The sequence below is a fragment of the Candidatus Nitrosopumilus sp. bin_7KS genome (genome assembly GCF_054095835.1).
Genome location: NZ_JBSWSO010000002.1, coordinates 57672 through 114595 on the forward strand (window position 1 = coordinate 57672; position 56924 = coordinate 114595).

The window sequence follows — 56924 nt, forward strand, 5'->3', positions numbered from 1 at the left end:
AAAATATTCTCAAAATAGATATTGACTGTTCATTTAACAAAGATTTGTCAATTGAAAAAGTTCATGATTTGACAACGGAAATTGAACATATCATTAGAGCAGAAATTAATAATTCAGTAATTACAATACATCCTGAACCAATTTAGACCAAAATACTAGTCAAATACATGATGACCATTCCAATTGCGAAGCCAGAGGCAACTGCAGCACTTGAAAGATTCTTGTCGCCCTCTTCTCGTATCCACTTTAGAATTGTGAGAATAACTTGAAATATTGCTCCTGCACCAATTGACAAAAACACAACTGATGTAAATGGTGAATAAACAAAGCCGCCTATCCAAGCACCGAAAATAGCAGGAGATCCAGCAATTAATCCCATGGCAATGAGTTTTCCTATCACTTTTTTCTCTCTAGACAATGGTGAAGCAATTGCAATTCCTTCAGTTGTATTATGTAGTGCAAAACCTATAATCAAAAATGTGCTAAAGGCAATAGATCCAAGACCTACAGCAGCTCCTATTGCAAGTCCTTCACCAAAGTTATGAAGACCAATACCAATTGATATCATCAACGCAATTGCAACAGGTTTTGTTATCCTAGATGATTTTGCTCTACTTACTAATTTTTCACCAGTATAATATAATCCAAGAAATGATATTATCAAAATAGTTGCAACAAGTAATACTCCGTTAAAACTACCTGCAAGACTTTCATTTGAAACCTCTAATGCTTCTTCAATAGAATCAATTCCTAAAAATAATAATAGTCCAGCAGTTAGTGCCAAAAAGAAATGATATTTTTGTTTGCTAATTCGTCTAATAAATGGCAACCAGAGTAATCCAATCATCACAGGAATTATTCCAACATAAGTTCCAATTATTGCAAAAAATCCTAAAAGATCAAGGTTTGGTTCTAATGCAAGAGCTGCTGCTTCAATCTCTTTTTCAAATCGGGTTCCATCCTCAATTGTAAGTCCAATTCTATAGGGTTCTGCCTCATTCCATTCAAAAGGAATTCTAACAAGAGCTGTTTCATATCGTTGTAAGTATCTGTCAGGTTCAACAGCTGCGGGTTGTATCCTATCATTGATGTCAGCCATTGCAATTTCAACAGGTATTGGACCAGTGTTTCTAACTGTAACTTGAATTTCAGAATTTACAAAGTCAACTTTTTCCATAGTTATCTCAGGTAATGGAATACCCAAATCCAATAATTCAGATCCAGGACCAAAAATGTATGCAATCAAGATGATTAAAAATGCAAATGGAATTATACCGCTTGCAATCAGTTTTGCCTTTGAGGACTTGTTACTAACTTCCATATCCTTCAGACGCTATACCTTCTTTGTTTTCATTTACCATAAATATTCCAACCCAACCTTTTTCTGAAAACTCTACCTTATGAGCATGAAACAAATATTTTCCAGGATACTCGTATTCAAATTCCATAATTCCTCGCTCTGTTTGGGACAGAGTAATCATGTCAGTATAAAATGAGGGTACGATGTCAGTGCCAGTTGGATAATATTTGTACAAATTTCCATGTAAATGGAAATTATTTATTGGATCAAACTCTACCATGTTAACTACATAAATTCGAATTAATTCGTTAGTGTTAATCTGAATTGGATGGTGTTGATAGTAAAATGGAATTGTATTTGCAGCATAGAAATTATTTTCAGTATCAAAATCAGTGTCCAAACCGTTTAGAACCATTACCATCTCATCAGCGGCTGGACGTTTTTCTTTGGGATCTACTATAAAGACACCATATAGACCATGTACAATATGTTCCTCTAAAGGCATCACATGACAGTGATAAGGATGAACACCAACAGGGCCTGCTTCAAACTCATAAACAAATTGTCCCCCATTTCCACCTACAGGTTCAAAGACACCATCCATTCCAGCAGGATGAATTCCATGAAAATGTATTGTGTGTTCTTTTTCTCCGTTGTTGATGAATTTGACTCTTACAATATCTCCTTCTGTTGCTCTAATTGTAGGTCCAGGAACTGTTCCATTATAGGACCACACATTGTAAAAAATTCCAGGAGATACCTCCATAATTTCATCATCATTTGCAATAATTGTATATTCTCTTAGAGTAGTGCCATCAGTAAGTTGAGAAATTCTCCCATAGTTGAAATCACGTAGATACTCCATTGGATCAAATTCTACAGTTGCACTAGTGTAGAGAGGATCTAATATCTCACCAGTGGTTTTAACCACTGCACCACTATGAGTGACAAAGACCTTATCTTCTTGTTGAGCACTAATTCCTTCAGGAAGGGCAACAAATAGAGCAGATATCGCAATAATTACAAACAGAGACATCATCATGATGCCAGAACGGGATTTTATTTTCATTAACAAATTCATGATAAATAACAATAATATAAAGTTGCCCTAAGCTAACTTTTTTAGCCTAATCTAACTTTTTTATTTTAAGATAGATATTTGTGAAAAATTAGGTTTAAACTAAAGATAATCTGCCTAAATCTGTGCAAAAATCAGGATTAATCATTGTAATTTTTGGATTATTAATTGTAACAGGACTAGTAGTATCAATAGTGGAAAATCAAACAACATTGGAAAAAATCAATCAAGGAAATGGAAAAGTTAGTTTAGTTGACACAGTTACAGTTTCAGTTGATCTAGATAAAGAAATTTCACCCGTTGGTATTTTTGCAGTTCAAATAATGGAATTCAAAGAAAACACAATTTCTGCAATAATTTTAGACCCCTCAAATATAGAAATTATTTCTCAAAAAGTAAATAAAGAAACACTTGAAAAAGAGTTTGATGTGTTTGAAACTGGAACTTATCAACTAATTATTCAAAGTTCTAATGAAGATGAAATTTATGTAACAGGTGCAATTGGTCCATTGCCAGATGCAGATAAAAAATTCATCTTATCGATAATTTCCTTAAGTATTCTCATAATAGGAATGGTAGGGTTGGCTACTACAGCGATAATCGGGATAAAAAATAGAAAAAAATCAGTTTAGGTAACTATCCATTTTTTCTAATCCACTAATAGTCGCATCAAAGTTATCACCATCTTCAATAATGCTTGTGAGTTTTTCAGAATTTGCAGTTAGTATACATTTTCCATCATCAGAATTTTTTGAAATAAATCCATGTTCAATTAAATATGAAAGTCTTTCAAGAACTTCAGATTCAGAAACAGATGATTGTTCTGCCAAAAAAGAACATTCTTTTGAACCATCCTCAAGTTCAGCTAAAATTGTCGAAGTGGTTGGATCAAACATACATTCAACAATTTTTTCTCGATCAAACGTATCATTCATAATAAAATACAAAATTTTCAAAGTAATAACTTTTTGAATTGATTCTTCCAATAAGATAATTAAGAAATAAAATCTCAGAAAATTATGCAAAAACTCTGTAGTAAGGATCCCTCAGGGAAGGGAATACACTGTTTTTGTGTAGATATTGACGCTCAAAGAGGAGTTAAAAAATGCTGTAAATGCAATTTGTGGAATGTCCAAGGCAGTGATTGGACTAGTGATGAGGATTTTAGATAATCAAATTCAAAACAGACATCAAGATTAGGCACCATCTTAAAATCTCAATTACACCATATTTCAAAAATCATGTAATTTGATGCCTAGCATGGTTTTTATCGGGGATTCTGTGAATTTTTGAATACTTGAGCGCACAAGAATATAGACACATTGTCAGAATTGTAGGAAACGATATCCGTGGAGAGAAGAAGATGGTTATCGGATTAACCCAGATTAAGGGTCTTGGCTTCATGTTTGCAACAGCTATTCTTGATACTCTAAAAATTAATCCAAATTCCAATATAGGTAATCTTACAGATGAAAATGTTCAAGCAATTGAAAAAGTAATTACAGATCCTATTGCAAATAATATTCCAATCTGGTTCCTTAACAGAAGAAAAGATATTGAAACTGGTGCAGATTTACATTTGTTAACATCAGATATTCCATTTACATTAAGAAATGATATTGAAAGAGAAAGAATTGCTGCAAGTTGGAGAGGTTATCGTCATCTAAGTGGTCTAAAAGTTAGAGGACAGAGAACTAGAACTTCAGGTAGAAAAGGTGGAGCAGTCGGTGTCGCTAAAGGTGGATTGGCAGCTCCAGTTAAGAAAGGTGGTGCAGGAGCTCCAGCAGCTCCAACAGCAGCAGCTCCAGCAACAGAGGGTGCAGCATCTCCAGCAGCAGAAACACCAGCAGCAGCTCCAGCAAAGGAGAAAAAAGAATAGGTGTTTTGAATGGGAGATCCTAAATATTCACGTAAAGTATGGAAGAAACCAAAAAGACCTCTTAATTATGAATTAAAAATGGAGGAGCTAAAAACTCTTGGAACTTTTGGATTAAGAACTAAAAGAGAATTATGGAAAGCACATACAGAATTAGCACGTGTAAGAAAACAAGCTAGATCATTACTTTCGTTAAGACAAGAAGTAAGAGCAGAAAAAGAACCAATCTTAATGAATTCTCTTATAAGAATTGGACTTGTAAGTAGTGATTCATCATTAGACGATGTGCTTAACCTAAATGCAACTGATTTACTTTCACGAAGATTACAAACTATCGTTTCAAATAAACTTGGATTTAAAACACCATATCAAGCAAGACAAGCAGTAATTCATGGCCACATAATGATTGGTGAAAGAAAAGTCGATATTCCATCATACACAGTAACAGTTGAGGAAGAAGACAGTGTTCATTTTACACCAGAATCAAAGATTCCTGAAATGTTAGAAAAAACAAAGAAAGAGGAACCAAAAGTAGTAGCTACAGAAGAAGAAGCAACTGAGGCTCCTGCAACTGAGGCTCCTGCAACTGAGGCTCCTGCAACTGAGGCTCCTGCAACTGAGGCTCCTGCAACTGAGGCTCCTGCAACTGAAGCCCCAAAAGATAAAAGTTCTTCAACTGAATAATCGAAAAAATAGGCTTATCAGTAAATAACCCCAATTATCAAAGAGAATCATAATGTGTTCAATTATCGGTTATTACGGAAAAGAGGGTGCAGCACCAATCATTGTAAAGGGATTAAAAAGAATGGAGTATCGCGGATACGACAGTGTAGGGGTAGCAACTGAATCAAATAACCAAATCGAATTAAAAAAAGGAGTTGGAAAAGTAAATGATGTCAATTCAAAGATTCAGTTAGATTTACTTCCAGGAAAAATAGGTATTGGGCATACTAGATGGGCAACTCATGGAAAAGTAACAGAGTTTAATGCACATCCACATTCAAGTAATTCAGGAAAAATTGCAATTGTGCATAATGGAATCATAGAAAATTTTGAAGAGCTAAAAAAACAATTAGAAGATGAAGGATATAACTTCAAAAGTGAAACAGATAGTGAAATTATAGCAAACTTACTTCAAAAACACTATGAAGAAACAAACGATGTTAAAAAAACAATTTTGAAAACAGTTTCAGAGATTAAAGGTCATTATGCATTTGTTGCAATGTTTGAAAATGGTCAAATGGCTGCTGCACGATTTCATGAGCCATTAATTATAGGAGTAGGACAAGATGATTTCTTTCTATCAAGTGATGTTTTAGGGTTTATTGAATATACCGATGATGCAATTTATTTGGAAAATGGAAATTTTGTAATTTTGGAGGAAAACAAATTCCAAATTTTAGATTTTCAAGGAGAACATGCAAAATATGGAATCACTAAAGTATCTAAAGAATTTGGAGATGCATACAAAGGAGATTATGCACATTTCACATTAAAAGAAATTTATGAACAACATGAAACCATACTAAGAGCTGGAGAGAAAACAGAAGAAGCAATAGAAAAGGCAGCTGATCATATCAAACATGCAAAAAATATCTATGTTACAGGAAGCGGAACCAGTTATAATTCGGCACTCATTGCAAAACAAATCTTTTCAAAATATGCCAAGATTAAAGCAGAGCCAATTATGTCAAGTGAACTTCAATTTGCACCTGAGACTATTGAAGAAAATGCCATCATCATCGCTATATCTCAAAGTGGAGAAAGTGCAGATGTTTTAGATGCAGTAAAAATTACAAAGCAGGCAAATTGTAAAATCATCGCCATAGTAAATTTAATGACATCTTCACTTGCTCGAGAAGCAGATATAGTAATTGGAATGAATTGTGGACCTGAGATCGGAGTAGCTGCTACAAAAAGTTTCACATCCCAATTAGTGATACTCTACAAAATAGTACAAAAATTGACTGACAATAAAATAACAATTAATTTTGAAAAGTTTGCCGAATCAATTGTAAAAATATTAGAAAACCCAGTAAAGATTCAAAAAATTGCAAAAGTGATCAAAGATGTTTCAGATATCTATGTTCTAGGGAGGGGAATTAATTATCCGATTGCAAAAGAGGCAGCTTTGAAATTAAAAGAATTGACATACATTCATGCTGAAGGAATTCCAGGTGGAGAATTAAAACATGGACCTCTTGCATTGATGGATTCAAGTGTATTTGTAATTATAATAAATCCAAATGATTCTACATATTCAGATACATTAACCAGTGCAAGAGAGATTAAAGCTCGTGGCGCAAAAATAATTGGAGTTTCAGATATTGAAAGTGATGTGTATGATTATTGGATTGAAATGCCAAAGATAGATCAAGTACTATATCCAATCTCAGAAATTATTCCAATTCAATTTTTATCATATTACGCAGCACTTGAAAAAAATACAGACCCTGATTATCCTAGAAATCTTGCAAAATCAGTTACAGTGAAGTAAACAATCGATGATATTCTTTTTCTGCAATTTCTAAAAATTTTGCAGAATCATTTCCAGTTTTAATCATTGAAGAGATTATACTACCACCAGCACCCACTCCTTCTTTTGCAAATCCTTCTGAAAATGCTTTCAAACCAGCATGTTTTGAATTTTCCAAGCCTGGATTAACAGAGATTGCCGGAATATCAGCAATTTTAGATACAAGGCTAGTAAAATTTGCACTCTCATCACCAGTAATGTATGTAGTAGTTCCAATTGCAGTATTTTCTTCATTAAAACCAATTTTGGCTGCAAATGCCAAAACTGCAGCCATCTGAGTTCCCCCTGCCAACATCACATTAGATACACTAGATGCAGAACTAAGCATTCCTGCTACAAATGGAATCATCGGATCACCTACTTTAGCTACAATACTGTATGGATGATCAGAATCAATTCTTTCAAGTGCAGATTTAACAATTTGATTTTTTAATTCAACAGGATTGTTTGGAATGCTGGAACTAACTTTAGCATCATAACCCAATGCTTTTAGAACAGCAAGAGCAGTAGTGGTTCCACCAGGAATACTTTCACCAATAATCAAACAATCAGTAAGTGATGCCATACTTCTTCCAACGATTCTACCGTAATCAACAGCATGAGATACTTGTGAATCAGTCATGGCATCCTCAGTTGAAATATTTTTTCCAAAAGACATACCAGTGTCAATGAATGGAAGTTGTGGAGAAATTTTACTTCCAGCATTAATTGTCAAGTGTGGGATACTAGCTGACTCTAATGCAGCTTTTGTCAATAATCCAGGAGTAGGTTTTCCATCAGGAGTCATTGGAATTTTATCAATGGTTTTACAATATCCATAATGAAGATATTCAGCATCGGCAGGAGGAGTAAACTGAATTGAATCTTTGTCGGCACCTGCAAATGTAATTCCAGGAATTTCGCAAGTTTCAGTATAAGAAATTACAAAAGAAAAAAGAAATCGTTTAGATTTCATTGATTCAATGAAATTTTCCCCTTGTTCGATATTTCCAAACAGTTCAAAATTTTCCATTTTAACTCCTAACCCATCATATCAAGAAACTGCTGTTCAGTTCTTTTTTGCATTACATGATTAGTGATTTTTTCTTGTCCCAAAGTTGAAATTTCAGAACCACCATAATTATGACCAGAATACATGACTAGATTTTCATCTAATTTGTGCAATACATCAAATAGACTATGATAGAGATCTTTTGCACTGCCTCCGGGTAAATCAATTCTACCACAATTTCCAACAAATAATGTATCACCAGAAAAAATTTTCCCGTCACCCACAAGACAAATACTATCTGGAGAATGACCCGGAGTGTGCAATACTTTTAATTTGGAATTTCCAAATTCAATAAAATCTCCATCCTTTACAGTAATCTCATGTTTTAATTCTGAAGACTCATGTTGGATGATTGGGGCTTTGGTAGATTCTGCCATTGCTTCATTACCCAACGTATGATCAAAATGATGATGGGTGTTTACAATGTATTTAATTTTCAGATTATTTTTTTTAATTATCATCTCTAATTCAATTAAATCCCATGAGGGATCAATTATGATTGCTTCACTAGTATCTTCATCTTCAACAATGTAGGAAAAATTCTGCATATTTCCGACTTGAATTTGATGTACTTTCATAGAATTCCCTCTTCAGCTTCAGGTGGAATTCCAATTTTTTCTGCAAACAATTCACCAGTCAAATCTTTTCGTTTAGGAATTCCTTGTTTCATTTTGTGAAAAGTAACTGTCATATCACATTTTGAGTAAATATTGGCAGTTTCTCCAGTTTGAGGATCCAATCCAGATGGAACATCAACTGCAAATTTATAACAATTTGCTTCATTGATGAAATTAATTGCTGATGCATATGGCTCCCGAATATCTCCAGATATCCCAGTGCCCAAAATTCCATCAACTATTACATCAGGTTTAAAATTAAATTCAAAAGAATCGCCTGACATTAATTTTACAGATGGCATTTTTTGTAAAATTGACCAATTCCAATTACTCTCTTCAGTTTTAATTTTCTCAGGACTGCCTAGAAGCATTACTGTGACTTGGGCATTGTATCCTGCAAGATGTCTAGCCATCACCAAACCATCTCCACCATTATTTCCCAATCCAGCAAAAATTAGAATATTTTTTGATTCAACATCTATTTTTTCAAGTAAACGTCTAACTGCTGCTGCTCCTGCATTTTCCATCATGAATTTTTTCAAAAATCCCATCTCATGTCCTTTATTTTCAATATCATACATTTGATCAACTGTAATTTCCATATCATTCATGAAATTATATCCAAAATAAGAGCTTTGAAAATACAAAATATGGCTAAAATGAGTTATTTTATACTGAAATTTTCATATTTTACTGCTTAATTTTGAGTGCCAAGTACTTGTTTAAGATAAGATCTCTCTTTTGTCAAAATTTATTCCATAAAACGTTCTTCATCTAAAATTTTTGAAATTGCTCTATCTTCTTTTTCAATCAAATATTCTGGGTAAGATATATCTTCATTAGCATCAATCAAAAATTGAATTGCTTTTTGATTTTCAATTTCCATTAAAGGAGTAATTTTTTCAAGTCTATCTATGGAATGGTATTCATAACTTAGTGGATCATCCAAATCAGAATATCTTTCAAAACATAATGGACAAATATCAAGTAATTTTTTTGTAGCCAATTCATTTTCAAAGAATTTGATTTTGTTAAATTCTGAATGTAGTCTATTTTTTATTTCTCCATCATCCACGTGGTGTTCAACTGAACGATTTATCTGAATAAAAGTTCCAAAGTCATTCATCAAAAATTCTCGGCCATCTTTTGCAACCCAAACATTACTGTATTTTTCAGTCTGAGTCACATCTACTAATCCTACAAATCTTTGTGGATCAGGTATTGTTTTCACTTTCATAGGATTGAGAGATTTGCCAGAAATATCTAATCCTTCATTGAGATATGTAATGTTGTATCTTCCTTTGAAATCAATGGCTTTGATTGCCATCACTTTGTCTTGAAGAGGCTCTAAAAATTTCATAGTTAAAAGAGTTGTAACACATCTTTTAACATCATCATCTCCCCTACATTTTGATTTTTGGGTAATTACTTTGATTGAATCATCCACAATGCCTGTTTTTTGAATTACTTTGACATTTTCAATTGAACCATCATACCCATAATGAATCTCAACTCCTAATTCTGCTTTATGAGCATCTCCCACATTAGGTATGCCAAACAAAAATTCTTGAACACGTAATTGCTTATCTGCATATACCTTTGATGCAAAAGTGTTCATTGTGCCTACTTTTACTTCTTGTTCTTCAAAAGGAGTCCAAAAATTATCAGTTATATCGTGAGATTTTCCATTGAAACTAAATCCCCCTTCAATTAAGAGCCTGTTTGTATTATGATCTAATCCAAAAGTTGGTTTTGTTTTATGTCTTTGATCAGAGTTCCCTCCTCCACTCCCACCAGAATCAGATGTGGTAGTTGCAGATGAAAACATGTCAAAGGCCACATCTAAAGTATATTCATATACATCTGCATCTCCACTTCCAGCACCATCTGCATCACTGCCAACAAAAATCATGGTCAATCCATTGGATGAAAATGCAAGTCCAGAAGGTCCATTTGTAGCAGTTGCAGTGGTACTAAAAACATTATCGTGTGTACAAGTTGAAACATCAAAACCTGTAGAACAAGAATATTGATTTACTTCTTTATCATCAGCATCTAATACAAACATTTTTTGACCATTTGAAGAAAATGCTATACCTCCAAGTTGATTACCAATTTGACCAGAAACATCTAATTCATCACTCGCATCACTACAAGTTGAAACATCAAAAGATGTACAATTGTATTCAATAATTTCTGTATTGCTGTCACCTGCAATGAACATCTTTGTTCCATCTGAATTAAATGCAAGTCCTACAGGAGTTGTCTCTTCTCCAGAAATATCCTTATCGTTTGCACCTGCATTATTATTACAAGTTGAAACATCAAAAGATGTACAAGAAAATTCGTATACATCTCCCCCATTATCTTCGCCTGCAAGAAACATTTTAGTTCCATCTGAATTAAATGCAAGTCCGCCTACAGTACCTTCAACTAATGACACATCTAATGGAGAACTTGCATCACTACAAGTTGAAATATCATAACCAGTACTACAGTTGAACTCAACTACTTCATTATCATTATTTCCTACAACAAACATCTTTGTGCCATCATTGTTAAATGCTAAATCAATAGGATCTTCATCAATGCTGTCCAAAACAAGTGCATCAACAAATGTGGTTGCAGCTAGAGCATCATTTATTGGAACTAAACTAGATAGTAAGAAAAATCCTAAAGTAAAAACAAGAATGTTTGGTGCTCTCACAATAAAATTAGATTAACATATGAATTAAGTATTCTCATGATTATCACTAAATTCATGCCTAAAATCCCTGTTTTGGAGATAAATTTTTGCTAATACCCCTAATATATCCAATATACAAATTGTAACTAATGCAGATTATTCAAAAACTCTCAATAGTTTATGTTGTTATCTTAGTCGGTTTCTTAATTCCCATACTTACTGTGATATTTTTAGACGATATACAAGTAATCTCAGAATGGGAAAATGTAAGTGAATTATATTATGAAAGACTAATTTTAGCAGGACAAGCCATACTCGGTTTAATTATCTTATTGAGTGTGTTCTATCTTGGAAAATTTCATGATTATAAAAAATCTCTTACACAATCAGAAATTAAATTAAAAGAAATTACATGGAAATTCAAACAAAAGTATCAAAACCGAATTTGGGATGTTAATAAAGATATTTTTGAATTATCTAATAATTCAGAAAAAACATTTGATGATTTGAATAAAATTCTTGACAAGTTTCCAAAAATGCTTATTGCTATTCTTACAGTTTTGTTATTAATCATCGCATTTGTTTTAGTTGGTGCATCTGCAAATGAAGTTGAAGGAAATCAAAAAAATTTCATCATGCACGGTTTGATATTGCTTTTAGCAATTAGTGAATTTTTAGTTATCTGGTCTGTTTATGAAACAATGTTGAATTTACAAAACAGAGCATATAGGATTATTTTGTACAATATTTCTTCTCTTGAGAGATATTTGGATTAGTCATCTATAATTTTTCATTGTCAAAGTCATCATAGAATGAGTGTAGAATTGGTCGTATGGCAAGAAATGATACAGCAATTATTACATAAGTTAATCCAATCAATGTTTGATTTGTGTAAAGTGAATTTGTAGAATCAAGAGATGAAATTTGAATTAGTTTACATGGGAATTGAGGATCTAGTGCTGATTGCTTAATTTGTTTTACATCCTTACTAGAGATTAAAATTGGATAACATCCTTCTTTTGGATATAATAATTCTACTTTGCCATGATAGTAATCATCCTTTTCTAATAATGCCTTTAGTTGTGCACCATCTACAACATGAGCAAAACCAGATTTTTTAATGGGCAGTCCTACGCTATCTGGAAAATACACATACATTGTAGTTGAATTGGTTTTTGTAGAATCAATTGTAATGGATGCTGTGATAGGATAATTCGCACTAAAAGAATTAGATTTTAGAACTAAATTTGCATGAATTGAATTTTCTTCATCAGAAATATCTAATGTTCCTATATCCTGGCTAATAGTATGAACAGGAATAGGATAAGTAATAATTCCTTGCTGAATTAAAAGACCATTAAATAATAATCCTGTAGCCATTATTACTAAAAACAAATCTAATTTAGGATGTTTCACATACAACATTACCTTAATTCATTCTTATATCTAATCATTACAGATTTTACTCGTTTCACCCGTTCCAAAAGCCCTCGATTAGAACACATTTTATTTAGATATCTTTTGGCAGTTACTGGCGAAATTCCAATATCTTCTGCACCTGAATTTATTAATTGAAATTCAGATATTTCGTTAAATTCATTTATTTCATGAAACACAAATGTTCTAAATAGAGGTTCTAACCTTGATGATTTTTGAAGTTCATCTTCATCCTCATTCAAACACTCACTCACATTATCGAGTGGTTTACGTGGATTTTTAAGATAATTACAGGTACGACATAGTAATTGAAGATTAGACACATCATTGTTGAAATTATTGTTATCACGATGATCAATGACAAGTTGCCTCTCAGTAGACAAAACACCACAGCATCTACAGTATTCACCATCCCTAGTCACCAGTAAAGGATAGAATTTCTTTCTGGATTGACCATTCATGTTACTCATTCACACCACCTTGCGACATTACGACAAAATACTCTAAAAAGACACAGATCATATGGTCAAATGAGATTTTTTAAACACATTTCTGATAGAATAGAAAATCTAAGAAATACGGTCAAAAATCATCCACTTTTTAGGTACAAAATAGTGAAAAAGTGGACGTTTCTATAATCAATTCTCAGCTCTCTTGATCAAGATTTGTTTTCCATCATCCATGTGAGAGACAAATTCTTTGAAATAACTCAATTTAACAGAGTATCGATATTTGAATAGATGTTCACACTTAATGGAGTTTTGAGAGTCTAATTGAAAAAAACAGATTATGCAGTTATGAGATTTTTTGAGATAAATTAATTTGTAAATTGTTCTGCGTCTAATTCACCCAAAATATCTTGAACGTCTTTTTTTGTTGCTTTAGAGCCTGGTTTTGCTACAAACAGAACTTCTTTTTTGCCGTTAGGATCGTCATCTAAATCAATTGCAATAACCCCACCCTTTGATTGCATTATATTCATGATTTTAGCCATTTGATTCAATTCTTGTTTATTATCTCTTAATTCAGATTTGATCTGTTCGATTTCAGATTGTTCAACTTCCATTTGTTTTAGACGAATTTCTTGTCTTATGCTAGAATCAATTGTTAGCTGTTCTATTGCCTTTGAGAATTCTTTGAAACACTCTTCTTTTGTAGGCTGTAGATATGTGCCATCAAGACCCTTTTTGTGAGCCATTAGTTTTTCAGCAACATTGGAATTGACATCATTGTTTAGTTTGAGAACTGTGTTGAATCGCTTTCTGAACCCATAGATAGATGCTTTGTCGTATCTATTTCCTTGTTTGGTTCTTTCAACTCCTGCTGTTAGGATTAATCTCTGCATCATTTGTTTTGCAGACTTTTCAGACATGTGCAGATTTTTCTTCATTTTGTGAGGTCTTTCAGAATTTGTAAAAACAGGCGATTCAGGAGTTAATTCTTCACCATTTCGTTTTCGAGAATTCAGATAATTATCAAGTGCTTTACTTGCTTCAGGTGTTAAAAATGCCCAATAACCTTCTCTAGAACCATCATAGATTCTAACTGCTTTGCAATCATTTGGCATATCCTCAATATGTTTTAGTTTTAAAATAGGATCTACAATTCCTGCAGGCCTCATACCAGTACTCGTTAGAAAAAGAACAAAGGCTTTGGTTCGAAGCTTGGTAGTAGATTTTAGAAATTTCTGAATATCCTCAGTTGTAAATGGTTTTTCTCCACCTTGGATATAATCTGAAGATGGGATGAGTTTTCTTAGTATTTTTTTGTGATAGATTACTTTGTTCATCTCTAGAAATAATTCTACTGCAGAGAGTTTGCCACGTATGGAACTTGATTTGAGACCTTTGTCTGCAAGATGCATTACCCAGTTTTCTAGATGGGTTTGAATTGTATCAATACCTAGTTTTGGTATAGCATCAAAATCTTTGATTTTGATAAATTCCATAAACTCGTTTAAAGAATACATGTAAATTTTCAGAGTCTCAGGGGACTTTATTGCAGATTCATAGAGAGTTAATGATCTTTTAGGCACACATAGTATACAACTCTGATTTATTTTAATACACACTTTGTATAGCTAAGCTAAGAGTTTAGCAAACGGCTTTATCCTAGTTTTGGAATATTTGTAAACATGACATTAAAAAATGTAAAACCATCATTAAATAAAATTGCAAAAAATTTAGAATCAGTTCAAGATGCTAGAGAATTTCTGCTAAAAAATACTAGAGAAATCATCATCCTATGCAGTAAATCAATTATTGCAGTTCATAAAGGAGATTTAGTTACAGGAAAAAACAACCTAAAACAAGCAGATACGTTATTAAAAAAATATAAGAAAAAAGCAACTGGAGGTCTAAGGAGATACCTCATAACTCCAGAACAAGAATTTGTAGAGGCTGCATGTTTGATTGCAATTGTTGAAAAAAAAGAAATTCCTTCAGATAAAAAATTAGCAGTAATGCCAGAATCATATGTTTTAGGATTATTGGATTGTGTGGGAGAATTGAAAAGGCAAGTTTTTGATAAAATTAGAATTGATGATATTGATGAGGCAACAAGAATTTTTGAAATAATGGAGAACTTGTATCTTCAACTGTACACTTTTTCAATGTACGATAAAGTAGTAAAAGAAGCTAGAAGAAAAATTGATGTAAATAGAATTTTAGTAGATGACGTTAGATCAGTAATTACAGAAGAAAAAAGACGAACCGAATTAATCAAAATTTTAAAGAAATTAGAGAAATAATCAGAAACAAAGAGGTGCGGATGATGGGATTTGAACCCACGTACTCCTAAGAGACTAACCCCTCAAGCTAGCGCCTTTGGCCAGGCTGGGCGACATCCGCAAAAGAATTTTCTTGCATGGTTTTTATAATCCTTGGTTACTTTTTCGTTCGTGTTAATTCCTGTTAGATGTTTAACGTGTGGAAAATTAATTGCTGATAAATTTGAAGATTATCAAAATAAGATTAAAGCAGGAGAAGATCCTACAAAAACTCTTGATTCTTTAGGCGTTGAAAGATATTGTTGTAGAAGAATGCTTTTGACCACTGTAGAAACAATACAACAAGTAATTCCATTTTATGAAGCAATTCAGAGAAGAAAACAAGAAGTTCAATCTGAGTTAGAATAACTTGGCTAAAATATCCTCAATTGAAGGACGTATTCTATACAATAGTAGAGGTAGTAAAACAATTGAAGTCGATGTTACATCAGATAACAAATTTCTAGGAAGAGTATGCGCTCCATCAGGTGCCAGTGTAGGAAAATATGAAGCAGTTAGTTTTCCAAATGAAAACCCTGAACAAAGTCTCAAAATACTCAAAGACAACTCTCAAAAATTTATTGGATTAGAATCATCAGATCTTAAAGCAATTCATGATGTTCTAAAAGAATTAGATGGAACTTTAAATTATTCAATAATAGGAGGAGGATTGGCGTTTGCAGTAACAATCGCTTCAATGGATTCAGCAGCAAAAGCATCTGAAAAACCATTGTTTAGAATACTATCTCCAGAATCTTCATTCAAGTTTCCATTTCCATTAGGAAATATTTTAGGAGGAGGAGCACATGCAGGTCCTGGAACACCAGATATTCAAGAAATATTAATTTGTGCAACAGGATCAAAAACTATTGAAAATGCAATTGAAACGAATTTATTAGTTCACAAAGAATTACGTAAGGTATTAGAAAAAGAAGACTCTAGTTTTACAAACGGAAGAGGAGATGAAGGGGGTTGGGCACCAAAATTAGAAAATCAAAAAGCATTAGAAATTTCTGCTAAAGCATGTGAGAATTTGGGATTTACTTTAGGTAAAGAAGTATCATTAGGAGTTGACTTTGCATCATCAACACAATGGAATGAAGAAAAAGGCAAGTATCTGTATGATAGAGCAGGATTTGAAAATTCACCTGGAGAACAAATTGATTTTGCTGCAGATATCATTGAGAAATTTAAATTGATTTATGCTGAGGATGCAGTTCATGAAGAGGCATTTGAAGACATGTCAGAATTGACAAAAAAATTTCCCAATACACTAGTTACAGGAGATGACTTAACTGTGACAAACAAAGATATTCTAAAAAAAGCCATTGAAATAAAATCATGTAATGCTGCAATTTTAAAAGTTAATCAAGCAGGAAGTCTTTTCGATGCATTGGAATTTGCAGATGAAGCAACTCAAAACAATATCAAACTAATCACATCACATAGATCTGGAGAATCTACAGATTCACAAATAGCCCACATTGGTCTTGCTACAAAGTCAAAAATGCTCAAAGTGGGCATTGTAGGAGGAGAAAGAGTAGCAAAACTCAATGAATTATTACGACTATCAGAGCATGATTTAATACGCGGTATGGCAGAGATTTAAAATCGTCATGAGCCAACAAACTGAACCAACTGACATCAAAAAGAAGGTTTTAGCCACTGGAATTAGAGTAGGCACTCAAGTTAAGACCAAATTTATGAAACCATTCATCACGAAAGCAAGCCCTGAAGGCCTATACATGCTTGATTTAGACATCACACTAGAAAAAATTCAAACAGCAGCCAAATTCATCAATAGATTAGGTGCTGAAAACCTCATAGTTTGCTCAGGCAGACAATATGCAGAAACACCAATTGAAAAATTCTGTGAAAGTTTAGGTTCTAAAAAATTACTAAACAGATTCATGCCAGGAACTTTAACAAATCCATCATTACCATATTACATTGAACCAAAATTAGTTTTAATTTCAGATCCTCAAGTAGATGAACAAGCAATTATTGAAGCAACAAATGCAGGTATTCCAATTATCGGAATTGCAAACACAGACAACATCACATCTAATTTGGATGTAATTATTCCAGCAAACAACAGAGGAAGAAAAGCTCTAGCAACAGTTTACTGGTTATTGGTGCGTCAAGTCTTAATTGAAAGAGGGGAATTAAAAGAAAATGAACCAATGAAAGAAGATATCGACGATTTTGAAACAAAGATCACCGAAGAAGAAATCGACGATTTTTAGAATTTTAGAATGTATAATTGAAATCCAAAGCTTCTGCTCCAGGAAAAGTAATACTTTTTGGAGAACATTTTGTTGTGTATGGAGTTAAAACAATTCTCTGTGCAATTGACAAAAGAATCACAGTAACTGCTGAAAAAATTGAAGGAGGAAAAATTTCCATTAAATCAAATATTGGAAATTTAGAATTAGAAACTGGAAAATTAATTTCTGAAATTAATTCACCATTAAAACCATTTTACTATTTAGCAGATAAAATGTTAAAGAATGAAAACACAGGAATTGAAATTATTGTTGAATCAGATATTCCATTAGGAGTTGGTCTAGGCTCATCATCTGCATGTTGTGTTGCAGGAGCTGCAGCAATTTCAAGATTATTTAAGAAAACATCAAAAGATGAAATTCTCACTCTAGCAATAGAAGCTGAAAAAACAATTTTTAAAAATACATCAGGAGCTGATTGTACAGTTTGCACATATGGTGGAATTATGAATTATGATAAGGAAAATGGATTTAATAAAATAGAATCTGAGCCTAATTTTCATCTAGTAATTGCCAATTCAAACATCGAACATTCCACAGAATCAATAGTTGAAGATGTAAGAAAATTTAAAGAAAATAACGAGGTTGAATTTTCTTCATTATGTAAAAAGGAATCAAAATTAGTAGAAGATGTTTTAGAATTATTAAAAGAAAACGACATCAAAGAATTAGGAACTAAAATTAAAGAAAATCAAGAATATTTAGAAACAATAGGAATTTCAAATGAGAAATTAAGAGAAATGATCCAAATAGGTCAAACTGAATCATTTGGTGCAAAAATTACGGGTGCAGGAGGAGGAGGATGCATCTATGCTCTTACAGATGAATCAAATCTCAAACAGACCATTAACCAATTCAAAGATAAAAATTATGATTGTTTTTCAGTTAAAATCGATTTTAAAGGTCTGGATACTTTTTAATTGATCAGATAATTTTGAAAAACATGATTCTAATAAAATTAGGCGGATCAATTATCACCAATAAAGAAAAACCATTATCTCCAAGGAAAAAAACAATTGAAAATCTATCTAAAAGTTTAAGGAAAATTGATGAGCCGACAATTATTGTTCATGGAGGAGGATCATATGGGCATTATTGGTCTGTAAAATACGATATGCATACAAAAGAAAAAAGATACAATCCAAAAGGAGTAGCAATTGTTAAAAATTCAATGATTGAATTGAATAAAATAATTCTAGATTCATTAATAAAAAATAAATTAAATCCATACTGTCTACCTCCAACTGATTTTATGTCTGGAAACAAACCCATTACTAAAAAAATCAAAGAAATTGAAAAAATTGCAAAATCAGGCTTGATTCCAGTCACATATGGGGATGCATTATGGTTTGGTCAGAATAAAACATACATTTTATCTGGAGACAAAATTATGACTCATCTTGCAAAAATTCTAAAACCTAGACTATGCATTTTTGCACTAAACGAGGATGGATTGTATTCAGATTTAAAATCTAAAAAATTAATTTATGAATTACAGGGTGAACGTCCATCTATTTCTGAAAACAAAATGGATGTTACAGGTGGAATGACTAGAAAAGTTGAAGAAGCATCAAAAATTGCAAAGATGGGAATGAATGTTTTCTTTGTAAATGGTAACAAACCTGAAAGAATTGTGAAAGCGGTTAAAAATAAGACATTTGAAGGAACGTTGTTTAGAGGTAAAAAAAATGTCTGAAGAATTTGTAATTTTAGTTGATGAAAATGATAATCCGATAGGAAGTGAAGAAAAGGTAAAATGCCATTTACCAAATGGGAAATTACATCGAGCATTTACTGCATTATTATTTGATGAAGATGGCAGACTAGTACTCACAAGGAGAGCTAAAGAGAAAATGTTATGGCCTAATGATTGGGATGGAACTTTTGCAAGTCATCCAAGAGAATCAGAAACTTATGTTTCATCAGGAGAAAGAAGAATGCCTGAAGAATTAGGAATTGATGGAACACTAGATTATTTACATAAATTTGAATATCATGTCCCATACAAAGACGTAGGATCTGAAAATGAAATATGTGGAACATTAATTGGTATAATTGACCAGTCTACGGAATTAAAAGAGATTGAAGGTGAAATTGATGAAATAAAATGGATTTCTTCTAAAGAATTAATTGAAGAATTAAAGAAAAATCCACAAATTTATTGCCCATGGATGCTTATTGCATTAGAATTATTAGAAAAATCCGATAAATCTATGCTTGAAAAACATGCAAATGTCTTAACTACATGGATGAACAGTGATGTACATGATGAATTGCAAAAAGCAATTAAAATTCATCTACCAAATGACAAATGGAGATTAGTAAATGAATAAAACTAAACAAATGGAACAAAATGCAAAAATAGTAAACAAGTATCTAAATTCAAAATTAAAAGGAAATCCTAAAAAACTCTATGATGCAGCAGGGCATCTAATTGTTAATGGTGGGAAAAGACTAAGGCCATATATGGTAATTAGGAGTTGCCAAATTTTAAAAGGTAAAGTTTCCACTGCAATGCCTGCTGCAAGTGCAGTAGAGATGGTACATAATTTTTCATTAGTTCATGATGATATTATGGACAATGATGAAATGCGTCATGGCGTTCCAACAGTTCATAAAAAATTTGGTATGCCAATTGCAATTCTTGCAGGAGATGTTTTATTTTCAAAAGCATTTCAAATCATTACTGATTCAAAATTATCACCTATTGCTACAACTCAACTAGTATCCAGACTTGCAAAAGCTTGTGTTGATATCTGTGAAGGGCAATTACTAGATGTAAAAATGGCTGAAGAGAGGAAAATTCCTTCACAAGCAGAATACATTACAATGATTGGCAAAAAAACTGCAGCATTGTTTGATGTATCTTGTGCAATGGGAGCTATTTGTGCAACAAATAAAGCAAAAGATATCTCAAATCTTTCATCATTTGGAAGGAATTTAGGAATTGCTTTTCAAATAACTGATGATCTTATCGGCGTTATGGGAGATCCTAAGATAACAAAAAAACCAGTAGGAAATGATTTGAGAGAAGGAAAGAAATCACTTCCAATTCTCATGGCAATAAAATTAGCAAAAGGTAATGATAAAAAAATAATTCTAAAAGCATTTGGAAATTCAAAAGTATCAAAAAAAGATCTGAATAAAGCAGTAGAGGTCATCAGATCTTTGGGAATAGAGCAAAGTGTAAGGAAACAGGCTCTAAAATATGCTGAAATGGCAAAAAAATCACTAGGAAGTTATTCAGGATCTGCAAAAACTGAATTAATTTCATTGTTAGATTTCGTAGTAAAACGAAGTGTGTAGTTGTAAAAGGTAAGAACCATCATGAATGAAGAATTAAAAAAAGAAATTAAAAAAATGGCACTTCAAAATGCTTTTGAACATGGAGGAGAAACTAGAGATAAAATAATTTTAGGAAAAATTCTTGGAACAAAACCAGAATTTAGAAGTAAAGTAAAAGAAATTTCAGGAGATATTTCTGAAATTGTATCAACAGTGAATCAGTTATCGTTAGAAGAGCAAGAAATAGAAATTAAAAAAAATTTTCCAGAAATTTTAATCCCAAAAGAAAAAATTGAAGAGAGAGAAGGTCTTCCAGAATTAAAAGATGCAGAACAAGGAAAAGTAATCACAAGATTTCCTCCAGAGCCAAATGGATATCCACACATCGGGCATGCAAAAGCAGCTATCATCAATTCAGAATATGCCAAAATGTATGGAGGAAAATTTATTCTAAGAATGGATGATACAAATCCAGAAGCAGAAAGAATGGAATATCATGCAGCCATCAAAGTAGGATTGGAATGGTTAGGGATTGAATTTGACATAGTAAAAAATACATCAGACGATATGGAATTATTTTATGAAAAAGGAATGGAATTAATCAATTTAGGAAAAGCATACGTTTGTACTTGTAAAAGAGAAGATATCAGTAAAAACAGAAGAGAACGAAAAGCATGCAAGTGTAGTAGAGAAGACATAGAAAAAAATAATAAAAATTGGGAAAAGATGAATGATAAATTCAAACCAGGAGATGCCATAGTTCGATTCCGCGGAGATATGAAAGCAGATAATGCAGTAATGCGAGATCCTGTCTTGTTTAGAATTATTGAAGGAAAACATTACACCTTAGGAGAAAAATATAGAATTTGGCCAAGTTACGATATGGCAGTTGCAATAGAAGATAGCATTGATGGGGTAACTCATGCCTATCGTTCGAAAGAATTTGAACTCAGAGAAGAGCTAATTGATGCAATTTTAGATGCACTAAACATGAGAAAACCAGCCCAAGGGTTTTTCTCAAGATTAGAATTCAAAGGAATGCCAATATCAAAAAGAATCATCAAACCACTCATTGAAAAAGGAAAAGTTACATGGTATGATGATCCAAGGCTTCCAACTTTAGAAGGATTACGAAAAAGAGGAATCAAGCCAGAGGCAATTAGGAAATTCATCATGTCATTAGGATTGACCAAGGCAAATACTCTAGCACCATTTGATGCACTAGAAGCTTTTAACAGAAAATTTGTAGATCCAAATAGTATCAGACTATTCATGGTTAGTAATGCAAAAAAACTTTCAGTGAAAAATTTACCTATATCTTCTGTTGAAATCCCAAATCATCCAATAAATGATATGGGAAAAAGAACAATTGAGATAGATGGAAATTTTTACATTTCAGGAGAAGATGCGCAAACAATCAAAGAAGGATCACAAATCCGTTTATTAGGTTTAGGAAATATTCACATTACAAAACAAGGAATAGAATTTGAAGGAGAATTTGTTGAAAACGAAAATACAAAAGATGTACCAAAAATACAATGGGTACCACAAAAAACTGCACATGAGATAAAGATGATAATTCCAAAAACATTGTTTAACGGTGATGAATTTAATGAAGATAGTTTAGAAGAATTAGATGTCTATACAGAACCACATTATCTACAATTAAAAGAAGGTGAAGAAATACAATTTGTTAGATTTGGATATTGCAGAAAAGATTCTCAGAATCAAGCAATTTTTACGCATAAGTGATTTAATATGAAAATAGCAAGATTGTCATATCAAAATAATGAAACATATGGTTTTGTTAACGGAGATAAAGTATCCACGAAAGATGAGATTACTTATCTGACAGGCGTCCCAATTCCTCAAAATGTCAAAGATTTTCTTTTTGATGGATGGTATGATGAGATTAAAAATAAAATTAAAGATTTACCGTATGGAGAAAATATTTCAAAATACAAATTATTACCACCAATTCCTAACCCTAACAAGATAATTTGTTTAGCATTCAATTATGTAGATCATGCAAAAGAACAAGGATTACAAGCACCAGAAGATCCTGCACTTGTAATAAAACCCAGAACTGCATTAAATGGTACAAATTCAGATATTGTGTGTCCAGACTTTGTTACACAGTTGGATTATGAGGTCGAGTTAGCTTTGATTATTGGTAAAAATTGTAAAAATGTAAGCGTAGATGATGCATTTGATTCAATATTTGGATATATGGTTTTCAATGATGTTTCAGCAAGAGATATTCAATTCAAAGACAAGCAATTCACAAGAGGAAAGAGTTTTGATTCGTTTGCCCCCTGTGGACCATGGATTACAACAAAAGATGAAATCAAAGATCCTCAAAATCTAAAAATGACAACTAAAATCAACGGGGAATTGCGACAAAATTCCTCATCAAGTAACATGTTCATCAAAATCCCAGAGATTGTTTCAAAAATTTCCAAAGTTATGACATTAGAAAAAGGAGACATCATATCTACTGGAACACCAGCTGGAGTTATGTTAAACAAACCAAATGCAGTATTTCTAAAAGATGGCGATAAAGTTGAAATGGAGATAGAGAGTTTAGGAACTTTAAACAATACAATTAAAGTTGTTAAATCAAATTAAACTAAAGATTTCTTCATCAAATGAAAGGATATTTTAGATTCCAACGTATCAAAAGTTGATAATTTTTCTCTAGTTAAAATTTGAATGCGTTCATAGTTTTTCTCCCAACCAAAGTTTTGTAAAAATGAAAGAATGTCACAAGCAGATTCATCTGAATTTGAGAATAGAGTAACAATCAATGTTCTATCAAAATGCTCAGATTCTGTAATTATTGCAGTAGTATTTTCATTATCAATTGAAGAGTTAACAATCCTATTTTGTTTATAAAATGATTCCAATATTTTATCATCAATTGGAAGCCACCTCCAAGATTTTACATAATGAGAATGTGATTTAGAATTAATGGATTTATCAAAAGTGACATTATGATTTAGATTATTTTTTGGTTCAATAGTGTAAAAATTCCATGTTTGAAAAATGTCATAGTTCAGAGACTGAGCCATGGAAATTGAAATTGGGTTTTCTGTATCTATCAACATAAATGAAAAAGAGAGATTTTTCTCTAAACCTATAATTTCTGCATGTTTTACTAGTTCAGATGCAATATTTTCGCGTCGAGAATTTGGCTCAATTCTAATTCCTTCAATCCAAACTTGATCATCAGAGTAAAAGGCATGACAAATCCCAACAGGATCTAGTTTTTGTGCTAGGAATAGATGGCCTTCAGATATCCAATAATTCCAAACATGTTCCACATAATCTCCCCATGAAAAAGTATTTTTGCAAAATTTCAAAACATGTGTTTTATCTGAATTATTTGCCTCTCTAATTCTTAATTTTGTCATATACAAAAAATTATTAAGAATAATTAGATAAAAACTTCAATGGGAAAAATTATTGCAGGTAAAACATCAGATATACCACCTGGAAAAATGATCAAAGCATCAATTGATGGTAGAGATATTCTCGTTGCAAATATTGATGGAGAATATTGTGTTACAGATGACTCATGCACCCATTCAGGCTCTAGTCTATCTGAAGGGAAATTAGATGGTTGTACAATTACTTGTGGATGGCATGGAGCAGAATTTGATTGTAAAACTGGTAAATTAATGAAATTCCCAGCAAAAATTAGAGATTTAACATCATACAATGTTGTCGTAGAATCAGACAATGTCTTTGTAGAGATATAACTATATTCTTCTAATTTTTAACAATAGGTGTAAAAATGGCTGACGACTCTCAAAATAAAGAATCTATGAAAGGAGCAATTGAAACATTAGAACAAATTACTTCTAGTAACTCAACTCCAAAAACAATCAAGAAATCCATTACAGATTTAATAGTAGATTTGAAAAACCCTGAAAATTCACTATCTGTCAGGGCAGCAAATACCATCAGCCTATTAGATGATGTAACACAAGATCCTAACATGCCTTCATACGTTAGAACTCAATTATGGCAAGCAGTTTCAAAATTAGAAAGCATAAGAGAATAAATTCTCGTACATTGTATCAACCATAATGAAAATTGAAGAATATTTAGAAACTCTGCCTGAAAATTTACTCAGTGGTGAGGATGTTCAATTACCTGAAAAATCATTTCGTGAAATTTTTAAATTTGTAAATTTAGGTAAAAATGATATTTTTTATCATTTAGGATGTACTAATGAGAAAGGGATTGAACTGGCTATAAACGAATTTGGAGTTAAAAAAGCAGTTGGTATTGATAATAATTCTGAAAAAATAAAACAAGCAAAAAAAAATCTTGAAGAAAAAAATATCAAAGCAGATTTGATTTGTCAAAACATAGAAGATTCAATTTTATCTGATGCATCAGTGATTTTATTTTGGTTTACAGATGAAAAAATCATTAATGAAATGATGAGGAAATTTAAAAATCTTAAAGAAAATACAAAAATAATTACAATTTGGGGACCACTACCAGAATGTCTTCCAGAGAAAGTGGATTTTCCATACATTATCAATAGCGTTCCTTTCAAAAAAGCACAAAATATGCAAGAACAGTTGTTATCAATTTTCGGGGTAAAATGTGTTGATTTTGTTACAGCATGGGAATTTGCTGAAAGATATACAAAATCAATAGGTTCTCCAGAAATTAAAAATGATCGATTTTTAACTATTATTCAAACATTAGTAATTTGGATTAATGCAAAAAAACTAGGAGTGGCATGTGGAGAGAAAATTCCAGAATCCATTCAAACATACATCAACATCATGAAGATGCATTTTGACATTGATTTTGAACATCTATTAAAAGAATAATCTGTGTAATCCTTTTATTTTGTTTTTACTTGAATATTATATGGAAGGAAGAATCAACATCAATGTTTCAACAGTAGATTATGATAAAACTAGTAAAGCATTAACTCATCAACTATCTCTTTTAGAAGAAATGGTTCATGGACAAGATGATTTTGTGATGACAGATTCAGAATTTGCATTTGGATGGCATTTTTTTGTATTAAGTATCAACAGATCATTAGTAGAAAAGCTAATAGAAATGATGGGTGCCGATTTTGATAAAATTAAGGGTAAGGGAAATGATAAGAAGTTTTTAACATGGTTATCAAAAAACGTCGAAAGCAAATCTCCCAGATTCAAACTAGCCATTAAAGAAGAGATGGAATCTAGTAAGTTCGGTATTTTTTAAAATAATAAAAGGCCCTCGAGGGGAATCGAACTCCTGTCCGAGGATCCACAATCCTCTATACTAACCACTGTACTACGAGGGCCACAAAAAAAGAAACTTGTTCAACCAGTAATAATCTTTAAGATCATGTTGAAAATTAGGCTGTAGATTTATTATTGACTAGGTTAAATTCTATGTATGCGAAAATGGTGGATTGCAATGGCAATATCCATTGGACTTGTTTGGGTAGGTACAAATTATTTTCTCCCATGGGTACAATGAATATCTAAATTAGATTAGCCTCAAATTCAAAAATAATTTTAGTTCCATTTCAGCGATCGCTTTAAATTTGTAGTATCAGGGTATTTTTCGACATGAGAAAGGGTTTCATTACAAACAGGCTACGTTCAAATAAAAAATTAGTAGATACACCCATTGAAAATAAGATAGAAACCATCCAAGGTGAAAAATTCGTATGGATTGATTTACAAAATCCAGATAGAAACGATGTTGAAAAATTAGCTGAAAAATACAATTTCAACGCATTGAACGTAGAAGATTGTATGACTAAATTTGAGCTTCCAAAACTAGATAGTTATGATGATCATTTCTTTGTAATTCTTCATTTTCCACCATTAGCACAAAAAACAGGAATATCAAAAAATAGTCAATTATCAATATTTGTAGGAAAAGATTTCTTGATAACAGTTCATCAAGGAGATCTTAAACCACTTGTAGAACTGGCAGATATTTGTAAAACAAATGTTGATCAACAAAGAAAAAATAGATTGTTAGGAAAAGCATCAGGGTTACTTCTACATGAGATATTAGATGTGTTAGTAGATGACCTTTTACACACATCAAGAAAAATTATTGCAAATCTAGATGATATTGAAGATAGAGTTTTTGATGAATCAAAACCAGTAGCTAGAAGCATAGCCCTACTTAGAAGAGAAATTAATAGATTAAGAAGAATAGCAAATCCATTAAAGAGATTTGTACTTGAGATAGCAAAGCAGGTTAAACGATTTCCAGATAGTCAAGATGACGAACTTACATTATTTTATGATGACGTAATAGATCACATTGACAAAGTTATTGAAACATTAGAAGAATCTAGAGAAACCATGGAAATTTACAAAGACACAGATTTTGTGTTAAGTAATGAAAAAACAAATAAAGTTCTTGCAGTATTAACAATAATTTTCACATTAGCAATTCCATCAACAGTGATTGGGACATTTTATGGAATGAATGTTGATTTACCAGGGGGAATTGGGAGTGATTCAACAATTTTAGGACCATTTACAACTTTCATACTAGTAATAATTGCGTCAGCAATACCTGCGATCATGATGTTTACATATTTCAAAAAATGGGGTTGGATCAGTAATTAAAATAAAAAATCAAGATCTGTTCATACAAAATAAGCTTAGATAAATACAAGATAATTTTACTTAATTTATGGGTAAAATTAGAATTAGAACAGGTAGAGGTACAGGAACAATTGAAGTTGATGATGATGCTTCTAAATGGTCCGGAGACGATTTTAAGAAAATCCAAGAAGCAAGGAAAAAAGCAGCATCAAGTAGAACTGTTTCATCTGGAAGAGGAACGGGTTCTAGAAAGTTAGGCGATATGCCTGATCCAAAGAAAGCAGCTGACTCTACTGGAAGAACAATGAGTACAGGTAGAGGCACAGGTTCTAGAAAAAGTAAAAAATAAAAAATTAAATCATTTTTTCATTTTTAATATTTTTTAGAATCTACTCTGAAAATTTTATTATATTTTGATATCAGGATTTCCAGACTTTAGTTTGTCCCAATCTGCAAGAAAGTTATCCAAACCAATTTTTGTTAATGGATGTAACATCATTTTATCCAATACTGCAGGAGGTAATGTAACAACATCTGCACCAATTTTTGCTGCATCAACTACATGTACTGGATGACGAACACTTGCAACAAGAATTTGAGTTCCAAAATCATAATTTGAGAAAATTTCTTTAATTTCTTGAATTAATTTCATTCCATCTTGACCAACGTCATCTAATCTTCCAATGAATGGACTAACATATTTTGCTCCAGCTTTTGCAGCAAGTAAAGCTTGATTTGCAGAAAAGATCAGTGTAACATTAACAGGAATTCCTTCAGATGAAAATGATTTACAAGCTTTTAGACCATCTGGAGTCATAGGAACTTTGACAACAACATTGTCCCCATATTGACGAAGACGTTTACCTTCTTCCATCATTCCAGAATATTCAGTACTGACAACTTCTAAACTAACATCACCTTTGATGATTTTTGTGATTTCTTCCATAGCATCTTTTGGATTGCCACCTTCCTTGAACATGAGTGATGGATTAGTTGTTATTCCATCTAACAAACCCATGTCGTTGAATTTTTTTATCGATTCAAGATTAGCAGTATCAAGAAAAATTTTCATAATTTTTTACTCCTAATTTCTTTAACTTGTTTTGCCATATTAAAAGATGTTATTCCATGTTTCTCCAAGAGTAATGGAACTTCATCATCTCGTGCAGATTCACCAAACATGTCCTGGGCTCCAATTCTTTTGATAGGTACTGGATAAGATTCTGAAACAGATTCTGCTACTGCAGAACCCATTCCACCAATAATATTATGTTCCTCAGTCGTTACAATACATCCAGTTTCTCTTGCTGCTTTTTCTAAAATTTCATTATCAATTGGTTTGATTGAAAACATATCTAAAACTCTACAAGAAATTCCTTCTTGTTGTAATGATTCAGCAGCTTCTAAAGCCATCCTAACTGTAATACCGCATGCTGCAATAGTGCAATCAGAACCATCCTTTAACGTGATTCCTTTTCCAATTTGAAATTCTTGAGAGTCAGAATGAACAAGAGGGGTTTTTGATCTTGCCATCCTCATGTAAAATGGACCATATTCTCTTGCCATTAATTGAGTTAATTTTGAGACGGCTACAGTGTCAGCAGGAATAAAGACTCGGAAATTTGGGATAACTCTCATTATAGCAATGTCTTCAATAGTTTGATGTGAACCTCCATCAGGACCTACTGACAAACCACCATGAGATGTAACTAATTTTACATTAAGGCCCTTTTTTCCAGGAGGTGAGGGATATGCAATATTATTTCTAATTTGATCAACTGCCCTGCCGGGTAGAAAAATTGCATACGTACTAGCAAAAGAAATTTTTCCAGAAGCAGCTAATCCTGCAGACATTGTAACTAAATTAGCTTCAGCAATACCCACATTAAAAAATCGATTAGGAAATTCGTTACCAAATACCGAAGTTTTTAATGAATCAGTTGTATCTGCACCTAAAACAACAACATTAGGATTTTCTTTTCCCAATTGAATTAATGATTTAGAATATTCTGAGCGCATGTCAGTCATTATTGGTTCATTCAAATGAATCCTGCCTCCTGTGCAATTTTTTTAATTTGTTCTTGTTTTTCACCAATCACATGTAATCCAATCCATTTGTTTACCAAGTCACTTCCACCAAGTTCATTTGCTTTTGCAAGTAATCCATATCTTCTTGATTTTAAAACTTCATTTCTAAAATCTCTAATTGCAGCTCGAACATCTTGCTGACCAATTATTGCACCACCACCAACAAAAGCACGTGCACCATCAGAAAATACTGAACCAATATTTTCAAGATTTACACCCCCATCAGCCTCAATATAGCCTGAAAAATTATGCTGTTTTAAAATAGAATTTAATCTTGTCATTTTTTCATGTGTTTCTTCAATGTATTTTTGACCTGATTTTCCAGGTACTACAGACATCACAATTAGTTGATCAAGAGATTGTAAAAATTGGTAAGACCATTCAGGTAATTCAGTGTCAGGATTTATTGAGAAACCTACACCTACCTGATTTTGTTTTAGCATATCATGGATTTCTCCAAAACTAGATTCATCAGTTACTTCAGCATGAACAGTAATAATATCACTGCCAGCATCAACATAGTCTTTCACATATTTTACAGGTTCAGTAATCATCAAATGAGTATCAAATGGAATTGCTGTAAGTGGTCTTAGCTCTTTTATTTTATTGTGATCAAATGTTTTTGTTGGAACAAATTGACCATCCATCACATCAAGATGAATGTAATCTGCTCTACCAGCCACACATCGCTTAATTTCATTTTCCAAATTTGTCATATCTCCAGCAATAATGGATGGTGCAATCATAAATTGCGAATCTAATTCAAGATTAATTATCGGAACAACATCAGAGTCAGGGGCTTTACCGTGCCACTGGGGATTATCTTCCATGTGTTCAATAGATTTTCCTTTAATTGTTCTTGAGATGATTATGGTTGGGACTCCCTTTGTAGCATTAGCTTTTGTTATAGCAGCATCAATTTGTTCAACGCGGTGTCCATCAATTTCAATAACGTTCCAACCAAATGATCTCCACTTATCACCAGTTTTCCAACGTGATGCATCTTTCCACATTTCAGAAATTTCTGAACCTTCTAAATTTTCATCTAGTGGCATAATTTTTTCAGTGTATGAATCCTGTTGAATGAAATTTCTATCAAGAAATGCTGTAAGATTATCAACTTTGTATTTTGAAGCAGTCATTGCAGCTTCCCAAACTTGTCCTTCATCAGACTCTCCATCTCCAATGATAGTATAGACATGATGATTTTTGGAATCAATTTTTGCTGCAAGTGCAATTCCAATAGAATATGACAATCCTGTGCCTAAAGAACCTCCACAAAATTCTACTCCAGGGCATTTTAGATCTGGGTGTCCTTGCAGCTTGCTACCAAATTTTCGAAGTGTATCAATTTCAGATTCTGGGAAATATCCTGCAACGGCCATATTAGAAAATAATCCAGGAGCAGCATGTCCTTTTGACAAAACTAATCGATCCCTATCTTCCCATTGAGGATTATTAGGATCAAATTTCAAATGTTTGTTAAATAAACATCCTAAAATTTCAGCCATAGAAAATGAACCGCCAGGATGGCCAGATCCTGCAGCATTAGTTCCTTTAATTACTAATTTACGAGCTCGAAGAATATTTTTCTTAATTTGGTAATAGTTAAGCCCCATCTGCAACATTATCCTGATAAATTGAATAAAAATCTACTTCTAAAGAAAACCACTCATCCCAAAACTTCAAAGAGATAGAGATCATAATACAAATAATACAATCAAGATTTCATAGAGAGTTCTACTTTCTCTAACATAAACTTCAAAAATGTAGCTAGTGACTTTTTTGTTCCATGCTTAACATTCCATTCCTTAACAAGTTCATCATAGAACTTCCATTCAGATTCATCTTTTTTAAGATGGCTTACCATCATTTTCTCAAATTCTGCAAGATCCCAATCCACTGGACACATAATATTGTCCATTTGAATTAATTTTCCATTTTTCATTGAAAACGGATATGATTTGCATACTCCAGGCTTGAAATCATTTACTGTGCATCTAAAGACATCTTTTGTTTCTTCAAGGAATTCACATCCACCTTTATTTTGTTTCAAAGCAAGATCAATTAGACCTTCCTCAACCTGAATTCCAAGGGAATAATCTTTTGCACCATAAAGTTCTAAGAATTTTTTAGGAGCCATCCCCAATCCAGTTGATAGTCTGTAAACATCATGGGCATTTACAAATATTACATATTCTTTGCAACAATCAGTATGGCATGATACACAAGGGAATTCTCCAGTTTTAGTATGACTAGAATCATGATTATCTACAATTAATGTCATAATAATCAAAATAAAATTTAGGTATTAAGTTTGTAAAATTTTAATTTGATCGTTACTCTGGAATATTATGGAAATTAAAGAAAATATTCCAATTGTATTATTTGATAATCAGTGTTATTTGTGCATGAAATTTGCAAATGCAGTTAATTTTTTTGCCAGAGGCAAAATAACAATGGTAGGCCATTATTCAGAATTTGGGGAAAAAATTAGAAAAAGTGTTTTGGATGAATCAGCATTGGAAATGTTTTGGTTTATTAATCAAAAACGAGCATATGGAGGAAGAGCAGCTTTACGTCCATTGATAAAATCAATTTTATCTAAAAAAACAAGAAAATCACCAATGTCTAAAATTAATGATGAATGTCAACAAGATTGTAAAACAGTTAAAGCTGTATTTGTAAGATCTGCAAGTCTGATTACTAGAAGTAAAATAATAGATCTATAGTAAATCTAAATAATACTTTAAAAAAAGAGAATTTCAATATGAAGATTAAAACTGAAAGTTCTGCTAAAAAGAAAACAAGTCTTCTATGTGGATTTGTATTAGAAAATTCTAACAAAGTTCTAGGATTACCAAAATTTGACACTAAAACCACATCTGCAATTAACCAATCTCTAAAAGACATGGAAGGGAAATTAGGAAAATTTAGTATTATTCCAATACCTGGAAAACCAATACAAAGAATCCTACTTGCAGGTATAGGAAAAAAAGAGAATCTAACGAAAGATACCATTAGATTTGTCTCAGGAAAAATTGCTCAAAAAGCAAGAGAGTTGAAATTGTCAGAATTTTCAATTATTTCACCCCCAAGTTTTGTAACAGACCAAATTTCAGCAGTATCACAGATCATAGAAGGTACAAAAATGGCTCTTTACAAATTTGAAAAATTCAAGACGGAGAAAATTGAAACTTCGCCTAATCTTACCATCATTATTTCAAAATCAGATAAAATTACAAAAGCTGTCAAAATAGCTGAGATTGTTGCAGACGGTGCAATATTTACCAAAAGTATTGCCAATTTACCTCCAAACGAATGTACCCCTACAACATTAGCAAACTTTGCAAAAGCCATGTCAAAGAAAAATAAAATGAAATGTAATATCATTTCAGAGCCTGAATTAAAGAAAAAAGGATTTGGAGGTATTTCAGCAGTAGGTCAAGGAAGTAGCAATCAACCAAAATTAATTATCTTAGAACACAATCGTGGTAGAAAAAATGACAAACCCATTGTCCTTGTAGGAAAAGCAGTGACATTTGATACAGGTGGTATTTCATTAAAACCTGGAGCAGCAATGGATGAAATGAAATTTGACAAATGTGGTGGATGTACAGTATTAGGAATTATGAAATCTATTTCAGAATTAAAACTACCAATCAATGTTGTAGGCATTGTTCCATCAGTTGAAAATATGCCAGGCGGAGAATCATATAGACCGGGGGACATCATAAAATTATACAGTGGAAAAACAGCTGAAATTCTAAATACAGATGCAGAAGGAAGATTGATTTTAGCTGATGCATTATCGTATGGAGAAAAACATTATTCCCCAAAGGCAATTATTGATTTTGCTACTCTTACAGGTGCATGTATTGTAGCACTCGGAACCAATGTGGCAGCAATTGTATCAAATGATGAAAAACTAACAAAGAAAATCAACGAGTCTTCCAAAAGAACAACTGAAGAAGTTTGGGAATTACCATTGAATCAAGACTATATGGATATGATAAAATCAGATGTTGCAGATATGAAAAATGTTGGAATTGGAAGAGCAGCTGGAACTATCACGGCAGCTGCATTTTTAAAAAATGCAATTGAGAAAACCCCATGGACACATATTGATATTGCAGGGGTTGCATGGACACAAACAGCCACAAAAGAAAAATCATACAATCCAAAAGGTGCGACAGGTTTTGGAGTACGATTAATTTTAGATTATTTGCAAAACTTATAGAATCAGTATCCTCTACTGTTTCTATCAGGTGTGTCAACATTTGGATTTCTCCAGCCATGTTTTTCCATCATATGATTTAGCAATCTAATGTCATTATCACATGTTTCTCCACAGACAGAACAATTTGGCATATTGAATTCATATCAATCCAATTAATTCAATATTAAAAGATTGATTGAAAAGTAGAAAATGCCAGCACTGTTGCTTCCCAAGAGCTCTCGCATCTTAGTAGCACAACAGCGACATTAGGTTTGACTTCCAAGTTCGGAACGGGATTGGGTCGCACCCTAACGCTATGGCCGGCTTGAAATTTGATGTCAAATTCTCATCTATTAACGTAACGCCAATTTTAAAAAATGCTCAAAATAGGTATAAAGCAAAGAAAATACCGGATTACAACATGACTCACAGAGTAGCAGTTTTAGATCAAGATCTTTGTCAGCCACAAAAATGTGGTTTAGAATGCATAAAATATTGTCCAGTCAATAAATCGGGCGCAGAATGCGTTACCATTAACGAAGAATCAAAAAAGGCTCAGATTGATGAGGACATTTGTAATGGATGTGGAATTTGTGTCAAAGTGTGTCCTTTTGATGCCATAACAATCGTCAACTTAGCAAGTGAACTAGCTACTGATAAAATTCATCAATACGGTATGAATTCATTTCGACTTTACAAATTACCAACTCCAAAGAAAGGTGAAGTTGTAGGGCTTTTGGGAAGAAATGGAATGGGGAAAAGTACAGTAGTCAATATCCTATCAGGAAATCTCAAACCAAATTTAGGCAGATATGAAAATCCACCTGAATGGGATGAGATTTTAAAACATTATAGTGGAACAGAACTTAAACAACATTTTGAAAAAATTGAACAAAAACAAATTCGAGCTTCAATAAAACCACAACAAGTACATCGTCTAGCTCAAGCATTTGAGGGAACAGGGAAAGAATTACTTGACAAATATGATGAACGTGGAGTATCAAGAGAATTAATCAAAACATTAGGGCTTGAAAACTCAATGGAACAAAGTTTGAAAGAACTAAGTGGAGGTGAATTACAAAGAATTGCAGTTGCAGCAGCAGCATCTAAAGATACAGAATTTTACTTTTTTGATGAACCATCTTCATACAACGATGTTTTCCAAAGAACTGGCGTAGCAAGAGTAATACAAAATTTAGCTAAAATTGGAAAAAGTGTAATGGTAGTAGAACATGATTTAACATTGTTAGATTTTCTAAGTGATTATATTGAAATATTATATGGTGAACCTACAGCATATGGAATTGTTTCAGGTATTTTATCTACCAAAGTTGGAATCAATGTTTTTCTTGACGGATATTTACCAAATGAAAATGTAAGATTTAGAGATAAGAAATTTTCTTTTGATGTATCATCTTCATCAACTGACATTTTTCAAGAAGGAAGTGATATTCTCACACATCCAAAACTAGAAAAAAAATATCCATCATTTTCAGTATCAATTGAGCCTGGAAGAGTAAGAAAAGGGGAGGTTTTAGGAATAATGGGTGCTAATGCACTAGGTAAAACTACTTTAATGAAAATGATTGCAGGAGTTGAAAAACCAGATTCTGGTAGTATTAGTAAAAAAATAAAAATAGCATACAAGCCACAATATCTCCAAAATGATCTTGATGTAGAAGTTATGTCAGTATTAGACCAAGCAAACGGAGGTCAAGTTGAAGGAAGTATGGAAGAAGAACAAATTCTAGATCCATTAAAAATAAAGAAACTATACAATAAATCTATTCAAAAACTTTCTGGAGGAGAATTACAAAAAGTGGCTGTTGCATCATGTTTACTACAAAAAGTTGATTTGTATGCATTAGACGAACCTTCAGCATTTTTAGATGTAGAGGATAGAATCGCCGTAGCAAAATTTTTACAAAAATTTGTACGCTCGTTTGGAAAGTCTGCAATTATTATTGATCACGATTTACAATTAATGGATTTGGTTTCAGATTCAATGATAATATTTGAAGGAGAGTCAGGTTCTTCAGGGATTGCAACATCACCAATGCCAAAACCTGCTGCAATGAATAGATTTCTCAAATCATTAGACATGTCATTTAGAAGAGACGAGAAAAGTCTAAGACCTCGTGTAAATAAATTAGAAAGTAGATTAGATAAAGATCAAAAAACTAGTGGAAATTTCTACTACAAGCATTGACTCGAATGTTAAAAAAAGCATTAGAAAATGTGCTTACAGAAAAAGAAAGTGATGAATTAATTTCTGCTTTTGATCAGATAGGTGAAATAATTATTGTTAGAATTCCAGATTCACTCCTCTCAAAAAAGAAGATCATTGGAAAGGCATTGTTAGATGATGTAAAAATTGTAAGAAGTGTATTCTATCAAGCCTCTGCTGTGAGTGGAGATTTTCGAACTAGGGATTTAGAAATCCTTGCAGGGGAAGACAATACAGAAACAGAATACAAGGAATTTGGATGTAGATTTACAGTAGATGTTGAAAAGGTGTTTTTTTCTCCCAGATTGTCTACCGAAAGGGAGAGAATTGCTAATTTGATTCAAAATGGCGAGGTAATGACTAACATGTTTGCAGGAATTGGAATGTTTTCAATAATGGCTGCAAAAAAGAAGAAGTGCACAGTGTTTAGTCTTGATATCAATCCAATTGCTTCAAAATTATGTGAAACAAATATTGGATTAAACAAGCTTTCTGGAAATGTAATTTCAATTAATGGTAATGCATCAGAAATCATCAAAGAACAATTGATGGATAAATCAGATAGAACATTGATGTTGTTACCTGAAAGATCAGATGAATTTTTGCAATCAGCAATTGATACAACCAAAGATGGAGGCATCATTCATTATTATTCACATATTCATGCAGATAAAAAAATAGATGCAGGAAAACTTTCAGAAGAACATTATCTCCAAATCACTCCAGTAAAATCGGAAATATTACATTCAAAAATTGTTAGAGCTGTTGGTCCAAGATATTATCAAACAGTTGTAGATGTTAAAATTTCTAAATAACTTAATCTTCAGAAGTAATAGAAGCCGGAGAAGGTTTTGTTGTCGCCATCACATATCCAATCCAAGCAATTACTCCTAAAATTCCGCCTGCAATCATTAAAACAGATAGTTGTAGTACAATAGGACTCCATTCAGAGAGCATTAACAAATATGCATAAAGGAAAAAACTACCAATACATAAAACAAAAATGGTAATACCCATTCCTTTTCGTTTGTCCATGGCGAAGAATTTTTTGTGAGTTATTTATTGGTTTGAACTAATTCAATTCAATTGCCATAAGATATGCATCCTCACCATCTCGATAATAGGCGTTTAATTGTTGTCTAATTGCAAACCCCATTTTTTCGTATAACCTGACAGCATCAGTATTGCTACATCTTACTTCTAAATAGAATTCATCACATTTTCTTAACTTTACACCATTGACAGATTCTTCGACTAGTGCATTTCCTATTCCTTTTCTTCGATGTTCTTCAACTACTGCAATAGATACAACATGACCTTTTTTAACAAAACCTAATTTCTTAAAATTTGAAAAACCAAATTCTGTTTTACACATTATGTATCCAACATGTTTTCCACCGATTTCAGCAATAATGAAAGCCTCAGGTAACTCAGCAAGTAAACTTTCATAGAAATAATCTGAATAATGTTCAGGTAGAGTTTTTAGATTAATTTCCATCACAGAAATTAGATCGCTTGGTCCAGCTCTCCTAATATTACAATCCCCTAACTGTCTTAGGATTACTTGCATGATAGGGTATAGTTTTATCAATATTTAATTTTAAACCAAAAGACCATTTAATGGAAAAATCAGTGTAAATTAGATGGAAGACCCTTCACAAGAAGATATCATTTCATTAGTTAACTCCATATTTCAGGTTAGTGATTTCACTAAAACTGAATTTTCATTGGAATTTAAAATTGAAGATTCAAATTTTGAATTAAAATTTGAAAATTTAGCAAGAAAATTAGAAGATATGAGATATGTTTCCAAATTAGAAAAGATGGAAGATGGGGAACTCTATGTAATTATTCAAAAATTCCCTCCAAGAAAACATAGAAAGTGGTTAGGATCACCATGGGTACCACGAATTTTGTTTGTAGTGGTAATAGGATTTGTTATGTTTGACGGATATTACAAAACATCTTTTGGAAATACTATTGTAGAATTAGGAGATCCTTTAGAAATTTCATTATTTTATGTACTAGCCCTCTTGGGGATCCTAGGTGTCCATGAGCTTGGCCACATGGTTGCTGCTAAAGCACATAAATTAAAAACTTCATGGCCATATTTTATTCCAGGACTTCCAATAATTGGAATTCCAACTTTTGGTGCGTTAATACAGTCAAAAGGATTAACTATTAATCGAAAAATATTATTTGACGTAGCCATTGCAGGTCCAATAGCAGGATTAGTCATTGCTGTGATAGTTTCAATTTATGGTGCATATGATGCACCAATTTTAGAACAAGAAATCACAGGTGAGATTTTTGATGATCCTAGATTAAGAAATTGGAGTTTAGGTGAACCAATACTACTAACTGCTAGTTTGGCATTATTTGGGAAAGGTGAATTATATGGAAATACAATATACATGACACCTTTCATATTTGCCGCTTGGGTAGGTTATCTGATTACATTTATCAATTTACTACCAGCATGGCAATTAGACGGCGGACATTTAGCCAGAACGTTGATGGGTTCAAAAATTCACACTTATGCAACATATGGAAGTTTAGGAATTCTTGTTTTGTTAAATTTTTGGCCAATGGCATTATTAATTTTCATGCTAAGTAGAAAAAATCCTAGCGCATCGCCATTAGATGATGTATCACCTCTTTCACGAAATAGAAAACTTGCATATATTGGAATTATCATATTAGCAATTCTGTGCGCACCGTTACCATCTGAATTTTTACCAGGGATACTATCTTAACAATAATCTTGCACCATCAGAAACCACTGCAACTTTTTGACGCGGTCCTTGAGTTTTTAGAATATAATCCATAGAGTATTTTATTCCCTGCATAGAAATTAGATTTAATTTCTTAGCATAAAATTCAGGTAGAATTGATACTAGTCCAATTTGAAAATTCTTTTGTATTTCTGAAAGAAATAATAAATTCTCCATTCCATCAATGTATTTTGTAGGATTTCGAAGTTGTTCTATAGTCAATCTATCTTCAATGTATTGTTGAAGAGCATCATAACCTAAACCGCCTTTACATTCAGCAACTAAAATAGCAAGACCATCTTTTTTAATTGCGTTAGAGCAATTCCAAAGTGAAGAAAGTGAATTTCCAAGATTGTCATTACTTGCATCTTTTCCAGTGCTGATTATCATTGTGTTATGTTGACCCACATCTTTGATAGAGTTTGATTCCAGAATTTTTGTTGATGCAATAGTTTCTGAAGGGTGTCCTATCGAGAAATCAACAATCCCTTCAGAATTTGCAACTATCTCTATTCCTTGAATTTCAAAATTATCTGCAAATTTTTTGGCTTCAGTTAAACTTTCAGGGTATTGTCCAGGTGTAGGAAGATTTCCTTGTCTTTTTGCATATGCAGAAAGCATTGATTCTTGACCAAACTTTTTGATAAGACGTGTGGAAATAGTCTCATATCCAAATAATCCATTGAATTCCATTTCACCCATGAATACTAGATTTGAATTTGAGATACCCAAATCATCAAATTCATTAATTGAACTTCCTTCAGGTAATCCAGATTTTACTAAATTTAGAATTTTTTTATCAGTTAGAATTTTTGGAAATGGTTTTGATTTTTGTTCACATAACGTAAACAACGAAGAGATTAATTTTAGAATAGATTTGGAATTATGCAATACTACAAGTTCCATTGGTTTTGACAAATCAAGAGTGTTTAATTTTTCATTGATCGCTGAATCATCTAGAATTTTCCCCTCAGAATCAATTTTTTGCTCTAGATTTTCTGCCTTTATATCTAAAACAACATCAGTAATTCCGTAATTTAACCAAATTTCAGGCATAATTATCTCTCAATACAAAACAAAATAAATCCAGTGTAGTTAACTTTTGTATGGAATTTGTAAAAGAGTTTGCAACCTTTTTGCATCAAAATGGCATCATAAAATTTGGGGACTTTACATTAGCCAGTGGAAAAAAGAGTTCCTATTATGTAGATTTGAGATTAGTTCCAAGTTATCCTATTGAATTTAGAAAAATGGTGAAATATCTTGAAAATGAAATTGAACAAGATATTGGATTAGATAATTTTGATTCAATTGTATCAGTACCTACAGGAGGTTTAGTAATTGCATCAGCGTTGGCAATTGAAACCGTGAAACCATTAATCTATGTAAGAAGTAAACCAAAAGATTATGGTACATCAAAATCAGTCGAAGGGAAAATTCACGATAACATGAAAGTTGTAATGATTGATGATGTTGCAACTACTGGCGGTTCAGTAGTTAATGCGGTTAAGTCTTTGAAAGAAGTAAACATCACAGTAAAAGATGCATACGTGATTGTAAACCGAATGGAGGGGGCTGATGAAGCATTGTTAGAATTAGGAGTCAAAATGCACTCAATTCTAAATATTTTACAAATTACAGAGGCTTTGTTTGATCAAAATCTCATTGGTGAAAATATCTTAGAAAAGGTAAAAAAACAAATCAACAAATGAGTTTTGGCTGCTCAGTCAAATGCCTTCCAATCATCAATTCAGATATAACTCTGATTCTTCATTGCGGCCAGATAATTTTTAATTCGCTCATTTTAAAACTAATGGAAATAATGGGCCCGAAGGGCTTCGATCCCTTGGCTCACCGGTTATGAGCCGGTTACTCTACCAAGCTGAGTTACGGGCCCTAAGCAAAGGAATTTTTTCTCAGGTTTAAAATGTTATGAGATTAGCAGTATTCTTCGTAGCAGCTATTAAGCAACAAGTTTTGTGCTGAAATTGATTTATCTGCAATTTCAATCAAAACACTAGAATCAATTGAGGATCTCTCCAAAATATTTCTCCAAGAGGCTGCATGTCTAATGTCAGCTTCTGTGTGAAGTTTGAAGTATTCTGTAGCTTCATTACTAGTCATCCCATAAAATTCAGACAATCCATCAAGTTTTGTCTGACTGATTTTTGGAATTTCTTTTTCAAAGGCATACATTGCACATGCTCCTCCATCAAAAGTATCCATAAGTTGATTCAAATCAGATACAGCTTTTTGTGTTTTGTCAGTTCCAGAATATGAAATTAATTCATCTTGGGATATTCCTAGTTCACCAGCAAAGGCAATCCATGGTTTAATATGATCAGATTCTTCTTGTTGGTTTTCAACTAATTCTGCAACTTCTGCTTCAGGGGATTTTTCAATTATCGGAGTCATAAAGGAAGGGACTGCTTTTACAAGTTGAAAATATTCTTTTGAATAACCTGCCAAAGATTCCTGGGTTAATTTTCCATCAGACCACATTTGATAAAATGGGTGTTTTAGTAAACTTCTTTCTTCAATCATTTCATCAATTTTCTTAATTATATTCATGATACATCTCCATGAGAGCCAATAAAAAAATCTTTGTTGTTTACAAAAGATTTTATGGTCATAAAAAATAATTTTCATGGGTTCCAGTGGTGTAGACCGGTCAAGCATTTTGCCCTTTCAAGGCAAAGATCCCGGGTTCAAATCCCGGCTGGAGCACCAAGATTTATTTACGTATAGTAAAGTTTTTTGATCAGGCCATCTTGGACAGGAAAAATATCGAGATAAATCCTCTACTTGAAACTTATGGAAAGTATATTCAACGAATTAATCAGGCTTTAGAAAATGAATTAGGAATATATTCTGAATCAGAGTTTATTGAGCCTCTAAAATATTCCCTAGAGGGAGGAAAACGAATTAGGCCCATAATTTTGAATTTAGCAGCAGAAAGCGTAGGTAAAATTGATGAAAATGTACTTTCAGCATCATGTGCTGTTGAATTTCTTCATATGGAATCCATCATTCATGACGATATTATTGATAATGAAACAATGAGAAGACAAAAAGAGCCATTCCACATAAAATATGGATATAATACAAGTGTACTAACTGGAGATTTTGTTTTAGGATTAATTCTGGCAATATCATCTAGATTAGATAATGCTAGAATTACAAAAGATTTGGCTACCACTGCCATGCTAATGAGTGAAGGAGAAATGATTGAAGGTAGGTTAGAGACCAGTGAAGATGTAACATTTGATGATTATCTAAAAGTGATTGAATACAAAACTGCAGTTGCATTTCAAGTTGCAGCCAGAATTGGTGGAATTATTGCAAACGGAACTGAAGAACAAATTGAAGCATTAACTGAATATGGTAAAAATCTTGGAATTGCATATCAAATTAGAGATGATTTGTTAGATTGGAAAAATGAAGACAAGTTATTCAATTTGTTAATCAAAAAAAGTTCTGATCCAAGAGATGTCTTTAACAAAATGGAAGAAATGTTAAAAGAATATTCGGAAAAAGCAAGAGCAGCATTGAGAAAAATTCCAGATAGCGATGCTAAAATTAATTTAGATAATTTAATTAAATTTACTTCGTTTAAGGCATAAGACCTAAACTAATTACTGGAGTTGCAAACTCTACAAATTTAATCAATGGTTCTGGATATACACCAAATCCTATCAAGAAGATTGATGAGAAAATCATAACGGCTATAATTGATTTTGGTTCTGCAACTCTCTTTTCAGTTTCTCCTTCAAAGTACATCTTTCTTGTAATCCAACCATAGTAAGCAAGAGATAATGCACTGTTAAGGACACCTGCAATTGCAAGCCATGGTGCCCACCATAATGCAGAACTAGCATCTAAAGCACTACCAAACAACATCAATTTACTCCAGAATCCTGAAAGTGGAGGAATTCCTGCCAAAGCAAATAATGCAATTACTAATCCTAGTGCAGTGATAGGCATTCGTCTTCCAAGTCCCTGCAATTTGTCAATATGTGTGACTGCAAGTGTTGTGATAATACCTGTAACTGCAATAAATGCAGCACCTTTCATTACTGCATGATTCATAATTTGATACAAAGAACCTTGTAAACCAAGTGAACTGTGAGGTGCAACTGCAAGTCCAATCAAAATGTATCCTGCATGTGCAATACTAGAATATGCCAACATTCTTGAAATGTTCTTTTGCATAATTGCAGCAACATTTCCAATAGTCATTGTCATTACTGCAATAATTCCAAGGGCCAAAGTCCAATCAAGATTCAAAACAACCATTCCAAGAACAACAATTCTAATTGTTGCAGCAAAGCCTGCTTTTTTGGTTGCAGCAGCTAAGAGTGCAGTAATAGTTGGTGGAGCACCCTCATAGGTATCTGGAAGCCATTGATGAAAAGGTACAAGTCCCATTTTGAATCCAAATCCTGCAATAAACATTCCAACTGAAAGTAATGCAAGTGGCAACATGGAAGGATCAAGTGTCGAATAACCTTGAATGACTTCTCCAATATTTGTAGAACCAGTTAATCCATAAGAAATTGAAATTCCGTAAACTATGATTGCAGAGGATAATGCACCAAAGAGAAAATATTTCAGAGCGGCTTCATTAGAACTTGGATTCTTTTTCATATATCCAACCAAGATGTATGTCGGAATACTCATCAACTCCCATGCAACAAATAACATTATCAAATCAGTAGAATATGCAACTAGAACCATACCAATTGTTGCCAGTAAAATTAGTGAATAGTAAACTGCTGGTGAGTTATGCTTTCGCATATAATTGAAAGAGCCAACAGTTGTGAAAATAGCAACAATGAGCATTGCAATTGCAAAGAATCCACCAAATGCATCATCAACAATTACATCTTCAGAAAATAGTGCAGATGATGCAATGTTTTCTGCATAAAATTGGTATCCAACATATCCCATAGATACAATTAATGCTGCAAATGCAATTACTGCATAAAATGAATTTGAGCTTTGTTCTTTTCTTGCAATGCTGATTATGGGTAAAAGAATTCCAACAGTTCCCAAAATTGCAATTAATACCAATGGAGTTGAAGTAATTTCTAACATTCCATCATCTCTCCTATATCAATAATATCAGGACTACGAATAGTAATCCTGCTCCAAATACGAATAGATATGATTGTGAGACACCAGTTTGCGTTCCTTGAACGACTTTAGCACTCCATCCAACTGCTTTTTGGACTCCAGCATTCATACCGTAATCGATAGCGGTCTTTTCAAAGTATCGGAAAACTCCTCTTGCAAGCCATAGAGGGGCTACAACAAAGCACCAGTATACCATTGCGTTAAGATACCATCTGTTTAAGAAAAGTTTGTGAATTGCATAGAAGACAATATTTGAATTAACAAATTTCACAGGATCTACCCATCTTCCAATATAGAATATGTAACCTAGACCAATTCCTGTAGCAAATGCTATCAATGATGAACCAAGTGCAACTGGGTTAAGTCCTTGTAAGAATTCAGGTAAAATTGATGCTTCATTTGTAACATGTGCTGAATGAATACCAAATGAGTGTTCCAAGTAATCAGTGAACAAGTGATGGAGTCCTTCTTCAGCAGATAATCCAATCAGACCAATTCCAATTGTTAGTACTGCAAGAATTCCATATGGAATCCACATTGACATTGGTGCTTCATGAATATGATGTCCTTCTTCCTCCATCTTTTCGATGTGTTTACTCTTCTTTCCAAAGAAGACTAGTCCAATCATTCTTGTTGTATAAAATGCAGTGATAACAGCAGTTAGAACAGCGATAATGTATAGTGGCATTGCCCATTCATTTCCAGATGTATAGACTGCAGCAAAGATTGCATCCTTACTCCAGAAACCTGTTGTGATAAATGGTGCACCCATTAAACCAAGACCAGCAGCCCACATGAACACATAAGTTTTCTTCATTTGTTTTCTCAAGCCTCCCATATCGCTCATGAATCTAGAGCCAACAATATGTAACAAAGAACCAGCTGCCATGAACAATGAAGCCTTGAACATTGCGTGAGAAATTAAATGGAAAAATCCTGCAGTATAACCATCAACATATTGATGAGATAATCCTGCAACACCTAATGCCATCATCATGTAACCGATTTGAGAACCAGTAGAATATGCAAGAACTTTCTTAATTTCGTTATTCACCATACCTTGTGTTGCAAGTAATAATGCAGTAATAGCACCAACCCAAGCAATAATTTCAAAGAATTGATCTGCCATAATTCCTGCTGCACCAAGTGCAAATACAAGTGGACCAATTCTTGCAACCAAGAAGACACCTGCTTTGACCATTGTCGCTGCATGAATTAATGCAGATACTGCAGTAGGACCAGTCATTGCTTCTAACAACCATTCGTTGAGAGGGAATTGAGCTGACTTTCCTATAGCACCACCAAATAATAGAACAAATGCAGGGACTAGTAGTCCCTGAGCAGCCATATTAGTTGCCCATTGAGTTTCGCCCATTAATTCCTTAAAGCCAAAAGTACCAGCAAACAAGAATATCAAAAGCATGCCAGCAATCATCATCACATCACCAACTTTTGTCATGATGAATGCCTTCATTCCTGCATGAGTTGGAGCATAGTAATCTAACATACCAAGAACAGTTCTACCTTCAACACCAACATGATCCTTCTTTTTATCACGATACCAAAAGCTAATCAAAGCATATGATGCAAGTCCTACACCTTCCCATCCAAAGAATACTTGTAACAAGTTATCAGATAGTACGATTAATTGCATCGAACCAATAAAGAACAACATCCAGAACCAAAATCTTGTAATGTCTTTGTCACCTTTCATGTATCCTGTACTGTAAATCATAATGAGGAATGATATCCAACCAACTACATTTGCCATTATTATTGAAAGTGGATCTGCCAAAACACCAGCCTTGAGACCAATTGCCTCTATCCACATTATTTGATCATGGATTTCGTGAGCCTCCAAAGCCATTGGAAGAAGTGATGCTGCAGATAATGCACTCATCAAAGCAAAGGCTACTGCAACATAACCAGTTGCATGTTTTGATAGTTTACCAACTCCCGGAATAATCATTGCTGCTGCAAAGGGTAAAATCCAAACTAACCAAGCACTTGCTGCCCCAACTTCAAATGGTAATCCTAAAGCTTCTGTTGCCATAATCTAAACTCCTAACACTCCATTCATGTATGGAATTATTGTCTTCAAGAAAATATCGGGATAAATTCCAACCACAATTGAAAATCCGGCCAATACCATCATTGGTGCTGTCATATACCAACTTCCTTCTTTAACATGTTCAAGATGTTCTGGAGTTTTTCCAAAGAATACGCGTTTTAACATCCATAACATGTAAGACATTGTAAGAGCTGTTGCAACAAGTCCTAGACCAAATGTTACTGCTCTAAGTGTTGAACCCTCTTCAATAGCAGTCTCTAAAGCACCGAAAAAGAGAATCCACTCTCCCATGAAACCACTTGTTGGTGGAACACCCATAATTGTTAATGCACCAATAACTGCACATACTGCAGTGATTGGCATCTTTCCTGCTAATCCTCCAAGTTTAGAGATACTTCTAGTTCCAACTTTAACAATAATAATTCCAGCCATCATGAAGAGAATTCCTTTACCAATGGCGTGTGTTACATACATCATCTCAGCACCGGCAAGACCAAGTACAGATATCGAACCAATTCCAAATAGGATGTAACCCATCTGACTAATACTAGAATATGCAAGCATACGTTTCAAATCATCTTGCATCAGCGCCATGGCACCACCGTAAATCATTGTAACAAGACCCCAGATATGGAACCAGATTGCAAGATCCGCAAATGTTGAAGGTAAAAATTCTACAATTAATCTGAAAATACCATAAGCACCAATTCCAATCATAGCAGGGGACAACAATGCACTGATTGGTGTAGGTGCAGAACCGTGAACATATGGAAGCCAAATATGGAACATAAAGACTGCCAGTTTTACACCAAGGCCTATGGAAATTGCAACTGCAGATAACATGAGAATGTCTTTCGGAATTTCTGATTCATTAATATCTGCAAAATCAAAACTACCGATAGAAAGACCAATCATCAAAAATCCTAATAGTAAAACTACTGCACCAGCATGAGTCCAAAATAAGAACATTAAACCAATTTTTCTTCTTGGCCCATCACCCCAAAGTGCCACTAAGAAGAAACCAGGAATTAGCATAACCTCAAAGAATACATAAAATTCAATAAGATTAGTTGAAAGAACAGTTCCAAGCATACCCATTGCAAATACAAGATATAGTGCAAAGTAAAGTCCAGATTTAGCATTTACATAATTTGTAAGAGAAGATGATTCAATGATAGATGTTTGACCACCAGCAGATGAAACAATTTTCTTTTCTTCTTCAAATTGTTCGTGGAATTTGTGAATCATGTATGGTTTTGAATAAATTGCCAATATCGTAGATAAAACATAAATCAATATTGCAAATGGTGATGCCAATCCATCTAACAAGAAACCAAATTCTCCGAATTGCTCAGTCCATGGATAATGTTCCTCTACTGTTCCAGATAGTGCTGCATTGATTACAAGGATTGTAGTGTATAACAGAATTGCAAATGTAAACCACATTGCAGGGGTTGGTCCTACTTTTCTTCCAATAATGTATGCAACTGGAGATAAAAGTAATGGTAAGAAAACTGCCTGTAATAGTGCGTATTCCATTATCCCTTCAAGCTCCTAAAGTCTGCAATATCGACATTTTGATACATACGATAAGCTACAATAATTAATGATAATCCTACTGCAACTTCTGCTGCGGCAATTGCAATTGAAAATAATGCCATAGTTTGCCCACCACTGTGTGGTAAGAATCTACCAAATGCAACAATGTTCAAGTTTGCTGCATTGATAATAATTTCAACTGCAAAAAGCATTCGAATAAAATTACGTTTAACTGCAAGACCATAGATTCCTATGCCAAGCAAGGCAACAGATACTAAAGTAAAATCAATTAGCTCGCTGGTCATTCTCCACATCCTCTCGTTTTGCTAAAACTAGTGCACCAGTAACAGATCCTGCAAGAATTAATCCCATCAAGATTAATGCTGGCCAGTAGTAGGTTACAAAGTCAATTCCAATATCTCTAAAGTCAGGAGCAGGTTCATCAGTAGTTATTGTTTTGATTCCAGAATCTAAGAATACTGCACCTAATGAAACCATAATTATTAACATCAGACCAATGCCTGCAAATTTTCTTCGTTTATCTTCAATTTTTTTGAAGATTAATTCTCTTTTTACTAGCATTACAGTAAACAAAATTAGAACAGCAATAGAACCGACGTAAACTGCTATTTGAAATAATGCAACAAATGGTGCATCAAGCAAGAAAAAGAATCCTGCAATACCACCCAAAGTTCCCATCAAAGCAATGGAACCATAAATCAATGATCTCATTTCAAGTGCTGCAATTGCAGAACCAATTGTGATTACAGTTAATGCAAGAAATGCAGCATCAGCCATGTGTTGCACCTCTATCAGAAATTTGTATTTCACTGTCTTGTGCAACGTATGGTTTGACTTGTAATTGAGCAGGAGTATAGATTAGACCTTCTTTTGAAAATGAAGACAATTCATAATCATTTGTCATGTAAAGTGCATAAAATGGGCATGCATCAACACAAAGACCACAGAAAACACATTTTCCATAATCAATTTGAGGCATGATTGATTTTTTATTTTGTTTTTGTTCTTCTGGAACTTTTACCATTGCAATAGCTTCTGCAACACCTTCACATGCAATTGAACATAATTGACATCCAGTACAATGATCATGGAATAACATGTGTCGACCTTTGAGTCCTGCAATACCAACACCTGTAGAGGGATCAAACTGATAACCGTCACCTACAAACTTTAGTTTTTCTTCAGGATAGCGAAGAGTAAATCTCTTCATTGCAATATGTTTAATTCCAGAATTTAATGCACGAATAATACCAGTTGCAGTTCCCATTATTGTAATCCTCCTGGTCCTAGCACTCCAGCGTAAAGCAATCCAAGTGCAATAAAGATGTTAACGAAAGCTAGTCCGATTAATTTGCTCCATCCAAGACTCAATAACATATCAACTCTAATTCTTGGGAAAACACCTCTTGGTAATAATATGAAAAAGATGACACCAACTGTTTTTAGAACGAACCAAAGTGTGCCATTAAGCATTTCTTGATCAAATAATGGCAATCCAGGGAATGGACCTACAGTGACAGGGCCCATTTCAATTCCGGTAAGAAGTGCTTCTGGGAATGGAGGTACAACCATTGGACCATTCCAACCACCAAGGAAAAGTACTACAAACAAGGCTGCAAACGCATAAAGTTTCAGATATGTTCCTAATTGGACTAGTCCATACATCATTCCAGATAATTCAGTTAACCATCCAGCAACAATTTCACTTTCAGCCTCTGGCAAATCAAATGGAATTCTTTCTAATTCTGCAAGCATTGTGATAAAGAACACAATGGCTCCAACTGGTAAAAATACAATCCATGGGAAAACAGATTGGCTTGCAGCAATCTCAGAGAGATTAAGAGATCCAGTTAACATCACTACACCCAGTAAAGATAGAATTAATGGAATTTCAAATGAAACCATTTGGAATAAAGCCCTAATTCCACCAATGAATGGGAATTTACTGTTTGCAGACCATGCAGAAAGAATTGTAATGATTGGGAAGAATCCTATTACTGCAAATACTCCAAGTAATCCCATCTCTACATCTGCAACTACCCAACCAGGAGCTACAGGAATGAATGCAACAAATGCTGCGGCTGCAGCTACAAAGAGAACGGGTGCTGCCCAGAAAATCGGTTTATCGGCTTTTGCGGGAATAATAATTTCTTTTGAAATTAATTTTAAACCATCACCCATTAATTGTAAAATTCCTTCAAACTTTCCACAATAAAATGGACCAACTCTTAATTGTAATTTTGCAAGCATTTTTCTTTCAACAAAGATTGTAGCAGCAGCTAGTAATGCTGCAAATCCAAATCCAGGAAATGCCATTACTCTAAAGATATCAGTTGCCATGAATGCTTTGACAACAGGAAGTATACGTGTTGGATCCGCCATCCAAGTAAATGCAAGGAATGGAGTAAGTAACTCACCATCAATTACTGGCATCTCAATTACAAACAGAATCATCATAATTGCTGGAAGACCAACTAAAACAACAATCAGCATTATCCAAAATATATTATCAAGTAATGATTTGACAAACTCACTTAGTTTGAAATTTGGTGCAATAACTGACATTTATCGGTCTGCCTCCACTGGCCAATAATTTAGACTCCAATACACTGATGGCATATTACCTAGTTTTTCTCCTTTGAGAAGATTTGGTAACGCAATTAGATTTCTAAAAGATGGAACACTCAACTTTACTCTGTATGGTTCTGCTTTAGCATCAGATACAATATAGCAACCTAAAGAACCTCTACCAGATTCTACACGCTTGTAAACAGATTCAAGTCCTTTGGTTTTTGGATTTGGTTTTAGTTTTACTCTAACTGAGCCGGACTTTGGCATTTTTTGCAATGCTTGTCTAATAATATTACAACTTTCCAACATGTCAAGCCATGGAATTTTAGATCTTGCATAAGAATCACCTTCTTTCATTACATTGGTATGAACATCTAATTCATCATAGACATCATATGGTTCCTTTACTCTAAGATCATAATCAACACCACTAGCTCGAAGTACAGAACCAGTTGTTCCATATCGAATTGCATCCTGTTTTGATAAAACACCAGTATCTCTAGTTCTTGCAATGAGAATTGGGTTATCATAAAAGATTGCAGCATATTCTTTGATGCGTTTTTCAAAATAATTTACTTGTCGTAAACAAACATCTTCAAAGTTTGGTGGTAAATCATTTCTAACTCCACCTGGAACAAAATGTGCGTGTGTTACTCTAGCACCAGTCATTTTTTCCATAAGATCAATTAAGAGTTCACGATCTCCTGCTGGCCACATAAACATTGTAGAGTGACCCAAAAAGATTCCATAAATTGCAAGCCAGTACATGATGTAGATACATCGGTTTAATTCAGATGCAATTACTCTAACATACTTTGCACGTTCTGGAACTTCGATTCCAAGTAATTCTTCTGCTCCCAAAACATATGGATAAAGTACATTACAAGAGTCATGGATTACAGGTCTTTCTAAGTGAGGAATATTTGTAATATAGTTTCTATATTCAGCCATCTTCTCCTCACCACGATGGACATATCCTGGATCTGGATCACATCCAACAATGTAGTCACCATCAATTTGAACAATAATTCTCATGTGACCTGAACCTGGATGTTGTGGTCCAACATTGAGAGTCATGATTCTCTCGTCAACTTTTTGGAGTGCTAATCCAGGAGGTAAAATAAAAGTCATATCTATCTACCTTTTATTGCAAAGTCCTTTCGAAGTGGAGGTAAGTCTGCCCAATCTTCTGGCAAAAGTAATCGTCTATTATCAGGATGTCCTTCAAAGAAAACTCCAAACATTTCAAAAACTTCTCTTTCGTGAAATTCTACACTGTAAAATATATCTCTAAGAGTTGGAAGACGGGTTGCATCATTTCCAGGAATCGGATTGGTTTCTCTAGGAGCTCTAGTAGCTAAGACTAGAATTTGTCTGGCTAAAGAGGAGTCAGTATAAGACCCAATATGGTAAACAACTTCAATTTCATTATCTTGAGGGTAATCAACGCCTGAAACGGATTCAACATGATCATAGTTTAAGGCATCACGGATAAATTCAGCAACATCGTGAACATTTTCTTTTCCAACATTAATTCTCACTCTATCTTCTTTTACAAATCCAACTTCTACTTTATCTCCAAATTTTTCAACTATTTTATCTGAAATACTCTTTTCAAATGCTGGTAACTCTACAGGTGCTGCTTCCGGTTTCTTTGGTGGAGGAGATTTAACTTCAGGTTTAGCATCTGCAGGAGGGTTTTCTGTTTCAGTACTCATTATACAAACTTCCTAGCCTTCATTCTCTTGATTTTTTCTTGCAATAGCATACATCCTTGGATAAGAGTTTCAGGTCTAGGTGGGCAACCTGGAACATAGACATCAACTGGAATAACTCCGTCAATTCCTGGAAGTACATTGTATGAATCAAAATACAAACCTCCAGTAATTGCACAAGCTCCCATAGCAATTACATACTTTGGTTCTGGCATTTGATCATAAACTAATCTGAGACGTGGTGCCATTTTTCTTGTAATGGTTCCTTGTACAACTACAAGATCACATTGTCTTAGTGAACCAAATGCTTCAATGATACCAAATCTTTCAACATCATATCGTGGACTTGATGCTGCACCAAATTCTACACTGCAACAAGCTGTTTCAATGTGAACAGGCCAGAGTGACCAAATTCTACCCCAATTAATGGCATAGCCCAATGGTTTATCAATTGCTTTTTCTAAAATGTCTCCCAACTTTCCGATAAAGACATTTGCGTTTTCTGGTGTAACTAAATCTTTAAGCAATTTTATCCCCTATCCTCGTAAATACAATTTATATAAAAAACTACCATATTCTTCGTCTCCCAGATTGATACAAAGCAAATGCCATTGCTCCAAACATAATAGCTAAAAATCCCATCATTGGCAAAGTTGCCATCTTTGGAATTTCTAGTAGTGCACTACCCCATGCATACAAGAAAATTGCCATCACATCAAATACTACAAACATCAGAATATACGGGTAATACTGCATCATGAAATGAGTTCTACCTTCACCAGTTGGAACTTGTCCACATTCCATTGGCAGGAATTTTACTGGATTACTTCTCTTTCGTGGAGAAATCATTCTTGAAATAATTAAAGCTGGAGCCATTGCTACTACGGCAAAGCCAAACATCAATACAACGGTACTATAATTGCCCGCTAATTCCCCGACCAATTTAGCTTTTCACTCCAATTTTTGTATAAAAAGGTATGTTTCGTTTTTGAGATCAATTTTTGAAAAAAATTATTTTTGTAAAGAACTTAATAGGATAACGTCAAATTGCGATCATGGCATTAAACGTAGGAGACATTGCTCCAGGTTTTGAACTTGCAGACACCGAATTAAAAATGAGGAATTTGGATGAATTTAAAGGCGGAAAAATAGTATTATCATTCATAGTTGCAGCAAGTTCTCCAGTATGTGAAGTAGAACTTTGTTCATTTAGAGATTCTTGGAAAGAAATTTCAGATCTAGGAGCTAAAGTCATAGCAATTAGCAATGACGGTCCATTTGCAAACAAGGCTTTTGCAGAAAAAAATAACTTTAACTTTCCATTATTAGCAGATTATACCAGTAAAACAATTCGAGATTATGATATTTTGATGCCTGATTTACTTCACATTAAAGATTACAATGCTGCAAAGCGTTCAGTTTTCATCATCAATGAAGATGGGAAAATTGGCTACAAATGGGTTTCAGAAGATCCATTAAAAGAACCAAACTATGAAGAAATTAAAAATTTCTTAAAATAAAAAAATTATTCTATTTCTGCAACAACATCGCCTTTAGCAACAGTTGCAGTTTCTTTAACTTTAATTGCTTTTACAACTCCATCTTTATGAGATTTTATAGCAACTTGCATTTTCATTGATTCTAAAGTACAAACAACGTCTCCTTTCTTTACAGAATCACCTTCTGCAACAGATATTGATACAACCTTTCCAGGGATTTGGCTTTTCAATCCTAATTGTGCATCGCCAGTATTGCTTCCACCTGAATTTTTGTAAACAACTTCATCAAAGTGCGTATGTAAGTTTAGTATCATTGGAACATTGTCAATTACAATATTCATTTCATTTGTAGATTGTTCTAGATATTTTGCTTTGTGATATTTATTATCTAAAATAAATTCAATTCCATTAGAATTCATTGAGATGATTTTTAAATTATGTTCATTGTCGTTGATTTTAATTACATAGTCTTTGTTTCCAAGATTTTCTACGATCTTTCCATCAAATGATTTTTCGATATCTTGTATTTTATAATTCATTTTTCATCAATCCAGTTTGTATTTCCAATTAGAGTTATTTGCAGAACTATTTTGGGCTCTACTCTTAAAGTATTCAGAATGAATGATTGCTGCTGCTAATGCAGCTTCACTTTTTTCTTCTTTTTCTTTTTTAAGATCTTCAGTTAATCTATCTATCATTCCATGACGTTTTAGAAAATCAGTTGAAAGATTTCCAGTTTTGTATTCTTCAGAATTTAGAATTGTTTTGTATAATGGAATAGAAGTTTCAACACCTTGAATGTAAAAATCATTTAGTGCAGCAAGCATTCTGGTTCTAGATTCTTCAAATGTTTGTCCCCAAGTAACGAGTTTTGCCATAAGTGAATCATAGAATGGGGAAACAGTACATCCAGGATAAAGATAAGTATCACATCTAACACTTGGTCCTGCTGGAATTGTGACATCAGGTACAGGTCCTGTTGATGGAGCAAAGTCTAAGAAAGTATCTTCTGCATTAATTCTACATTCAATAGCATAACCATTCATTTTGAGATCACTTTGTTTGAATGGGATTGCCTCTCCATTTGCAATATCTAATTGTAATTTGACCAAGTCTAATCCAGAAACAAATTCTGTAATTGGATGTTCTACTTGTAATCTAGCATTAATTTCGATAAAGTAAAACTCTCCATTATCAGCCCTCAAGAATTCTGCAGTACCTAAATTGGTATAGCCTACTGCATCAGCAGCTCTGCAGACAGATTCACCCACACGTGCTCTTGTTTCTTCATCAACAATCGGTGAAGGAGTTTGTTCAATTAATTTTTGATTACGTCTTTGAATTGAACATTCTCTTTCAAAGATATGGACAGTGTTACCATGAGTATCCCTAGCAAATTGATATTCAATATGTCGTGTTTTTTCTAAGAATTTTTCTACCAAAATAGCTGATTTACCTACTGCTGCAATTGATTCACCAGTGACGGATTCAAATCCATCTCGTAATTCTTGATCATTAGTTACAATTCTAATTCCACGACCTCCACCACCATATACAGATTTTAACATCACAGGATATCCAATTTCATTAGCAATCTTTTCTGCATCAGCTGCGTCTTTTACTAGACCAGGGCTTCCTGGTACTGTTGGAACTTTTGCTTTAAGCATTGCATCTTTACATTTCATTTTATCTCCACAGAGATTCATAGATTCTGCAGTAGGACCAATAAAGATAATTTTATTTTTCTCACATAGATTTGCAAAGTCATCATTTTCTGAAAGGAAACCATAACCTGGATGTACTGAATCAGATCCAGATTTGAGCATCACTTCGAGAATCTTATCTTGATTAAGATATGATTTTGCAGGAGCAGCTTCTCCTATATGATATGCTTCAGATGCTTGCTTAACATGCATTGAATTATAATCTTCATCAGAATAAACCGCAACTGTTTTAATTCCAAGTGCTTTGCATGTTCTAATTACACGTAAAGCGATTTCTCCTCTGTTTGCGATAAGTACTTTTTCAATCATATCTAATCACAAATTGATATTCCCATGTTTTCTTGGTAATTGTTTTACTCTTTTATTTTCTAACATTTCAAGTGCTTTAATCAACATAGGTCTTGTTTCAGCAGGATCAATTACATTATCTACAGTTCCATGGGATGCTGCGACATATGGATTTTCAAATTTTTCTGCAAATTCATCAATTAATTGTTTTTTTAGTGCCTCAGCATCTTCAGCCTCAGCAAGATCTTTTCTATACATAATTTTTACAGCAGCTTCTCCACCTAAAACAGCACATCTAGCAGTAGGCCATGCATAATTAATGTCAGTTCTGAGATTTTTACTTCCCATTGCAATGTATGCACCACCATATGCCTTTCCAATAACTAAAGTAATTCTTGGGACAGTAGCTTCACAGTATGCATAGAGTAACTTACTACCATGACGAATGATACCATTATGTTCTTGATTAGAACCTGGCATGTATCCAGGTGTATCTACCAAAGTAATGATTGGAACATTAAAAGAATCACAAAATCGAATGAAACGTGCTGCTTTATTTGATGAATCGATGTCAAGTGCACCTGCAAGAACAATAGGTTGATTTGCAACAATACCAACAGTTTTACCATTCATTCGTCCAAAACCAACTACAATATTTGCAGCAAATAATTCATGTACTTCAAAGAACTCATGATTGTCAACAATCGAGTTTATGATTTCTTTCATATCATATGGTTGCAAAGGATTTTCTGGAATAATATTGATCAAATTGTGATCCAGTCTGTTTGGATCATCATCTGTTTCAATTTTTGGTGGTGCTTCAGTATTATTTTGAGGTAAATATGAAATCAGTTTTTTGATATAATCCATGCATTCGTATTCATTTTGTGCAACAAAATGTGCAACACCACTTTTTGAACCATGAGTCATTGCACCGCCAAGATCATCAAACGAAATTTCCTCCCCTAATACAGTCTTGACAACATCAGGACCTGTAACAAACATTGTTCCTACTTTTTCAACCATAATTACAAAGTCAGTCATTGCTGGAGAGTATACAGAACCACCTGCAGATGGACCAATACTTGCAGTAATTTGTGGGATCACTCCAGAAGCTAGTTGATTATGATAAAAGATATCTGCAAACCCATCAAGACTCATTATTCCTTCTTGAATTCTGGCTCCACCAGAATCCATAATACCAATTATTGGACAGCCTGTTTGAACAGCATGATCCATTAGTTTACAGATTTTTTTAGCTCCCATCTGACTAAGGGTTCCACCAAGTACAGTGAAATCATACGCAAAAACAAAGATCTGTCTTCCATGTACATTTCCATAACCTCCAACAACACCATCAGTAAAGAATTTCTTTTTCTGCATATCATATTCATGATAATGATGTGTGGTTAATGGATCAATTTCAGTAAAAGTTCCCTCATCAAGTAAGAGATTAATTCGTTCACGAGCAGTTAATTTGCCCTTGTCATGTTGAGCCTTGATTCGATCTTGGCCTCCGCCTTGTGATGCTGTATTAT

The 56924-nt window shown here is 33.4% G+C and carries 64 protein-coding genes, 4 tRNA genes and 1 rRNA gene (2 of these 69 cut by a window edge); 31 read left to right on the top strand and 38 right to left on the bottom strand.

Going from position 1 to position 56924, the window contains the following annotated elements; genetic code table 11:
- Positions 1-146, top strand: partial view of a cation diffusion facilitator family transporter gene (locus ACW9W4_RS00645; protein WP_457760619.1) — the 3' portion only. The gene continues 1207 nt to the left of window position 1, outside the view; 146 of the gene's 1353 nt are visible here — the last part of the coding sequence; its start codon lies off the left edge, out of view; its stop codon occupies positions 144-146.
- Here the strand turns inward: ACW9W4_RS00645 and ACW9W4_RS00650 are convergent.
- The gene (locus ACW9W4_RS00650; RefSeq protein ID WP_457760620.1) at positions 143-1321 is read right to left on the bottom strand and encodes a ZIP family metal transporter; all 1179 of its coding nucleotides are present in this window, start codon (positions 1319-1321) and stop codon (positions 143-145) included. The genes ACW9W4_RS00645 and ACW9W4_RS00650 overlap by 4 nt on opposite strands.
- On the bottom strand, positions 1311-2369 hold the full coding sequence (locus ACW9W4_RS00655) for a multicopper oxidase domain-containing protein (protein ID WP_457760621.1): 1059 nt from the start codon (positions 2367-2369) through the stop codon (positions 1311-1313). The genes ACW9W4_RS00650 and ACW9W4_RS00655 overlap by 11 nt, the downstream gene beginning before the upstream one ends.
- 134 nt (positions 2370-2503) lie before the next feature.
- Between ACW9W4_RS00655 and ACW9W4_RS00660 the strand changes: the two genes are divergently transcribed.
- Positions 2504-3010 (top strand): hypothetical protein, encoded by a 507-nt coding sequence (locus ACW9W4_RS00660; protein ID WP_457760622.1) that lies wholly within the window; start codon positions 2504-2506, stop codon positions 3008-3010.
- Here ACW9W4_RS00660 and ACW9W4_RS00665 read toward each other — a convergent pair.
- On the bottom strand, positions 3002-3313 hold the full coding sequence (locus tag ACW9W4_RS00665) for a hypothetical protein (protein ID WP_457760623.1): 312 nt from the start codon (positions 3311-3313) through the stop codon (positions 3002-3004). The two genes, ACW9W4_RS00660 and ACW9W4_RS00665, sit on opposite strands and share 9 nt — an antisense overlap.
- A 362-nt stretch (positions 3314-3675) precedes the next feature.
- Between ACW9W4_RS00665 and ACW9W4_RS00670 the strand changes: the two genes are divergently transcribed.
- The 3 genes from ACW9W4_RS00670 to glmS are packed head-to-tail and all read left to right on the top strand — an operon-like array spanning position 3676 to position 6751.
- Positions 3676-4257, top strand: a complete 582-nt coding sequence (locus ACW9W4_RS00670) for a 30S ribosomal protein S13 (RefSeq protein WP_457760624.1) — start codon at positions 3676-3678, stop codon at positions 4255-4257.
- A 9-nt stretch (positions 4258-4266) separates the two neighbouring features.
- Complete coding sequence (locus tag ACW9W4_RS00675) at positions 4267-4938, top strand: 30S ribosomal protein S4 (RefSeq protein ID WP_457760625.1); 672 nt, start codon at positions 4267-4269, stop codon at positions 4936-4938.
- A gap of 52 nt (positions 4939-4990) precedes the next feature.
- Positions 4991-6751: a glutamine--fructose-6-phosphate transaminase (isomerizing) gene (gene glmS / locus ACW9W4_RS00680; RefSeq protein ID WP_457760626.1), complete on the top strand. Its 1761-nt coding sequence runs from the start codon at positions 4991-4993 to the stop codon at positions 6749-6751.
- Here the strand turns inward: glmS and cobT are convergent.
- The 4 genes from cobT to ACW9W4_RS00700 form a co-directional block, all read right to left on the bottom strand.
- On the bottom strand, positions 6738-7802 hold the full coding sequence (gene cobT, locus ACW9W4_RS00685) for a nicotinate mononucleotide-dependent phosphoribosyltransferase CobT (protein ID WP_457760627.1): 1065 nt from the start codon (positions 7800-7802) through the stop codon (positions 6738-6740). The two genes, glmS and cobT, sit on opposite strands and share 14 nt — an antisense overlap.
- A gap of 8 nt (positions 7803-7810) precedes the next feature.
- Positions 7811-8419, bottom strand: a complete 609-nt coding sequence (locus ACW9W4_RS00690) for an MBL fold metallo-hydrolase (protein WP_457760628.1) — start codon at positions 8417-8419, stop codon at positions 7811-7813.
- Entirely contained in the window at positions 8416-9060 is a 645-nt protein-coding gene (locus ACW9W4_RS00695) for an NAD(P)H-hydrate epimerase (RefSeq protein ID WP_457760968.1), read from the bottom strand. The genes ACW9W4_RS00690 and ACW9W4_RS00695 overlap by 4 nt, the downstream gene beginning before the upstream one ends.
- A gap of 149 nt (positions 9061-9209) precedes the next feature.
- A complete protein-coding gene (locus ACW9W4_RS00700) occupies positions 9210-11165 on the bottom strand; it encodes a YncE family protein (RefSeq protein WP_457760629.1) in 1956 nt (651 codons plus the stop codon).
- A 128-nt stretch (positions 11166-11293) separates the two neighbouring features.
- Between ACW9W4_RS00700 and ACW9W4_RS00705 the strand changes: the two genes are divergently transcribed.
- Entirely contained in the window at positions 11294-11920 is a 627-nt protein-coding gene (locus ACW9W4_RS00705) for a hypothetical protein (protein ID WP_457760630.1), read from the top strand.
- Positions 11921-11924: 4 nt separating this feature from the next.
- Here the strand turns inward: ACW9W4_RS00705 and ACW9W4_RS00710 are convergent, their stop codons facing one another.
- The 3 genes from ACW9W4_RS00710 to ACW9W4_RS00720 all read right to left on the bottom strand — a co-directional run bounded on the left by ACW9W4_RS00710 (position 11925) and on the right by ACW9W4_RS00720 (position 14616).
- Complete coding sequence (locus ACW9W4_RS00710) at positions 11925-12560, bottom strand: hypothetical protein (RefSeq protein ID WP_457760631.1); 636 nt, start codon at positions 12558-12560, stop codon at positions 11925-11927.
- Between the two features lie 8 nt (positions 12561-12568).
- Complete coding sequence (locus ACW9W4_RS00715; RefSeq protein ID WP_457760632.1) at positions 12569-12835, bottom strand: hypothetical protein; 267 nt, start codon at positions 12833-12835, stop codon at positions 12569-12571.
- A gap of 563 nt (positions 12836-13398) precedes the next feature.
- On the bottom strand, positions 13399-14616 hold the full coding sequence (locus ACW9W4_RS00720) for a tyrosine-type recombinase/integrase (protein ID WP_457760633.1): 1218 nt from the start codon (positions 14614-14616) through the stop codon (positions 13399-13401).
- Positions 14617-14715: 99 nt separating this feature from the next.
- Here ACW9W4_RS00720 and ACW9W4_RS00725 point away from each other — a divergent pair, with 99 nt between their 5' ends.
- Positions 14716-15330, top strand: a complete 615-nt coding sequence (locus ACW9W4_RS00725) for an RNA-binding protein (RefSeq protein WP_457760634.1) — start codon at positions 14716-14718, stop codon at positions 15328-15330.
- A 15-nt stretch (positions 15331-15345) separates the two neighbouring features.
- On the opposite strand, the gene ACW9W4_RS00730 is transcribed toward ACW9W4_RS00725, so the two are convergent.
- A tRNA-Leu gene (locus ACW9W4_RS00730) sits at positions 15346-15430 on the bottom strand.
- 50 nt (positions 15431-15480) lie between these two features.
- Between ACW9W4_RS00730 and ACW9W4_RS00735 the strand changes: the two genes are divergently transcribed.
- The 9 genes from ACW9W4_RS00735 to ACW9W4_RS00775 are packed head-to-tail and all read left to right on the top strand — an operon-like array spanning position 15481 to position 23546.
- The gene (locus ACW9W4_RS00735) at positions 15481-15717 is read left to right on the top strand and encodes a DNA-directed RNA polymerase subunit N (RefSeq protein ID WP_179363042.1); all 237 of its coding nucleotides are present in this window, start codon (positions 15481-15483) and stop codon (positions 15715-15717) included.
- A gap of 1 nt (position 15718) precedes the next feature.
- Entirely contained in the window at positions 15719-16957 is a 1239-nt protein-coding gene (gene eno / locus ACW9W4_RS00740) for a phosphopyruvate hydratase (RefSeq protein WP_457760635.1), read from the top strand.
- A 7-nt stretch (positions 16958-16964) separates the two neighbouring features.
- Positions 16965-17594 (top strand): 30S ribosomal protein S2, encoded by a 630-nt coding sequence (rpsB, locus tag ACW9W4_RS00745; RefSeq protein WP_457760636.1) that lies wholly within the window; start codon positions 16965-16967, stop codon positions 17592-17594.
- 17 nt (positions 17595-17611) lie between these two features.
- Positions 17612-18553 carry a mevalonate kinase gene (gene mvk, locus ACW9W4_RS00750; RefSeq protein WP_457760637.1) on the top strand — a complete coding sequence of 314 codons (942 nt, stop codon included), beginning with the start codon at positions 17612-17614 and terminating at the stop codon, positions 18551-18553.
- Between the two features lie 23 nt (positions 18554-18576).
- A complete protein-coding gene (locus ACW9W4_RS00755; protein ID WP_457760638.1) occupies positions 18577-19329 on the top strand; it encodes an isopentenyl phosphate kinase in 753 nt (250 codons plus the stop codon).
- On the top strand, positions 19322-19966 hold the full coding sequence (gene idi / locus ACW9W4_RS00760) for an isopentenyl-diphosphate Delta-isomerase (protein WP_457760639.1): 645 nt from the start codon (positions 19322-19324) through the stop codon (positions 19964-19966). The genes ACW9W4_RS00755 and idi overlap by 8 nt, the downstream gene beginning before the upstream one ends.
- A complete protein-coding gene (locus tag ACW9W4_RS00765) occupies positions 19959-20939 on the top strand; it encodes a polyprenyl synthetase family protein (protein ID WP_457760640.1) in 981 nt (326 codons plus the stop codon). The genes idi and ACW9W4_RS00765 overlap by 8 nt, the downstream gene beginning before the upstream one ends.
- Before the next feature lie 21 nt (positions 20940-20960).
- Complete coding sequence (locus tag ACW9W4_RS00770; protein ID WP_457760641.1) at positions 20961-22670, top strand: glutamate--tRNA ligase; 1710 nt, start codon at positions 20961-20963, stop codon at positions 22668-22670.
- Positions 22671-22676: 6 nt separating this feature from the next.
- A complete protein-coding gene (locus tag ACW9W4_RS00775) occupies positions 22677-23546 on the top strand; it encodes a fumarylacetoacetate hydrolase family protein (protein ID WP_457760642.1) in 870 nt (289 codons plus the stop codon).
- Here the strand turns inward: ACW9W4_RS00775 and ACW9W4_RS00780 are convergent.
- Entirely contained in the window at positions 23543-24331 is a 789-nt protein-coding gene (locus ACW9W4_RS00780; protein ID WP_457760643.1) for a GNAT family N-acetyltransferase, read from the bottom strand. The genes ACW9W4_RS00775 and ACW9W4_RS00780 overlap by 4 nt on opposite strands.
- A gap of 39 nt (positions 24332-24370) precedes the next feature.
- On the opposite strand from ACW9W4_RS00780, the gene ACW9W4_RS00785 reads away from it, so the two are divergent.
- From ACW9W4_RS00785 to ACW9W4_RS00800, 4 genes are read left to right on the top strand one after another with little or no spacing between them, the layout of a single operon-like run.
- Complete coding sequence (locus ACW9W4_RS00785) at positions 24371-24679, top strand: Rieske (2Fe-2S) protein (protein ID WP_457760644.1); 309 nt, start codon at positions 24371-24373, stop codon at positions 24677-24679.
- A 35-nt stretch (positions 24680-24714) separates the two neighbouring features.
- Positions 24715-24984 (top strand): UPF0147 family protein, encoded by a 270-nt coding sequence (locus ACW9W4_RS00790; RefSeq protein ID WP_179363031.1) that lies wholly within the window; start codon positions 24715-24717, stop codon positions 24982-24984.
- Between the two features lie 25 nt (positions 24985-25009).
- Entirely contained in the window at positions 25010-25771 is a 762-nt protein-coding gene (locus ACW9W4_RS00795; RefSeq protein WP_457760645.1) for an SAM-dependent methyltransferase, read from the top strand.
- A gap of 40 nt (positions 25772-25811) precedes the next feature.
- A complete protein-coding gene (locus ACW9W4_RS00800) occupies positions 25812-26159 on the top strand; it encodes a hypothetical protein (protein WP_457760646.1) in 348 nt (115 codons plus the stop codon).
- 10 nt (positions 26160-26169) lie between these two features.
- On the opposite strand, the gene ACW9W4_RS00805 is transcribed toward ACW9W4_RS00800, so the two are convergent.
- Positions 26170-26241: transfer RNA gene (locus tag ACW9W4_RS00805), tRNA-His, on the bottom strand.
- 271 nt (positions 26242-26512) lie between these two features.
- Between ACW9W4_RS00805 and ACW9W4_RS00810 the strand changes: the two genes are divergently transcribed.
- Together ACW9W4_RS00810 and ACW9W4_RS00815 are read left to right on the top strand one after the other, a co-directional pair.
- Positions 26513-27535 carry a magnesium transporter CorA family protein gene (locus tag ACW9W4_RS00810; protein ID WP_457760647.1) on the top strand — a complete coding sequence of 341 codons (1023 nt, stop codon included), beginning with the start codon at positions 26513-26515 and terminating at the stop codon, positions 27533-27535.
- Positions 27536-27602: 67 nt separating this feature from the next.
- Entirely contained in the window at positions 27603-27863 is a 261-nt protein-coding gene (locus ACW9W4_RS00815; RefSeq protein WP_457760648.1) for a hypothetical protein, read from the top strand.
- 57 nt (positions 27864-27920) lie between these two features.
- Here ACW9W4_RS00815 and fsa read toward each other — a convergent pair whose 3' ends face one another.
- From fsa to ACW9W4_RS00835, 4 genes are all read right to left on the bottom strand, one after another.
- The gene (gene fsa, locus ACW9W4_RS00820) at positions 27921-28586 is read right to left on the bottom strand and encodes a fructose-6-phosphate aldolase (protein ID WP_457760649.1); all 666 of its coding nucleotides are present in this window, start codon (positions 28584-28586) and stop codon (positions 27921-27923) included.
- Entirely contained in the window at positions 28583-29557 is a 975-nt protein-coding gene (locus ACW9W4_RS00825) for a transketolase family protein (protein WP_457760650.1), read from the bottom strand. Before ACW9W4_RS00825 ends, fsa begins: the two co-directional genes overlap by 4 nt.
- On the bottom strand, positions 29554-31221 hold the full coding sequence (locus ACW9W4_RS00830) for a ribulose-phosphate 3-epimerase (protein WP_457760651.1): 1668 nt from the start codon (positions 31219-31221) through the stop codon (positions 29554-29556). The genes ACW9W4_RS00825 and ACW9W4_RS00830 overlap by 4 nt, the downstream gene beginning before the upstream one ends.
- A gap of 101 nt (positions 31222-31322) precedes the next feature.
- On the bottom strand, positions 31323-31889 hold the full coding sequence (locus ACW9W4_RS00835) for a YkgJ family cysteine cluster protein (RefSeq protein WP_457760652.1): 567 nt from the start codon (positions 31887-31889) through the stop codon (positions 31323-31325).
- Positions 31890-31956: 67 nt separating this feature from the next.
- Between ACW9W4_RS00835 and ACW9W4_RS00840 the strand changes: the two genes are divergently transcribed.
- Both ACW9W4_RS00840 and ACW9W4_RS00845 read left to right on the top strand, forming a co-directional pair.
- Entirely contained in the window at positions 31957-32334 is a 378-nt protein-coding gene (locus ACW9W4_RS00840; protein WP_457760653.1) for a hypothetical protein, read from the top strand.
- Between the two features lie 38 nt (positions 32335-32372).
- Positions 32373-33842, top strand: a complete 1470-nt coding sequence (locus ACW9W4_RS00845) for a leucyl aminopeptidase (protein ID WP_457760654.1) — start codon at positions 32373-32375, stop codon at positions 33840-33842.
- A 2-nt stretch (positions 33843-33844) separates the two neighbouring features.
- On the opposite strand, the gene ACW9W4_RS00850 is transcribed toward ACW9W4_RS00845, so the two are convergent.
- Both ACW9W4_RS00850 and rrf read right to left on the bottom strand, forming a co-directional pair.
- Entirely contained in the window at positions 33845-33973 is a 129-nt protein-coding gene (locus tag ACW9W4_RS00850; protein ID WP_457760655.1) for a hypothetical protein, read from the bottom strand.
- 56 nt (positions 33974-34029) lie between these two features.
- A 5S ribosomal RNA gene (gene rrf, locus ACW9W4_RS00855) occupies positions 34030-34149 on the bottom strand.
- Positions 34150-34242: 93 nt separating this feature from the next.
- Here rrf and ACW9W4_RS00860 point away from each other — a divergent pair.
- Positions 34243-36030, top strand: coding sequence for a ribosome biogenesis/translation initiation ATPase RLI (locus ACW9W4_RS00860; RefSeq protein ID WP_457760656.1), 1788 nt, complete (start codon positions 34243-34245; stop codon positions 36028-36030).
- Positions 36031-36035: 5 nt separating this feature from the next.
- Positions 36036-36863, top strand: coding sequence for a class I SAM-dependent methyltransferase (locus ACW9W4_RS00865; RefSeq protein WP_457760969.1), 828 nt, complete (start codon positions 36036-36038; stop codon positions 36861-36863).
- A gap of 1 nt (position 36864) precedes the next feature.
- On the opposite strand, the gene ACW9W4_RS00870 is transcribed toward ACW9W4_RS00865, so the two are convergent.
- Positions 36865-37083, bottom strand: coding sequence for a transcriptional regulator (locus tag ACW9W4_RS00870; protein ID WP_457760657.1), 219 nt, complete (start codon positions 37081-37083; stop codon positions 36865-36867).
- A gap of 37 nt (positions 37084-37120) precedes the next feature.
- Positions 37121-37618, bottom strand: coding sequence for a ribosomal protein S18-alanine N-acetyltransferase (rimI, locus tag ACW9W4_RS00875; RefSeq protein WP_457760658.1), 498 nt, complete (start codon positions 37616-37618; stop codon positions 37121-37123).
- 73 nt (positions 37619-37691) lie between these two features.
- Here rimI and ACW9W4_RS00880 point away from each other — a divergent pair, with 73 nt between their 5' ends.
- Positions 37692-38804: a site-2 protease family protein gene (locus ACW9W4_RS00880; RefSeq protein WP_457760659.1), complete on the top strand. Its 1113-nt coding sequence runs from the start codon at positions 37692-37694 to the stop codon at positions 38802-38804.
- Here the strand turns inward: ACW9W4_RS00880 and ACW9W4_RS00885 are convergent.
- A complete protein-coding gene (locus ACW9W4_RS00885) occupies positions 38796-39878 on the bottom strand; it encodes a transcriptional regulator (protein WP_457760660.1) in 1083 nt (360 codons plus the stop codon). The two genes, ACW9W4_RS00880 and ACW9W4_RS00885, sit on opposite strands and share 9 nt — an antisense overlap.
- 50 nt (positions 39879-39928) lie before the next feature.
- On the opposite strand from ACW9W4_RS00885, the gene pyrE reads away from it, so the two are divergent.
- Complete coding sequence (gene pyrE, locus ACW9W4_RS00890) at positions 39929-40534, top strand: orotate phosphoribosyltransferase (protein ID WP_457760661.1); 606 nt, start codon at positions 39929-39931, stop codon at positions 40532-40534.
- 111 nt (positions 40535-40645) lie between these two features.
- Here pyrE and ACW9W4_RS00895 read toward each other — a convergent pair.
- Both ACW9W4_RS00895 and ACW9W4_RS00900 read right to left on the bottom strand, forming a co-directional pair.
- Positions 40646-40719: transfer RNA gene (locus tag ACW9W4_RS00895), tRNA-Ile, on the bottom strand.
- A 41-nt stretch (positions 40720-40760) separates the two neighbouring features.
- Positions 40761-41393, bottom strand: a complete 633-nt coding sequence (locus ACW9W4_RS00900) for a TenA family transcriptional regulator (RefSeq protein WP_457760662.1) — start codon at positions 41391-41393, stop codon at positions 40761-40763.
- An 80-nt stretch (positions 41394-41473) separates the two neighbouring features.
- On the opposite strand from ACW9W4_RS00900, the gene ACW9W4_RS00905 reads away from it, so the two are divergent.
- Positions 41474-41552, top strand: a tRNA-Glu gene (locus tag ACW9W4_RS00905).
- A 41-nt stretch (positions 41553-41593) separates the two neighbouring features.
- On the top strand, positions 41594-42445 hold the full coding sequence (locus ACW9W4_RS00910) for a polyprenyl synthetase family protein (protein ID WP_457760663.1): 852 nt from the start codon (positions 41594-41596) through the stop codon (positions 42443-42445).
- Here ACW9W4_RS00910 and ACW9W4_RS00915 read toward each other — a convergent pair.
- The 11 genes from ACW9W4_RS00915 to ACW9W4_RS00965 are packed head-to-tail and all read right to left on the bottom strand — an operon-like array spanning position 42435 to position 52775.
- Positions 42435-43919, bottom strand: a complete 1485-nt coding sequence (locus ACW9W4_RS00915) for an NADH-quinone oxidoreductase subunit N (RefSeq protein ID WP_457760664.1) — start codon at positions 43917-43919, stop codon at positions 42435-42437. The two genes, ACW9W4_RS00910 and ACW9W4_RS00915, sit on opposite strands and share 11 nt — an antisense overlap.
- Positions 43920-43932: 13 nt before the next feature.
- Entirely contained in the window at positions 43933-46011 is a 2079-nt protein-coding gene (locus ACW9W4_RS00920) for an NADH-quinone oxidoreductase subunit 5 family protein (protein WP_457760665.1), read from the bottom strand.
- 3 nt (positions 46012-46014) lie between these two features.
- On the bottom strand, positions 46015-47568 hold the full coding sequence (locus ACW9W4_RS00925; RefSeq protein WP_457760666.1) for a complex I subunit 4 family protein: 1554 nt from the start codon (positions 47566-47568) through the stop codon (positions 46015-46017).
- Positions 47568-47873, bottom strand: a complete 306-nt coding sequence (gene nuoK, locus ACW9W4_RS00930) for an NADH-quinone oxidoreductase subunit NuoK (RefSeq protein ID WP_179363011.1) — start codon at positions 47871-47873, stop codon at positions 47568-47570. The genes ACW9W4_RS00925 and nuoK overlap by 1 nt, the downstream gene beginning before the upstream one ends.
- The gene (locus tag ACW9W4_RS00935; RefSeq protein WP_457760667.1) at positions 47854-48366 is read right to left on the bottom strand and encodes an NADH-quinone oxidoreductase subunit J family protein; all 513 of its coding nucleotides are present in this window, start codon (positions 48364-48366) and stop codon (positions 47854-47856) included. The genes nuoK and ACW9W4_RS00935 overlap by 20 nt, the downstream gene beginning before the upstream one ends.
- A complete protein-coding gene (locus tag ACW9W4_RS00940) occupies positions 48359-48856 on the bottom strand; it encodes a 4Fe-4S binding protein (RefSeq protein ID WP_457760668.1) in 498 nt (165 codons plus the stop codon). Before ACW9W4_RS00940 ends, ACW9W4_RS00935 begins: the two co-directional genes overlap by 8 nt.
- A complete protein-coding gene (gene nuoH, locus ACW9W4_RS00945; RefSeq protein ID WP_457760669.1) occupies positions 48856-50154 on the bottom strand; it encodes an NADH-quinone oxidoreductase subunit NuoH in 1299 nt (432 codons plus the stop codon). Before nuoH ends, ACW9W4_RS00940 begins: the two co-directional genes overlap by 1 nt.
- Positions 50155-51291: an NADH-quinone oxidoreductase subunit D gene (locus tag ACW9W4_RS00950; protein WP_179363008.1), complete on the bottom strand. Its 1137-nt coding sequence runs from the start codon at positions 51289-51291 to the stop codon at positions 50155-50157.
- A gap of 2 nt (positions 51292-51293) precedes the next feature.
- Positions 51294-51878, bottom strand: coding sequence for an NADH-quinone oxidoreductase subunit C (locus ACW9W4_RS00955; RefSeq protein WP_457760670.1), 585 nt, complete (start codon positions 51876-51878; stop codon positions 51294-51296).
- Positions 51878-52402, bottom strand: coding sequence for an NADH-quinone oxidoreductase subunit B (locus tag ACW9W4_RS00960; RefSeq protein WP_179363006.1), 525 nt, complete (start codon positions 52400-52402; stop codon positions 51878-51880). The genes ACW9W4_RS00955 and ACW9W4_RS00960 overlap by 1 nt, the downstream gene beginning before the upstream one ends.
- A 40-nt stretch (positions 52403-52442) precedes the next feature.
- Positions 52443-52775: an NADH-quinone oxidoreductase subunit A gene (locus ACW9W4_RS00965; RefSeq protein ID WP_179363572.1), complete on the bottom strand. Its 333-nt coding sequence runs from the start codon at positions 52773-52775 to the stop codon at positions 52443-52445.
- A 155-nt stretch (positions 52776-52930) separates the two neighbouring features.
- Between ACW9W4_RS00965 and ACW9W4_RS00970 the strand changes: the two genes are divergently transcribed.
- Positions 52931-53395 (top strand): redoxin domain-containing protein, encoded by a 465-nt coding sequence (locus ACW9W4_RS00970; RefSeq protein ID WP_457760671.1) that lies wholly within the window; start codon positions 52931-52933, stop codon positions 53393-53395.
- A 5-nt stretch (positions 53396-53400) separates the two neighbouring features.
- Here the strand turns inward: ACW9W4_RS00970 and ACW9W4_RS00975 are convergent, their stop codons facing one another.
- The 3 genes in view from ACW9W4_RS00975 to ACW9W4_RS00985 are tightly spaced (at most 6 nt apart) and all read right to left on the bottom strand, a layout consistent with a single transcriptional unit that may run on beyond the window.
- Positions 53401-53913, bottom strand: a complete 513-nt coding sequence (locus tag ACW9W4_RS00975; RefSeq protein ID WP_457760672.1) for an acetyl-CoA carboxylase biotin carboxyl carrier protein subunit — start codon at positions 53911-53913, stop codon at positions 53401-53403.
- A 6-nt stretch (positions 53914-53919) separates the two neighbouring features.
- Positions 53920-55407, bottom strand: a complete 1488-nt coding sequence (locus ACW9W4_RS00980; protein WP_457760673.1) for an acetyl-CoA carboxylase biotin carboxylase subunit — start codon at positions 55405-55407, stop codon at positions 53920-53922.
- A 6-nt stretch (positions 55408-55413) separates the two neighbouring features.
- On the bottom strand, positions 55414-56924 hold the 3' portion of the coding sequence (locus ACW9W4_RS00985; RefSeq protein WP_457760674.1) for an acyl-CoA carboxylase subunit beta. It continues 37 nt past the right edge of the window; 1511 of the gene's 1548 nt are visible here — the last part of the coding sequence; the start codon falls outside the window, past its right edge; the stop codon is at positions 55414-55416.

Coding starts and splice junctions, on each gene's coding strand:
- ACW9W4_RS00650 (WP_457760620.1), bottom strand. CDS start 1,321: ATGGAAGTTAGTAACAAGTCCTCAAAGGCAAAACTGATTGCAAGCGGT.
- ACW9W4_RS00655 (WP_457760621.1), bottom strand. CDS start 2,369: ATGAAAATAAAATCCCGTTCTGGCATCATGATGATGTCTCTGTTTGTA.
- ACW9W4_RS00665 (WP_457760623.1), bottom strand. CDS start 3,313: ATGAATGATACGTTTGATCGAGAAAAAATTGTTGAATGTATGTTTGAT.
- ACW9W4_RS00675 (WP_457760625.1), top strand. CDS start 4,267: ATGGGAGATCCTAAATATTCACGTAAAGTATGGAAGAAACCAAAAAGA.
- glmS (WP_457760626.1), top strand. CDS start 4,991: ATGTGTTCAATTATCGGTTATTACGGAAAAGAGGGTGCAGCACCAATC.
- cobT (WP_457760627.1), bottom strand. CDS start 7,802: ATGGAAAATTTTGAACTGTTTGGAAATATCGAACAAGGGGAAAATTTC.
- ACW9W4_RS00690 (WP_457760628.1), bottom strand. CDS start 8,419: ATGAAAGTACATCAAATTCAAGTCGGAAATATGCAGAATTTTTCCTAC.
- ACW9W4_RS00695 (WP_457760968.1), bottom strand. CDS start 9,060: ATGGAAATTACAGTTGATCAAATGTATGATATTGAAAATAAAGGACAT.
- ACW9W4_RS00705 (WP_457760630.1), top strand. CDS start 11,294: ATGCAGATTATTCAAAAACTCTCAATAGTTTATGTTGTTATCTTAGTC.
- ACW9W4_RS00725 (WP_457760634.1), top strand. CDS start 14,716: ATGACATTAAAAAATGTAAAACCATCATTAAATAAAATTGCAAAAAAT.
- rpsB (WP_457760636.1), top strand. CDS start 16,965: ATGAGCCAACAAACTGAACCAACTGACATCAAAAAGAAGGTTTTAGCC.
- ACW9W4_RS00755 (WP_457760638.1), top strand. CDS start 18,577: ATGATTCTAATAAAATTAGGCGGATCAATTATCACCAATAAAGAAAAA.
- idi (WP_457760639.1), top strand. CDS start 19,322: ATGTCTGAAGAATTTGTAATTTTAGTTGATGAAAATGATAATCCGATA.
- ACW9W4_RS00765 (WP_457760640.1), top strand. CDS start 19,959: ATGAATAAAACTAAACAAATGGAACAAAATGCAAAAATAGTAAACAAG.
- ACW9W4_RS00770 (WP_457760641.1), top strand. CDS start 20,961: ATGAATGAAGAATTAAAAAAAGAAATTAAAAAAATGGCACTTCAAAAT.
- ACW9W4_RS00775 (WP_457760642.1), top strand. CDS start 22,677: ATGAAAATAGCAAGATTGTCATATCAAAATAATGAAACATATGGTTTT.
- ACW9W4_RS00780 (WP_457760643.1), bottom strand. CDS start 24,331: ATGACAAAATTAAGAATTAGAGAGGCAAATAATTCAGATAAAACACAT.
- ACW9W4_RS00785 (WP_457760644.1), top strand. CDS start 24,371: ATGGGAAAAATTATTGCAGGTAAAACATCAGATATACCACCTGGAAAA.
- ACW9W4_RS00790 (WP_179363031.1), top strand. CDS start 24,715: ATGGCTGACGACTCTCAAAATAAAGAATCTATGAAAGGAGCAATTGAA.
- ACW9W4_RS00795 (WP_457760645.1), top strand. CDS start 25,010: ATGAAAATTGAAGAATATTTAGAAACTCTGCCTGAAAATTTACTCAGT.
- ACW9W4_RS00800 (WP_457760646.1), top strand. CDS start 25,812: ATGGAAGGAAGAATCAACATCAATGTTTCAACAGTAGATTATGATAAA.
- ACW9W4_RS00810 (WP_457760647.1), top strand. CDS start 26,513: ATGAGAAAGGGTTTCATTACAAACAGGCTACGTTCAAATAAAAAATTA.
- ACW9W4_RS00815 (WP_457760648.1), top strand. CDS start 27,603: ATGGGTAAAATTAGAATTAGAACAGGTAGAGGTACAGGAACAATTGAA.
- fsa (WP_457760649.1), bottom strand. CDS start 28,586: ATGAAAATTTTTCTTGATACTGCTAATCTTGAATCGATAAAAAAATTC.
- ACW9W4_RS00830 (WP_457760651.1), bottom strand. CDS start 31,221: ATGGGGCTTAACTATTACCAAATTAAGAAAAATATTCTTCGAGCTCGT.
- ACW9W4_RS00835 (WP_457760652.1), bottom strand. CDS start 31,889: ATGACATTAATTGTAGATAATCATGATTCTAGTCATACTAAAACTGGA.
- ACW9W4_RS00840 (WP_457760653.1), top strand. CDS start 31,957: ATGGAAATTAAAGAAAATATTCCAATTGTATTATTTGATAATCAGTGT.
- ACW9W4_RS00845 (WP_457760654.1), top strand. CDS start 32,373: ATGAAGATTAAAACTGAAAGTTCTGCTAAAAAGAAAACAAGTCTTCTA.
- ACW9W4_RS00850 (WP_457760655.1), bottom strand. CDS start 33,973: ATGCCAAATTGTTCTGTCTGTGGAGAAACATGTGATAATGACATTAGA.
- ACW9W4_RS00860 (WP_457760656.1), top strand. CDS start 34,243: ATGACTCACAGAGTAGCAGTTTTAGATCAAGATCTTTGTCAGCCACAA.
- ACW9W4_RS00865 (WP_457760969.1), top strand. CDS start 36,036: ATGTTAAAAAAAGCATTAGAAAATGTGCTTACAGAAAAAGAAAGTGAT.
- ACW9W4_RS00870 (WP_457760657.1), bottom strand. CDS start 37,083: ATGGACAAACGAAAAGGAATGGGTATTACCATTTTTGTTTTATGTATT.
- rimI (WP_457760658.1), bottom strand. CDS start 37,618: ATGCAAGTAATCCTAAGACAGTTAGGGGATTGTAATATTAGGAGAGCT.
- ACW9W4_RS00880 (WP_457760659.1), top strand. CDS start 37,692: ATGGAAGACCCTTCACAAGAAGATATCATTTCATTAGTTAACTCCATA.
- ACW9W4_RS00885 (WP_457760660.1), bottom strand. CDS start 39,878: ATGCCTGAAATTTGGTTAAATTACGGAATTACTGATGTTGTTTTAGAT.
- pyrE (WP_457760661.1), top strand. CDS start 39,929: ATGGAATTTGTAAAAGAGTTTGCAACCTTTTTGCATCAAAATGGCATC.
- ACW9W4_RS00900 (WP_457760662.1), bottom strand. CDS start 41,393: ATGAATATAATTAAGAAAATTGATGAAATGATTGAAGAAAGAAGTTTA.
- ACW9W4_RS00915 (WP_457760664.1), bottom strand. CDS start 43,919: ATGTTAGAAATTACTTCAACTCCATTGGTATTAATTGCAATTTTGGGA.
- ACW9W4_RS00920 (WP_457760665.1), bottom strand. CDS start 46,011: ATGGCAACAGAAGCTTTAGGATTACCATTTGAAGTTGGGGCAGCAAGT.
- ACW9W4_RS00925 (WP_457760666.1), bottom strand. CDS start 47,568: ATGGAATACGCACTATTACAGGCAGTTTTCTTACCATTACTTTTATCT.
- nuoK (WP_179363011.1), bottom strand. CDS start 47,873: ATGACCAGCGAGCTAATTGATTTTACTTTAGTATCTGTTGCCTTGCTT.
- ACW9W4_RS00935 (WP_457760667.1), bottom strand. CDS start 48,366: ATGGCTGATGCTGCATTTCTTGCATTAACTGTAATCACAATTGGTTCT.
- ACW9W4_RS00940 (WP_457760668.1), bottom strand. CDS start 48,856: ATGGGAACTGCAACTGGTATTATTCGTGCATTAAATTCTGGAATTAAA.
- nuoH (WP_457760669.1), bottom strand. CDS start 50,154: ATGTCAGTTATTGCACCAAATTTCAAACTAAGTGAGTTTGTCAAATCA.
- ACW9W4_RS00950 (WP_179363008.1), bottom strand. CDS start 51,291: ATGACTTTTATTTTACCTCCTGGATTAGCACTCCAAAAAGTTGACGAG.
- ACW9W4_RS00955 (WP_457760670.1), bottom strand. CDS start 51,878: ATGAGTACTGAAACAGAAAACCCTCCTGCAGATGCTAAACCTGAAGTT.
- ACW9W4_RS00965 (WP_179363572.1), bottom strand. CDS start 52,775: ATGTTTGGCTTTGCCGTAGTAGCAATGGCTCCAGCTTTAATTATTTCA.
- ACW9W4_RS00970 (WP_457760671.1), top strand. CDS start 52,931: ATGGCATTAAACGTAGGAGACATTGCTCCAGGTTTTGAACTTGCAGAC.
- ACW9W4_RS00975 (WP_457760672.1), bottom strand. CDS start 53,913: ATGAATTATAAAATACAAGATATCGAAAAATCATTTGATGGAAAGATC.
- ACW9W4_RS00980 (WP_457760673.1), bottom strand. CDS start 55,407: ATGATTGAAAAAGTACTTATCGCAAACAGAGGAGAAATCGCTTTACGT.